Below are 55,186 nucleotides of genomic sequence, written 5' to 3' on the forward strand. Positions count from 1 at the left end.
GGTCTACACCAGGCTCTTGACCGGCTGCTGCAGCCTGCTCGAAACGCTGGGCGTCGAGCGCGCCTCGTGCAGCGGGAACACTTCCTCGGTCAGGTAAGGCCCGCCACCAACCGATTCGCGCGACGAAAGCAGCACGAAGCGCGGTGCGGTGAAGGTTGTGGTGTGGAAGTTGCCGCGCCCCGCCAGATATTGCACGACATCGTCGAGCCGCGAGGATTTGAGCCGCGCCAGCGTCACATGCGGCATGAATTTGCGGGGATCCGGCGGCAGGCCGATACGCTGGCAGATGCGCTCGATCTCGCCTTGCAGGGCATACATTTCTGGCGATTGCGAGACGCCGGCCCAGACCGAATGCGGTTTCTTCGATCCGAAGGAACCGATGCCTTCGAGCCGGAACTGGAATTCCGGCCGGTCAATCCGGTCGAGGCGTTCAACGATTTCATCGGCCGTGCGGCCGTCGACATCACCGATGAAGCGCAGGGTGATGTGGTAATTCTCCACATCGATCCATCGTGCTCCGGGGAGGCCACCGCGCAGCAATGAAAGACTCATCGCCGCATTGCGCGGAATTTCGAGGGCGGTAAACAGTCTCGGCATCACGAGCACTCCCCGAATCTTTTGCAGGTGCTCACACGGAATCACGCAATCAACAACCGCGCAAGCCCCTATTTCTTCACAGAAGAAATCGTTTCGACGAAATTTGTGACAGCAGGCTCCATCTTTTCGACCATGACGTCGACACCTTTCGCATTTGGATGCATGCCGTCTTCGAGCTTCAAGTCGGCCTCCAGCGCGACGCCGTCGAGGAAGAAGGCATAGAGTGGAAGCTTATGTTTTTCCGAGAGTTTCTGATAGATCGGGTTGAATCGTGCGGCATAATCCGCCCCCATGTTTGGCGGCGCTATGATACCGGCGAGCAGCACGCCAATCCCACGCTCCTTTAGCCGGGTAATCATTTGATCGAGATTCTTCTCGCTCTCCTCTGGCGGGATGCCGCGCAACGCATCATTGGCGCCAAGCTCGAGAATGACCCCATCGGTGCCGTCGGGCACCGACCAGTCGATGCGCGCAAGGCCTGCTGTCGTCGTGTCGCCGGAGACCCCGGCATTGGCAATGGTGACGTCGAGCCCCTTCGCCTTCAGGGCCGCCTGCAGCTTTTCCGGAAAGCCATCGCCGGGCGGCAGCTGATAGCCCGCCATCAAACTGTCCCCGAAACCGACGAGATTGATCGTCCGGGCATCGGCTGCAGTGGCAAAGATCAGCGAGACGGCAATGACGGTGAATTGAAGGGCGGCAACTTTAAATCTCATGCTGGCTTCCCTAGATTGGCGAGGTGCCGTTATGCGGCCATTCGATTACGGACTTATATAGGGCGATTTCTGTTGGCAAAAACCATTATCGAGTTGAAGGGCGCCGATCTGACCCTTGGCAGCGCAGCCGCCTCCGTCCATGTGCTGAAGGGCATCGATCTCGATATCGCTGCCGGTGAATCCGTCGGCATCGTCGGCCCTTCCGGTTCCGGCAAATCCACCCTGCTGATGGTGCTTGCCGGGCTGGAGAAACTCGACAGCGGTGAGATCAACATCAACGATACGCCGCTCCATAGCCTCAGTGAGGACCAGGTCGCCGATTTCCGCGGCCGCAACATCGGCATCGTCTTCCAGTCCTTCCACCTGATCGCCAACATGACGGCGCTGGAAAACGTCGCCGTGCCGCTCGAGCTCGCCAATGTCAGCAACGCCTTCGAGATCGCTCATCGCGAGCTGAAATCGGTCGGCCTCGGCGAACGGCTGAGCCACTATCCCGGTCAGCTTTCCGGCGGTGAACAGCAGCGCGTGGCCATCGCCAGAGCGCTCGCCCCGTCGCCGGCCCTGCTGATCGCCGATGAGCCGACCGGCAATCTCGATACCGAGACCGGCCGCCAGATCGCCGACCTTCTGTTCTCCAAGCAGGCCGAACGCGGCATGACCCTGCTTCTCGTCACCCACGACGTCTCGCTTGCAAACCGATGCTCGCGCCAGATTCGCGTCCGCTCCGGCAGGATCGAGGGCGACAGCGCCGCCCGCCGCAGCGAAGCGGCGATCGCATGAGGATCGTCACGCCACGCGTCTCGCTCGCTTTTCGCCTGGCACTGCGCGAGCTGCGCGGTGGCATCCGCGGCTTCTACATCTTCCTTGCCTGCATCGCGCTCGGCACGGGCGCCATCGCCGCCGTCAATTCCGTTTCGCAGTCGATCACCGACACGATCGCCTCGCAGGGGCAGGAGCTGCTGGCCGGCGACGTCCGTTTCGAACTCAACAACCGCGAAGCCACACCTCAGGAAATAGCTTTCCTCGAAGGCCTCGGCACCGTTTCGGTGTCAACAGGCCTGCGCTCGATGGCCCGCAAGCCCGACGGTTCCGATCAGGCGCTGGTCGAGGTCARGGCCGTCGATGACGCCTACCCGCTCTACGGCAAGTTCGTGGCCGAACCGGACTATCCGCTTGCAGCACTGCTTTCTGGCCAAGGCGGCACCTATGGTGCGGTCGCAGCGCCCCTCCTTCTCGATCGGCTCGGGCTTGCGGTCGGCGACGAATTGCTGCTCGGCAACGTCAAGCTCAGCATCACCGGCACGGTGAAAACCGAGCCGGATGCGCTGTCGGAAGGTTTTGGCTTTGCGCCGCGTCTGCTCGTCAGCCGCCAGGCGCTTCTAGCCTCCGGGCTGATCCAGACGGGAAGCCTGGTCGAACACGCCTACAAAATCCGGCTGGAAGACAAAGCCGCGATGTCAGGCATCCAGGCGCGCGCCTCGAATGAATTCCCCTCCGCCGGCTGGGCGATCCGCACCAGCGACCGCGCCGCGCCCTCGCTCACCGAAAACATCACCCGCTTCTCGCAGTTCCTGACGCTGGTCGGCCTCACCGCGCTGATCGTCGGCGGTGTCGGTGTCGCCAATGCGGTGCGCGCCTTCCTCGATTCCAAACGCACCACCATCGCCACCTTCAAATGTCTGGGTGCGCCGGCGCAGGTGGTCGTTCTGATCTATCTCTTCCAGATCGCCATCATCGCTCTCGGCGGCATCCTGATCGGCCTCGTCATCGGCGCCCTGTCGCCGATGTTTGCCGCGCAATTCCTGGCGCAATTCCTGCCGGTCTCCACGACGCCGACCCTCTACCCCGACGCCCTGCTGCTCGCCACGCTCTTCGGCATCCTGACGACGCTCGCCTTCGCCATCCTGCCGCTCGGCCACGCCCGCGAAGTGCCGGCGACGGCCCTTTTTCGCGAACAGGGCTTCGAGGCCCGCCGCCTGCCCTCCTGGCCCTACATCCTGCTTGCCGCCCTGTTCATGGCCGCCCTTGCCGGGCTTGCCATCCTCACCGCCTATGACCGCTTCATCGCCGTCGTCTTCGTCGGCGCGATCGTTTTTGCCTTCGTCGTCCTGCGCCTGGTCGCCGCCCTGATTGCCTGGCTCGCGCGCCGCAGCCCGCGCGTCAATTCGCCAGCGCTGCGGCTTGCGATCGGCAACATCCACCGCCCCGGCGCACTGACCCCCTCGGTCGTGCTCTCGCTCGGCCTTGGCCTGGCATTGCTGGTGACCCTCACCCTGATCGACGGGAACCTGCGCCAGCAGCTGACCGGCCGTATGAACGAGGGTGCGCCGAACTTTTTCTTCGTCGATATCCAGAGCGCCGAGGTCGATGCCTTCCGCGATCTCGTCCAGGGCCAAGCGCCGCAGGGCAAGCTCGTCGAAGTGCCGATGCTGCGCGGCCGGATCATCGCCTTCAACGGCGAGGATGTCACCAAGATGAACGTGCCGGCGGCCGGCCGCTGGGTGCTGAACGGCGATCGCGGCATCACCTATGCCGAAACCCTGCCGGAGAACGCCGCCCTCACCGAAGGCAAATGGTGGGACAAGGATTACAGCGGCGAGCCACTCGTCTCCTTCTCCTCGGAAGAGGCCCATGAGCTCGGCCTCAAGATCGGCGATAAGGTCACCGTCAACGTGCTCGGCCGCAACATTACGGCGAAGATCGCCAATCTGCGCCGCGTCGAGTGGGAATCGCTGTCGATCAATTTCGTCATGGTCTTCTCGCCGAATACCTTCCGCGGCGCCCCGCATGCGTGGCTCGCGACGCTGACCGATCCCTCTTCGACACCGGCCGAAGATGCGGCGATCCTGAAATCCGTCACCAACACCTATCCGACGATCACCAGTGTGCGCGTCAAGGACGCGATCGATATCGTCAACCAGCTGGTCGCGCAGCTTGCGACCGCGATCCGCGCTGCGGCCTCGGTCGCCCTCATCGCCTCGATCCTCGTCCTTGCCGGCGCGCTTGCCGCCGGAAACCGGGCGCGCACCCACGACGCGGTGGTGCTGAAGACGCTCGGCGCCACGCGCGCCATGCTGATCCGCGCCTTCAGCTACGAATATCTGATCCTCGGGCTTGCGACCGCAATCTTCGCGCTGATCGCCGGCGGCGTTGCCGCCTGGTTCATCGTCGCCCGCATCATGCGTCTACCCTCGACCTTTCTGCCCGACGTGGCGGGACTGACGCTTGTGACCGCGCTCGTCCTCACCGTCGGCATCGGCCTTATCGGCACCTGGCGCATCCTTGGGCAGAAGGCGGCCCCCGTTTTGCGCGAGCTCTGACCGGGCAGCGGCACTCAAACCCTTCACCTTACGGCGATTTAACCGGCCGAGGCTTTGCAAGCCTCTTGTTTGCAATGGGCGAAAGCCTCATATTGTTCGCAGGCATGCTGGAGCTCCGCAGCGGCGCCCGGGTCGAAAACCCCGACACCGTATATCCATCGGAGCTTGTAAGAGGAAACTATGGCTGATCTTCGTAACTATCAAAGCCGCGCTCAGACCGGCGAGATGATTGATCAAGGCCTGCGCGCTTATATGCTCAAGGTCTACAACCTGATGGCGCTGGGTCTGGCGATCACCGGTGTGGCCGCATATCTGTCGTTCCAATTCGCCTTCGCCAATGGCGAACTGACCGCTTTCGGCCAGGCGATCTATGTAAGCCCGCTGAAGTGGGTGGTCATTCTGGCGCCGCTGGCTCTGGTGTTCTTCCTGAGCTTCCGGATCAATACCATGACGGTGGCCGCCGCCCAGACGACCTTTGCGGTCTACGCAGCGCTCGTCGGCCTGTCGCTCTCGTCGATCTTCCTGATCTACACGGGTCAGAGCGTCGTTCAGACCTTCTTCGTCACCGCCGCCTCCTTTGGCGCGCTGTCGCTGTACGGCTACACGACGAAGCGTAACCTGTCGGCGATGGGCTCGTTCCTGATGATGGGTCTCTTCGGCCTGATCATCGCTTCGCTGGTCAACATCTTCCTGGCGTCGTCCGCCGTCCAGTTCGCGATCTCGGTGCTCGGCGTCCTGATCTTCGCAGGCCTCACCGCCTACGATACGCAGCGGATCAAGGAATTGTACCTGGAAGCCGATGACGTCGCCGTCGCCGGTCGCAAGGCGATCATGGGTGCGCTGACGCTCTATCTCGACTTCATCAACCTCTTCATGTTCCTGCTGCAGTTCATGGGCAACCGTAAATAAGCAGGGCAGACTGAGATCGAAAAGGCGGCTTCGGCCGCCTTTATTGTTGTGGGTGAATGCCGGAGGGGGTAGGGGCATGTTACTGCAAGGATTTGTTTTCATCCCGTGCATTGTCGTTGCAGTACTATTGGCGAAGCGACTGCCTGATAGCCTGCTCTATTCGATCGTTGCTTGGCTCAGCGCCGCCATTGCCGCCTTGGCCGGCGCAATTTCAGGGGTTCTGGCTATCGACTACTGGCACCTGATACCTATCGACTCGAATAGAGGAAGTGACCTGGTGCTCTCTGCTGTAGTGCACGTCGCCATGGCTTTCGTCTTCTCGCCATTGCTGGTCCTGTATGTGAGGCGCCAGGCGCGCAAGCAAGCCGAAAGGTTGAGGATCCAAATTCTAGAGTAGCTGCGGCAGGGCATGTCGTTGATGATCATATGCAAACGGGCTTGCACCGGCTTTTTTTGTTGCACCGGCTTTGCAGGAATGGTTTTAGAGGAGCCCTGCCCTCCCGCTGGACCAGCCGCCAATGTCCTTCCTCCTGCGCAAAGCCTCGCAAGCCGATATTCCCGCCATCGCCGATATCTACCGCGAATCCGTCCTGAACGGCGTTGCGAGCTATGAGATCGTGCCGCCGACCGAGGCCGAGCTAGCGCTGCGTTTTTCGGCGATCGTCAGCCAGCAGTATCCCTATATTGCCGCAACCGATGCGGATGGAAGCCTGCTCGGCTACGCCTATGCCTCGGCGTTTCGCACGCGTCCCGCCTATCGCTGGCTGGTCGAGGATTCGATCTATCTCGCGCCTGAGGCCCGCGGCCGGGGCATCGGCAAGGCGCTGCTCGTCGAACTGATCACCCGCTGCACCGGACTCGGTTTCCGTCAGATGGCAGCCGTCATTGGCGGCGCCAGCCCCGCCTCGATCGCGCTTCATCGCGCAGCCGGCTTCGAGGAGGTCGGTCTGATGAAGGGCACCGGCTACAAGCACGGCCGCTGGCTGGATACGATGTTCATGCAGCGCGTCCTCGGTGAGGGTACGAGCACCGATCCGGACCCGTCAGCCTATCCCGGCACGCTGTTTAACGGCTAAAGCATGTCGCGCAAAAGTGTGCGCGGTTTTGCGATAACGACATGCGTAAAAACAAAGACCTAAAGCGCGAGGGGCGAATCTGAAAGATCGCGACGCGCTTTAGATTCAAAGTGTTACAGCATCCTTTGCGCGTCTGAAAAGACGCGCAAAGGATGCTGTAATGCGGCTTACTTGTCGACGAGCTTCAGGGCCTTGTCGAACACCTTCAGCACCAGGTTCAGCTCGTGACCACGCTTCAGGATCGTACCGTTGGTGTTGATGACGGAATAGGCGCCCTGCTTGGCGGCGAGCTTCGGGTTTTTCTCGATGCGGAAGAGCGGCATTTCGCCAGAACGCTTGAAGACGGAAAAGACTGCCCTGTCCTTCAGGTGATCGATGGCGTAGTCGCGCCATTCACCGTCACCGACCATACGGCCGTAGATCCAGAGGATGGCGTCCAGTTCGCGCCGGTGGAAGGTCACCGGAAGCGGGTCCTTGCTTTGCTTGTATTCCCTGAGATCGACGACGACTGAGGAACTGTGGTCGACGGAACGGCTTTCGCCGTGTCGCAAATCCGGCTGATCTGTCATCAGTCTCACAAGGCCTCCACATGTGACAGGAGAGTGACAGTTTGCCCGAGCCGCCGCAAATTGCAAGAGTGCCAGCCGCCACATTCGGCCGCACCACAGCGCCGCGCGTCTCTCGCGCAAGGGCGCTGTAGCACTTTGAGTCTGCGCATCATGCCTTCCGAAAGTTGTGTCCGATTTTCGGAAGGCATGATGCGCTGGGCAGGCCAACGCTTTCTCGACAGCGCCGCATTTCAGTCAAAACAGCGCCTCATTTGCAGGAGATTTATGAATTCCAGTTTGGCGCCAGCGCGCCAAAGGGCCCGGCGGAGCGTATCGACCTTAACCCCAGCCCCGAATACGCTCGGCCGGGCCGCCCCAGCATTTCATCCGTAACCGGATGAAATTTCAGATATTTTTTCCAGCCATCACCACGGTCGCGCCAAGGATCGCAGCCGGATCGCCGTCTGCGGTCGCCGATTGCAGCAGAATCGCGCAGCCTTCGAGCTGCGGCCGCTGCAGGACGCTGGCCGGCAGCGTCAGACTGGTCGCCTTGCCGTCCCACATGCCGACGGTTTCGACATTGGTGACGCTGTGCAGATAAGAGATCTTCTGGCCGCTGTTCTCACCCTTTTCGACGTCGATTGTCTTTTCCTTGTCGAAATAGACCATCACGACATTGGCTTTGCCCTGTCCGGCGCCGATCTTGATCTCTAGTTCGTCGCCGCGCATCGCGGCGTTGATGGGAACAGTCAGACCGTTGCCTTCGCTGCTAAAGGTGTCGATCTTGCTGTTGATTCCGTTGAGATCGGCGCCGGCCAGATGGCCGCGTCCGTTGACGATGGCCTGCGGCGTGTAGACGTTGCTTCGGCCCATCGTCCTGGCATAGCCGTACTGCCGCTCGGTGTTTTCCTTGGAGCTCAGCGTATCGGCCCAGCCGAGATAGTTCCAGTAATCGACATGATAGGCGAGCGCGATGACATCGCCCTGGTTCACCAGCTTGCGGAAAGCGGCGTCAGCGGGAGGACAGGAGGAGCAGCCCTGCGCCGTGAAGAGTTCGACGACACCTTTCGGCGTGCCGTCCTCGGCCTGCAACGGGCCTGAGAAAACAACGCTAGCGATCAGCGGAATCAAAAAACGGGGGGACATTCACCTGCACCTCTTTTTCAGCGCCGACGGCGTGTTCGAACCGGAGGCCCTGACATATGAACGTACGAATAATCCTTCCGGGTCCAAACGAAAAGTCACGAACGGGTGAGACGTAGCTCGACGGGAACTTGCGCAAAACAAATCATCGTGAGCCCCGTTTAAATGGCGTCGCCGCAAAGAAAAGCCGCCGGAAACTGCTCTCCGGCGGCCATTATCAGTCAAGTCTCTTAAAAATCAGGCAGCGAGATCGCGCAGGACCGTCTGCAGGATGCCGCCATTGTTGAGGTAGATCACCTCGTCGAGCGTATCGACGCGCGACAGCAGCGGAACCTCTTTCACGGTGCCGTCGCCATAGGTGATCCTGGCGATCTTTTTCTCGCGTGGCTTGATCTTTTCCAGACCTTCGATGGTGACGAGTTCATCGCCCTTGAGCCCGAGGCTCTGCCAGGTCGTGCCCTCTTCGAAGACGAAGGGAATGATGCCCATCCCGACCAGGTTAGAGCGATGGATGCGCTCGAAGGACTGGGCGACCACCGCCTTGACACCGAGCAGGTTGGTGCCCTTGGCAGCCCAGTCACGCGAGGAGCCGTTACCGTATTCGACACCGGCAAAGATGACGAGCGGCACGCCTTCCTGCTTGTACTGCATGGCGGCGTCGTAGATCGAGGTTTCTTCCTTCGACGGGTAGTGGATGGTGTAGCCACCTTCCTTGCCGTTCGGGCCGAGCATGTGATTGCGGATGCGGATATTGGCGAAGGTGCCGCGCATCATCACTTCATGGTTGCCGCGGCGCGTGCCGTACTGGTTGAAGTCGGCAACGGCGACGTCGTGGCCGATGAGGTAGGCGCCGGCCGGCGATGCAGCCTTGATCGARCCGGCAGGCGAGATGTGGTCGGTGGTGATCTTGTCGCCGAACAGGCCGAGAACGCGGGCGCCCTTGATGTCGGAAACGCCGGTGCCCTTCTTGCCCATGCCGACGAAGTAGGGCGGGTTCTGCACGTAGGTCGAATTGTCGTCCCAGGCATAGGTCTGGCCCGGCGGAACCTGAACGGCCTGCCAGTTGACGTCGCCCTTGAAGACATCGGCATATTTGCTTTCGTAGAGCTCGCGGGTCACGTATTTCAGGATGAATTCCTGGACTTCCTTCGAGGTCGGCCAGATGTCCTTGAGATAGACCGGGTTGCCGCTCTGGTCCTCGCCAATCGGCTCCTTGGTCAGATCCTTCTGCACCGTGCCGGCAAGCGCATAGGCGACGACGAGCGGCGGCGATGCGAGGTAGTTCGCCTGCACGTCGGGCGAGATGCGGCCTTCGAAGTTACGGTTGCCGGAAAGAACGCCGGAAACGATAAGGCCCTTGTCGTTGATCGTCTTCGAGATCGGCGCCGGCAGCGGGCCGGAATTGCCGATGCAGGTGGTGCAGCCGAAGCCGACGAGGTTGAAGCCGAGCTTGTCGAGGTCGGCCTGCAAGCCCGACTTGGCGAGATATTCGCCGACGACCTGCGATCCCGGTGCCAGCGAGGTCTTCACCCACGGCTTCGTCTTCAGTCCCTTGGCAACGGCGTTGCGGGCAAGAAGACCGGCAGCGATCAAGACTGACGGATTGGAGGTGTTGGTGCACGACGTGATGGCGGCGATCGCCACGTCGCCATGGCCGAGATCGAAATCCGTGCCTTCGACGGCATAGCGGTTGTTCAGCTGGCCGGGCTTCTTGTAATCCGTGTCCATCGAGCCGGCAAAACCGGTCGCGATGTTCTCGAGCGATATGCGGCCTTCCGGACGCTTCGGGCCGGCCATCGACGGCACGACATCGCTGAGATCGAGTTCCAGCGTATCGGTGAAGACGAGCTCGGAGCCGTCGCCGTCACGCCACATGCCCTGCGCCTTCGAATAGGCTTCGACGAGCGCGATACGGTCCTTGGTGCGGCCGGACATGTTGAGATAGTTGATGGTTTCGCCGTCTACGGGGAAGAAGCCGCAGGTGGCACCGTATTCCGGGCCCATATTGCCGATCGTCGCGCGGTCGGCGAGCGGCATGTTGTCCATGCCAGGACCGAAGAATTCGACGAACTTCGAAACGACGCCTTTCTTTCGCAGCATCTGCACGACGGTGAGAACGAGGTCGGTCGCCGTGACGCCTTCCTTGAGCTTGCCGGTCAGCTTGAAGCCGATGACTTCGGGCAGCAGCATAGAGACCGGCTGGCCGAGCATCGCAGCTTCCGCTTCAATACCGCCCACGCCCCAACCGAGAACGCCGAGACCGTTGATCATCGTCGTGTGGCTGTCGGTGCCGACGCAGGTATCAGGATAGGCGATCGTCTCGCCGTCCTCTTCCTTGGTCCAGACGGTCTGGCCGAGATATTCGAGATTGACCTGATGACAGATACCGGTGCCGGGAGGCACGACGCGGAAATTCTTGAATGCCTGCTGGCCCCACTTCAGGAAGCGGTAGCGCTCGCCGTTGCGCTGGTATTCCAGCTCGACGTTACGGGCGAAGGCCTGCGGCGTGCCGAATTCGTCGACGATGACGGAGTGGTCGATGACGAGATCGACGGGAACGAGCGGGTTGATCTTCTCGGGATCGCCGCCGAGCGACACCATCGCGTCGCGCATCGCGGCAAGATCGACGACGGCGGGAACGCCGGTGAAGTCCTGCATCAGCACGCGCGCCGGGCGATAGGCGATTTCGTTTTCGACCGCACCCTTATTGTTCAGCCATTCGGCAACGGCCAGGATATGCTCCTTGGTGACCGACTGGCCGTCTTCGAAGCGTAGCAGGTTTTCAAGCAGCACTTTCATCGAATAGGGAAGCTTCGACACGCCGGCCAGACCGTTTGCCTCAGCCTTGGGCAGGCTGTAATAGACATAGTCCTTCCCGTTGACGGAAAGCGTGGAACGACAATTGAAACTGTCAAGAGATTTAGACACGAGATACCCCGTTTCTGATAGCCAACACAGTCGTGCGAACGCCTATGCACTTAATGCACATCAGGATGCGGGTACGGCCATTTCCGCTGTCCGCACGTGGAACAGACGCTCCAAGTTCGGCGCAAGGATGAAATTCACGCCGACCGCTGGCGTGGTTGCAGGTCTTATAGATAATTTCCTAAAAACTTGCCATACCCGAGGACAGTCAAAATCGGACATTTTTTGACCCCGCCGGAAGCCGAAACCAAGAAAGAGCCGACGCATGCATCTCACCGCCGAAAATCTGACTGCAAGGCGCGGTGAGGATCTCATTTTCGTTAACATTTCCTTTCACTTGGCGGCCGGCGAGGCGCTTGTTCTCACGGGTAGAAATGGATCGGGAAAGTCCACTTTGTTGCGTGTGGCCGCCGGACTGCTGAGGCCGGAAAAAGGCACTGTCATCTTCCGCGACGAAGAGGGCCGGGAAGGCAGGCATCCCGGCGAGGTCAGCCACTACCTCGGCCATAGAAATGCGATGAAGAATGAACTTACGGTTGCAGAAAACCTCGATTTCTGGCGTACCTTTCTCGGCAGTACAGGCGGCGACGCCGGCCTCGCCGTCGAGGACGCCGCCGAGGCGGTCGGTCTTTCGGGAATCACTCACCTTCCCTTCGCTTATCTCTCCGCCGGCCAGCAGCGCCGATTCGCCTTCGCCAAACTACTCGTCGCTTACCGCCCCATCTGGATCCTCGATGAACCCGCAGCGGCACTCGATGCCAGCGCCGACCGGCTGCTTGCCGATTTGATCTCGGCCCATCTGGCAAAGGGCGGCATCGTGCTGGCGGCAACCCATCAGCCCCTGGGGCTGCAGAATACGCAGGAATTGAAGATGACGGGCTTTGCCGGCGTGGATCATGGGGTATGGGGTTGATGTTTCTCGATGTGGCTACCCCGTCCACCGCTGACGCAAAGAGCCGCCGCGCATGACCGCCCTCTTTTTCCGCGACCTCAAACTCTCGATTCGCGCCGGCGGCGGCGCGCTGATCGGCGTACTGTTCTTCCTGACTATCGTCGCCGTCATCCCCTTCGGCGTCGGTCCCGATCTCAAGCTGCTTTCGCGCATCGGCCCCGCCATCGTCTGGATCGGAGCCCTGCTTGCCGCCCTTCTCGGCCTCGACCGCCTGTTCCAGGCCGAGCGCGACGACGGATCGCTCGACTTGATGCTGATGCAGGAAACGCCGCTCGTCCTGACGGTGCTGGTCAAATGCTTCGCCCATTGGACGGCCACCAGCCTGCCGCTGGTCATCGCCTCGCCGCTGCTCGGCCTCTTCATGAACATGGACGAGACGGCGATCGGCGCGACCATGTTGACGCTGCTCGTCGGCTCGCCCGCCATCACCTTCATCGGCGCTGTCGGCGCCGCCGTTGCCGTGGCGCTGCCCCGTGGCGGCCTGCTGGTCTCGATCCTCGTGCTGCCTCTGACCATCCCGGTGCTGATCTTCGGCGTCAGCGCCACCTATGCCGCGGTCGAGGATCCGGCCCCGTTCCTGCCGCCCTTTCTGATCCTCATCGCTCTGACACTCTTCTTCGCGGTCATCGGCCCGGCAGCAGCCGCCCTTGCGCTGCGAAACACGGCGGATTGATTGGTCATTCGATTGCAGGAAAAACCGGATCAAGGTATGGAAGCGACATGAGCGAAACGAGCCTTGCCATCAGCAAATTCAGCGATCTCGCCAACCCGACGCGATTTCTGGCGCTGGCGGCGCGCGCCATTCCGTGGCTGGCCGGCATCACCGCCCTCTGTTTTACCGTTGGTCTCTATCTGAGCTTCGCCACCGAAGGCGACTACCAGCAGGGCGAGACCGTGCGCATCATGTATATCCACGTCCCCGCCGCCTGGCTTTCGATGATGTGCTATACGATCATGAGCGTCTCGGCGATCGGCACGCTGGTCTGGCGCCATCCGCTGGCCGATGTCTCCGCCAAGGCCGCAGCCCCGCTCGGCGCCGCCTTCACCCTGCTCGCGCTCGTCACCGGCTCGCTCTGGGGCAAGCCGATGTGGGGCACCTGGTGGGTCTGGGATGCGCGGCTGACCTCCGTCTTCATCCTCTTCCTGATGTATCTCGGCCTGATTGCGCTCAGCCGCGCCATCGATGATCCGTCGAAGGCCGCGCGCGTCAGCGCCGTGCTCATTCTCGTCGGCTTCGTCAACATCCCGATCATCAAATTCTCGGTCGAGTGGTGGAACACGCTGCACCAGTCGGCAAGCGTGCTGCGCCTCGACGGCCCGGCGATCGATCCGGAATTCCTGCGCCCGCTGTTCATCATGGCGATCGCCTTCACCCTGCTTTTCTTCACGCTGCACATCATGGCGATGAGGAACGAGATCTGGCGCCGCCGCATTGCCGCCCGGCGCCGTCTTGCCGCCCGCATGGCGAGCCGGGAGGAATAGCCGTGACGCATGCCTTTTACGTCTACGCCTCCTATGGCTTCGCGGCCCTGGTGACGATCGCCGTCACCGTCTGGACCTGGGCCGACGGCCGCGCCCGTCGCCGGGAACTTGCTGCACTCGAGGCTGCGGGCATCCGCCGCCGCTCGGCGCGCGCAAGGGACGGCGAATGAACGACACACCGGAAAAGACGACCGACAAACCGCGCGCGCTGGGTCGCTACACCTTGGCGCTTCTGCCGCTGATCGTCTTCGGCGGCATTGCGGCCACGGCCGCAAAGATGCTCTACGACCAGGATTTCCATGGCAAGAACATTGCCGAAATTCCCTCCGCCCTGATCGGCACCAAGGCGCCGACTCTGAACCTGCCGCCGCTCGACGGCGCCAACCTGCCGGCGCTGACCGATGCGGCAATCAAGGGCAAGCTGACCCTCGTCAACGTCTTCGCCTCATGGTGCCTCCCCTGCCGGGACGAACATCCGGTGCTGAAGGAATTGGCGAAAGACCGACGGCTGAACATCGTCGCCATCAATTACAAGGACCAGAGCGACAACGCCCTGCGTTTCCTCGGCGAACTCGGCAACCCCTATCAGGCGATCGGCATCGACCCGAACGGCAAGGCGGCAATCGACTGGGGCGTCTACGGCATTCCGGAAAGCTATCTGGTCGGGCCAGACGGCACGATCCTCTACAAGCGCGTCGGCCCCTTCGACGATATCAGCCTGAAGGAAGGGCTGTTTCCAGCGATGGAAAAGGCGTTGGGGAAGCCGGGTTCGTAAGGGGTTTTCTTCCTGCGGCGGTGGGGCCTAAACCCCGCTCTGCCAGACCTTGATCGCCTCCACCGGCCAGATCAGCATGACAACGTTGAGCGTCAGGTTGTCGCGGATCATATAGCCGGTGAAAATCTCGAAGAAGATGGCGATCGCCACCGTCAGTGCCACCGGCGCGCGCCGCGCGAAGAAGAAGCCGATGCACATGAAGACGGTGTCCATCGCCGAATTCAGGATGCTGTCGCCGTAATAATCGAGCGCGATCGTCGCCGTGCGGTAGCGGTCGATGATCAGAGGTGAATTCTCGAGCAGCTCCCAGCCGGATTCGATGACGAGCGCCAGCAGCAGCCTTGCCGCCAGCGGCTTGCCGCGCAGGATAAGATGCGCGAGCCCGTAGAACAGGAAGCCGTGGATGATGTGCGACGGCGTATACCAATCCGACAGATGCTGCGAATTGCCGCTGGTATTGACCCCGCCCTCCCACAGCTTGACATAACCGCAGGCGCAGATCGGCACCCGGCCCATCATATATTCGGCGGCGACCTGAATGATCAGAACCGCAAGACAGGCAGCGAACCAAAAGGTCTGGTGTCTTACCCGGTATTCGGCCTCTGCAGCGCTCACTTCTCGCCGTCCGTTTCCAGATTGATGCTATGCTTCAACACCAGCGGCATCTGCGCCAGCGTGAAGATGATGGTGATCGGCATCGTGCCCCAGACCTTGAAGGCGACCCAGGTACCGTCGGAAAAATTGCGCCAGACGACTTCGTTCAGCACGGCGAGGAAGAGAAAGAAGATGCCCCAGCGGATGGTCAGCTTGCGCCAGCCCTCGGCATCGAGCTGAAAGGCCGCATTGAAGACATAGCCGAGCAGCGACCTGCCGAAGGCCAGCCCGCCGAGAAGCGTCACCCCGAACAGTGCATTGACGATGGTCGGCTTCATCTTGATGAAGGTCTCGTTCTGCAGCCAGATCGACAGCGAGCCGAAGATGAGGACGACGATGCCGGATACAAAGGGCATGATCGGCAGATGGCCGAGCACGATCTTCGACACGATCAGCGAGATGATCGTCGCCGCCATGAAGAGGCCGGTCGCGACGAACAGCGGTCCGCCCAATTCGGAAAGAGCAGGAAACGTCTCCACCAGCCACTGGCCACGCAGATTGGCGAAGAAGAAGATCATCAGCGGCCCAAGTTCCAGCGCCAGTTTCAGCAGCGGGTGATGCCGGTCGGCTGCGGTCGGGGTGATATCGCTTTCGGTGGTCATGCGTTCTTCAAACCTGTTTTCCTGGAAACCTGTTTCCGGCCGTGCCTTGCAGGCTTTCGGCGGCATATCTGTGGCATCATTGCCCAAGTCCGGCAATGGCATGGGCAAAATCCTCGGCCTCGAACGGCTCCAGATCCTCGACGCCCTCGCCGACGCCGATGAAATAGACCGGCAGCTTGTGCTTGGCGGAGATGGCGACGAGGATGCCGCCGCGCGCCGTGCCGTCGAGCTTGGTCATGATCAGCCCGTTGACGCCGGCGACGTTGCGGAAGATCTCGACCTGGCTGAGCGCATTCTGCCCCGTCGTGGCATCGAGCGTCTGCAGCACGGTGTGCGGCGCATCGGGATCGAGTTTGCCGAGCACGCGCACGATCTTCTCGAGTTCGGCCATCAGCTCGGCCTTGTTCTGCAGGCGGCCGGCGGTATCGACGATCAGCACATCGCATTTTTTCGCCTTCGCCTGTTCGAAGGCATCATAGGCAAGGCCGGCGGCATCGGCGCCGAGCTTGGTGCCGATGAATTCGGATTTGGTCCGGTCGGCCCAGATTTTCAGCTGCTCGATCGCAGCCGCACGGAAAGTATCGCCGGCGGCCAGCATCACCTTCAGCCCGGCGCCGGAAAGCTTCGCCGCAAGCTTGCCGATCGTCGTCGTCTTGCCCGTGCCGTTGACGCCGACGACGAGGATGACATGCGGCTTGTGCGAGAGATCGAGCTGCAGCGGCTTGGCGACCGGCTTCAGGACCTTGGCGATTTCGGACGCCATGATCCGGCTGACATCCTCGCCGGTGACATCCTTGCCATAGCGCTCGGACGCCAGCGTGTCGGTGACGCGCAGCGCGGTCTCGACGCCGAGATCGGCCTGGATCAGCAGATCTTCGAGATCCTGCAGCGTCTCGTCATCGAGCTTGCGCTTGGTGAAGAGCGCGGTGATCTGGCTGGTCAGCTGCGAAGAGGTGCGCGCAAGACCGTTGCGCAGACGCTGGAACCAGCTGAGCCTCGGTTGCAGGGCAACCGGCTCCGGCTCGACGACCTTCGGGCCGGTGGCGAAGCCTTTGGGGAGGATGGGAGAGCCAATCTCCGGTTCTGCCGCGGGGCTACCCCCCTCTGCCCTGCCGGGCATCTCCCCCAGAGGTGGGGAGATTGGCTGGGAGGGCGAATCCGGTCCTGCATCATCCTCAGTCGGAATCTCTTCCGGTTCAGTTGGAATCTCTTCCGGAAGCTTTTCGACGATCTCTTCGAGGTCAGCCGGCTGTTCTAGCGCTCCGGTCTCCACATGATCTCCCGCCTCGTGGGGGAGATGTCCCAGAGGGGCAGAAGGGGGTATTTCCGCAACGGTTTCGGCGACCGCCTGGATTTCAGTCTCCGCCTCCGCTGCTGCCTCGGCTTCCAGCAATGAAAGCGGCACGACACCCATGTCGCTCAATTGGTCGGCGGCGGGCAGGATTGCGGATTCGACATCATCTTCAGCAACCGGCGCCTCGACCCCGCCCTCGTCAATATCTGAAGCGGGCCCGCCGGCAGTATCCATTTCCTCGGCCAGCACTGGATCGTCAGCAACCGGCAGATCTTCGTCGCGCGAACGCGGCTCCAACTCCTTTTCCACGGCCGCAGGCACAGGTTCTTCAGCCGGCTTGCCGAAGGTGAAGACCTTTTTGATGAAACTGAGCGCCATGGGGATTCCGTGAAAGTCAGGCCGCGGCTGCGGCCGTCAATTGCATGTCGAGATGCTTGCCATTGTGGCCGGTGATCGTGACCGGCACAAGTTCGCCGGGACGAAGGCCGGGCGCGGCGACCAGCGTGAAATTCTCCGTATGCGCCAGGCCGTTGTTTTCAACAAGCAGCCATTGCCGGGTTCCGATCATCCCATCGAGATGGGATTGATGCAGCCTATGTCCAGTGGCGCGCAGCCTTGCGGCGCGATCCTTGACCAGCGAACGGTCGAGTTGCGGCATGCGCGCTGCCGGCGTGCCGGGACGCGGACTGTAGGGGAAGACATGCAGATGGGCGATCCCAACCTCTTCGGCCAGCCGCACGGCATTCTCGAACATCTCTTCGGTTTCCGTGGGAAAGCCGGCGATCATATCGGCGCCGAAGCTCATCTCCGGGCGAAGGCGACGCGCATCCTCGATGAAACGCAGCGCATCGCCGCGCAAATGCCGGCGCTTCATGCGCTTCAGGATCATGTCGTCGCCATGCTGCAGCGAGAGATGCAGATGCGGCATGAAGCGTGGCTCGTCGGCGATGAGATCCATCAGGTGGGCATCGGCCTCGATGCTATCGATCGAGGAAAGCCGCAGGCGGCGGATATCGGGGATCTGCTTCAGAAGGGTCTTGGCCAAAAGCCCGAGCGTCGGGGCGCCCGGCAGATCGCCGCCATAGCTGGTGGCATCGACGCCGGTCAGCACGATCTCGCGGTAACCGCCGTCGACGAGATTGCGGGCCTGGTCGACGACAGCTCCCATCGGCACGGAGCGGGAATTGCCGCGGCCATAGGGAATGATGCAGAAGGTGCAGCGATGGTCGCAGCCGTTCTGCACCTGGACGAAGGCGCGCACATGGCCATCAATGTGCCTGACCATCTGCGGCGCCGTCGCCTTGACGCTCATGATGTCGTTGACGCGAAGTTTCTCCTCGGCCGAAACGCCGAAGTCCGGCAGGCCGCGATAGGAGGCGCTCGTCAGCTTCTCCTCGTTGCCGAGCACGGCATCGACCTCCGCCATCGCAGCGAAGGTCTGCTTTTCCGTCTGCGCGGCACAGCCGGTGACGATGATGCGGGCATGCGGATTGTCACGCCGTGCCCGGCGGATCGCCTGGCGGGCCTGGCGCACCGCCTCGCCGGTCACGGCACAGGTATTGACCAGGACGGCATTGTTGAGCCCGGCCTTTTCAGCCTGCGCCTTCATCACTTCGGATTCATATGTGTTGAGGCGGCAGCCGAAGGTAATGACCTCGATGCCGCTCACTGCGCCTCCGCCTCTCGGGTACCCTCGCGCGACCAGAGACCGGTCGAAGGATCGAGCCTGCCCGACCATTCCCATTCGGCCGGGCCGGTCATGATGACATGATCGTCGCGCTCGCGCCATTCGATGGAAAGCGTGGCCGGCGGCTTGGCGCTGGCCACATTGATCGTCACCTTGCGGCCGGTACGGCCGGTGCGCGCAGCACTGACGGCAGCAGAACAGGCAGCCGAGCCGCAGGCGAGCGTCAGTCCAGCGCCGCGCTCCCAGGTGCGCGTCGTCACCGATGTCGGCGACGTCACTTGCGCCAGCGTGATATTGGCGCGCTCGGGAAACATCGGATGGTTTTCGAGCAGCGGTCCGAACCGGGCGAGATCATAGGACATCACGTCCCTGTCCACCCAGAAGATCGCATGCGGATTGCCCATCGACATCGCCGACGGCGAATGAAGCACCGGCTTGTCGATCGGACCGATCTGCAGTTCGATGCGGCTGGTGTCGTGGAATTCTTCCGCCAGCGGGATCCTGTCCCAATCGAAGACCGGCCGGCCCATATCGACCGAAATCGTCCCGTCCTCGTGCTCGACGGCGTTGAGGATGCCGGCGACCGTCTGGAAGGTAAAGACCTTCCTGCCGGTCTCGGCGGCAAGTGCCTGCACGACGCAGCGCGTGCCGTTGCCGCAGGCCTGCGCCTTCGAGCCATCGGAATTCAGGATATCGATGAAGGCATCGGTGCCTTCGGCCTTCGGATCATGGATCGCCATGATCTGATCGAACTCAGTCTGCGGATCGGCATTGAGCGCGACCGCCGCCGCAGGCGTCACCTTGTCCGGCCGGCCGCGCATGTCGACGACCAGGATCTTGTTGCCAAGCCCGTTCATCCTCGCGAATTCGACCGTTGCGCTCATGGTATCATTCCGTCTGTCTTTCCGGTGTATATGGCGGAAATGCGAAGGAATTACCAGTGGGTGAGTGCCGGACAGGCGTAGCGGCCTGCTGACCCCTTCGAGGCAGCAGTTCGGCTTTTACCGCTGCGCACCGTCGGGATCGAAGGACGCAGCATGGGCTTCGACAATGGCTGCGGTGATGACCTTTCTCAGCTCGTAGACCAGCGAGCGGGACCGTTTGCGATCCAGATCCTGTGCTGCCTTCGCAAGATTCAAGCCTTCGTTCAGAACAATATGATGGGCCCGCGCCAGCGCCCAACTCTCAATATCAAGATTTATCATTCGATATCTCCGCCGATTCATTCGGCATCAAGGATATTCACGAATCATTTTACAGGACGCACTTAAGTAGAAAGTAGAATCATAAGCAGAATAATTTGCAACTGGCCCCTCCAGCGAATTCGGGTCGCCAATCGGAATTTTTGCCAGCAAAATCGGAAAAATCAGGCGGAGTGCGGAAGCCAATACAAAGGTCGGCTTGAACACGTACTTTCGTGCGTTGTCTAGCGGCACATTCCGGTCGCGCCCATGTCACGCGGGCTTTGAAAAGTCGCCATGCGGTCATTTGCCCGCATTCACCTTGACTTTCGCCCGACTTTCCTGTTTATCGCGCCCAATCCGCGACGAGCCACACGACTCCGAGCCGCCGACCGGGACCTGAGATCCCGGAGGTCAACACCCGACAGCGCGATGCGCCCTCGGGTGCTTTTTGGCTTTGCGTCTTGTTTTCGTCAAGGAAAAGCACGACGTTTCCGGGCATGTAAAAACCCACCCGAAACGTATCAAGGAAGAGCCGATGTTTGAAAACCTCCAGGACCGTCTTGGATCCATTCTGAATGGACTGACAGGCCGTGGCGCGCTTTCGGAAGCCGATGTTTCCGCAGCGCTGCGCGAGGTTCGCCGTGCGTTGCTGGAGGCCGACGTCGCGCTCGACGTCGTGCGTTCCTTCACCGACCGCGTGCGTGAAAAGGCCGTCGGCGCCGAGATCCTGAAGTCGATCAAGCCCGGCCAGATGGTCGTCAAGATCGTGCATGACGAACTGATCGAGATGCTGGGTGGCGAAGGCGTCGGCATCGACCTGCATGCGGCCGCCCCGGTCGTCGTCATGATGGTGGGTCTGCAGGGCTCCGGCAAGACGACGACGACGGCGAAGATCGCCCATCGCCTGTCGACGCGCGAGAAGAAGAAGGTGCTGATGGCATCGCTCGACACGCGCCGTCCGGCAGCCCAGGAGCAGCTTCGCCAGCTCGGCGCGCAGGCCAACATCGACACGCTGCCCATCATATCAGGCCAGTCGCCGACGGATATCGCCACCCGCGCCGTGCAGGCGGCTAAGCTCGGCGGCCACGACGTCGTCATCCTCGATACCGCCGGCCGCACGCATATCGACGAGCCCTTGATGGTCGAGATGGCCGACATCAAGAAGCGCTCGAACCCGCATGAAATCCTGCTGGTCGCCGACAGCCTCACCGGTCAGGACGCCGTCAACCTCGCCCGCAGTTTCGACGAACGCGTCGGCATCACCGGTCTGGTGCTGACCCGCATGGATGGCGATGGCCGCGGCGGTGCCGCCCTTTCGATGCGCGCCGTCACCGGCAAGCCGATCAAGCTGATCGGCGTCGGCGAGAAGATGAGCGAGCTGGAGGAGTTCCATCCCCGCCGCATCGCCGACCGCATCCTCGGCATGGGCGACATCGTTTCGCTCGTCGAGCGCGCGGCTGAAAACATCGACGCCGAGAAGGCGGCCGCCATGGCCGCCAAGATGGCCAAGGGCAAGTTCGACCTCGACGACCTCGCCGACCAGCTGCGCCAGATGCAGAAAATGGGCGGCATGGGCGGCATCATGGGCATGATGCCCGGCATGGCGGGCATGAAGGACAAGATGGCCGCAGCCGGCCTCGACGACAGACTTTTCGGCCGCCAGATCGCCATCATCCAGTCGATGACCAGGGCCGAGCGCGCCAATCCCGACCTGCTCAAGCATTCGCGCAAGAAGCGCATCGCCGCCGGCTCCGGTACCGATGCCGCCGCCATCAACAAGCTTCTGAAGATGCACCGCCAGATGGCAGACATGATGAAGATGATGGGCGGCAAGGGCAAAGGCGGCATGATGAAGCAGATGATGGGCGGCCTTGCCGGCAAGATGGGGCTCGGCGGCATGGGCGGTATGGGTGGCGGCATGCCCGATCTCTCGAATATCGATCCCCGACAGCTCGAGGCCCTGCAGAAGCAGGCCGAAGCGGCGGGGCTTGGAAAGCCGGGTGGGGGTATGCCCGGTCTCGGCGGTCTGCCGGGTGGTTTGTCGGGCCTCGGCGGCGCCAAGCTGCCGGGCCTTGGCGGTGGTTTCCCGGGATTGCCCGGATTGCCGAAGAAGAAGTGWAAGGATCGCTTGCCCCATGAATGATCCAAACGTCAAAGCCCAGCTCGCGAGCTATCGTCAGTCGATCGACAATATCGATGCCGCTCTCGTGCACATGCTGGCCGAACGCTTCCGCTGCACCAAAGAGGTCGGCGTGCTGAAGGCCAAATACAATCTGCCGCCGGCCGACCCGGCGCGCGAGGAATACCAGATCGAACGCCTTCGCCAACTGGCGAAAGCCGCCAATCTGGATCCGGATTTCGCTGAGAAGTTTCTGAACTTCGTCATCAAGGAAGTCATCCGGCATCATGAGCAGATCGCTGCGGATCACGCTGAACAAAGCGCCGCGGCCCGATAACCGTACCGCTCAAGAAAGCGGTCAAGAAAAGCCCAAGGAGTAAAGAACATGGCACTGAAAATTCGTCTCGCCCGCGGTGGCTCCAAGAAGCGCCCGTACTACCACGTCGTTCTCGCCGATGCGCGCAGCCCGCGTGACGGCCGCTTCCTCGAAAACCTCGGTTCCTGGAACCCGATGCTTGCCAAGGACGATGAGAAGCGCGTTCAGCTGAACGCCGAGCGCATCAAGCACTGGATCGAAAACGGCGCTCAGCCGACCGACCGCGTTCTGCGCTTCCTCGATGAGGCCGGCGTTGCCAAGCGCGAAGTCAAGAACAACCCGGTCAAGGCAAAGCCTGGCAAGCGCGCCCAGGAACGCGCCGCCGAAAAGGCTCAGAAGGTCGCTGACGCCGCCGCTGCTGCCGCCGACGCCGCGGAATAATCGGGACATTCCCTTCGAGCGGGCGGCATGGCGACATGCCGCCCGTTTTCGTTTCCAATCGCCCGCACTTCGTTTATGAGAAACCTGTCTTTCGGCTTCACATGAAGGAACCCATGACAAAGCTTGAAAACCCCGTTCTGATGGCGACGATCGGTGGCGCGCAAGGCCTCCGGGGCGAGGTGCGCGCCAAGGCCTATACGGCCGATCCCAGCGCGCTTGGCGACTACGGCCATCTCCACAGCATGGACGGCCGCAGCTTCGAAGTCCTCGAGATCCGCGAGATGAAGAATGTCGTCGTCGTTCGTTTCCGCGGCGTCAACGACCGCAATGCCGCCGAGGCTCTGAACGGGCTTGAACTCTATATCGAGCGGGACAACCTGCCGGACGAGGAGCTGGAGGACGACGAGTTCTACTATGCCGATCTCGAAGGGCTCGAGGCGCGGGACGACAAGGGTGTCAGTTATGGCACGGTCACCGGTGTTTTCGATTTCGGCGCCGGCGACCTGCTGGAACTCAAAGGTCCGGGCAAACGCCCGGTGCTGATCCCCTTCTCCGAAGCCTCGGTGCTGGAGATCGACCTTGAGGCCGGCACGCTGCTGATCGATCCGCTGGCGGCGGGTCTGGTCGACGATCCGGAAGAGCTTTCGAAATTCACCCCGGACAAGCCGAAAAAGAAGAAGTGACGCCATGGTTTTCCGGGCGAGCGTGCTGACACTTTATCCGGAAATGTTTCCGGGGCATCTGGGCTTCTCGCTCGCCGGCAAGGCGATGGAGCGGGGGCAATGGTCGCTGGAGGCGGTGCAGATCCGCGATTTTGCCACCGACAAACACCGCACCGTCGACGACACCCCGGCAGGCGGCGGCGCCGGCATGGTGCTGAAACCAGACGTTCTCGCCCGCGCGATCGATAGCGCCTCAGAAAACGATCCCCGCCCACGGCTGCTGATGAGCCCGCGCGGCCGGCCGCTGACGCAGCAGCGTGTGCGCGAGCTCGCGGCCGGCGACGGCGTCATCATCGTCTGCGGCCGCTTCGAGGGCGTCGACCAGCGGGTGATCGAGGCACGCGGACTGGAAGAGGTCTCGATCGGCGACTACGTACTATCAGGCGGCGAGCCGGCGGCGCTGATCGTGCTCGATGCGATCGTCCGCATCCTGCCTGGTGTCATGGGCAACGATCTTTCCGGCCTGCACGAAAGCTTCGAAGGCGGACTGCTGGAACATCCGCATTATACCCGGCCGCAGGAATGGGAAGGCCGGGAAATCCCCGCAATCCTCACCTCCGGCAACCACGGCGCCATCGAGAAATGGCGGCATCAGGAAGCGGTGYGGCTGACCCGGGAGCGGCGGCCGGATCTGCTCGAAAAGGGCTAGCCTATCGGCTCAAAAATCGGATCGATTTTCCGAAGGCACGACGTGTAGATTCAAAACGGTACAGCGTCCTTTGCGTGTCAGAAAAAGACGCGCGGCGCTGTAAAGTGAGAAAAACGGCTGATTTCGCAGCCCTTTTCACAAAAATGCCGCCCAAGGGATGACAAGCCCTGGCCTTTCGTGTATTGGCGCACGCGGAAATGGGGTTTATCCCCGTCTGCCAGCAAACAAAGAATGGCGAATCCGCTCCCGCCCTTGATGGGCAAAGTCCTGAGGCCAGTTCCGAAGGATCAGTGTTGAGCGCTCTGGCTGTTTCAGAAGAACCAAAGGTTAAGACGATGAACATCATTCAGCAGCTTGAGGCCGAACAGGCCGCCAAGATCGAAGCCAAGCGCACGCTTCCCGAATTTTCCCCGGGCGACACCGTCCGTGTCAACGTGAAGGTCACGGAAGGCAGCCGTACCCGCGTTCAGGCCTATGAAGGCGTCTGCATCGCCCGCTCCGGCGGCGGCCTGCAGGAAAACTTCACGGTCCGCAAGATCTCCTACGGCGAAGGCGTCGAGCGCGTATTCCCGGTCTACTCGCCGATGATCGAAAGCGTCGACGTCGTTCGCCGCGGTAAGGTCCGTCGCGCCAAGCTCTATTACCTGCGCGACCGTCGCGGCAAGTCTGCCCGTATCGTTGAAGACACCGGCGTCCGCGCCCGCAAGCTCAACGACGCCGAGCGCGCCGCTATTGCCGAGGAAAAGGCACGCATCGAAGCTGAAAAGGTCGCAGCAGCTCAGGCGCTCGCCGCCGAGAAGGCAGCAGCCGAAGCTGCGGAAGCCAAGGCCGCTGCTGAAGCAGCAGCAGCCGCTGCCGCCGCAGCGGAACCGGCAGCAGAATAAGTTCTGCGCTACGCAAAATTCTTTGCTTGGAAAGGCGGCCTTCGGGTCGCCTTTTCTAATTTTTGTTTCGGCACGCAGCCGGCGGCCTTGCCTCGGGCCTATCTTCCGTGACAGTTTTTGCCGTTCAATTTAGGGGAACCGTTCAATGTTCTTTCGCCGTACCGTTCTTGCGAGCTTCGCCGCCCTTGCTCTTCTGCCCCTGGCCGCATCGGCCGCCGAACTGCCTGATCTTGGCGGCAAGAGCGTCGTCGTCGTCACCGAGAATGCCTATCCGCCGCTGCAGTTCGTCGATCCGAAATCCGGCAAGGCGATCGGCTGGGAATATGATGCGATGAACGAGATCGCCAAGCGGCTGAACGTCAAGGTCGAATACCAGAACACCAGCTGGGACGCGATGATCCAGGCGGTTTCCGACGGCCAGTACAACATCGGCATGACCGGCATCACCATCAAGGAAGACCGCAAACAGAAGGTGGATTTCTCCGACCCCTACATGCGCTCGCAGCAGTTCATGCTGGTGCGCGGCGACGAGAAGCGCTTCACTGACGCCAAGTCCTTCGGCGAATTCAAGGACGGTCTGGTGGGCGCGCAGCCCGGCACCACGCCCTTCTACACCGCGGTCTACGAAGTGCTTGATGGCAACGAGCAGAACCCGCGCATCAAACTCTTCGAAACCTTCGGCGCCACCGTCCAGGCCCTGAAGGCTGGCGACGTCGACGTTGTGCTGACCGACGGCACAGCCGGCAAGGGCTATGTCGATGCCTCGAACGGCGCCCTGAAGCTGATAGGCGAACCGCTGGGCACGGAGGATTTCGGCTTCATCTTCCCGAAAGGGTCCGATCTTGTCGCCCCGGTCAATGCCGCCATCACCGCACTCAAGGCCGACGGTACGCTGGATGCGCTGAACAAGAAGTGGTTCCTCGACTACAAGATGGGCGAATGACGCCGAGCTGCAGCTGATGGCCTTGCGACCATCTCCCGACAGATACGTCAAGGATGACTATCCCTGGTGGCTGGTCGCGCTTGTCGCGATCGGCCTCGTCCTTGCCGCCGTCATCGTCACCAACGATATCTATGCCCAGGTCTTCCGCACCGTCGTCAACGGTGTCGGCATCACCGTCTTCGTCACGCTGGTCGCCTTCGTGCTCGCAACCGTGCTCGGCCTCGGCATCTGCCTGCTCGGCATGGCCGACAGCCAGGTATTGCGTCAGATTGCGCGATTCTACATCGAGATCATCCGCGGCATCCCAATTCTCGTACTGTTGTTCTACGTCGCCTTCGTCGGCGCGCCGGCCCTGGTCGCAGCCTATAATTTCCTGATTTCGCCGCTGGTGACATCAGGTGTGACCGAGCCCATTCTGGTGCGCGACCTCTCGCTGATGTGGCGAGCGATCATCGCCCTGACGGTCGGCTATTCCTCCTTCATCGCCGAAATCTTCCGGGCCGGTTTCCAGTCGGTCGACCTCGGCCAGATCGAGGCGGCAAAGGCCCTCGGCCTCTCGCGCTACCGGCGCTTCCGCTCGGTCGTCTTCCCGCAGGCGATCCGGGTGATCTTCCCACCACTCTCCAACGATTTCGTCTCGATGGTGAAGGACAGCTCGCTCGTCTCCGTCCTCGGCGTCGCCGACATCACCCAGATGGGCAAGGTCTATGCCGCCGGCTCCTTCCGCTTCTTCGAAACCTATTCGATCGTCACCTATATCTATCTGATCCTGACGATCGGTCTGTCGCTGGCGCTGCGGCGGACGGAGAAATGGATGAAGTCGCGGTGACGGCGCCAATGGCCGCATCACCGAGGGGTCTCAGAAGGCCGCCTGATGATTCAAATTGAAGCCGCCGCGAAAAATCGCTATATGCAGGGCCATGGAATCCAAGTTCAGATGCATTGGTGCGCATATTTTCGTGCTGCAGGACCATTATCGCCTCCCGGCGCGGTTTTTTGCGTGCGTGTCCGGTGCGCTCAACAGCCGACTTCGTTGATCGAATGACGGCCGGCGGAGCCTGATCTGCCATTTCTCGATTTTCCAAAAGCTTTAGAAAAACGGACTTAACGCCATGAGCGCACCGCGTACCCTCTACGACAAGATCTGGGACGATCATCTGGTCGATGAACAGGCAGACGGCACCTGTCTTCTCTACATCGACCGCCATCTGGTCCACGAAGTCACCTCGCCGCAGGCTTTCGAAGGCCTGCGCATGACCGGCCGCAAGGTTCGCGCGCCGGAAAAGACGCTCGCCGTCGTCGACCATAACGTCCCGACCTCGCCCGACCGCCATCTCGGCATCAAGAACGAGGAAAGCCGCATCCAGGTGGAAGCGCTGGCCACCAATGCCGCCGAATTCGGCGTCGAATATTATTCGGCAAGCGACAAGCGCCAGGGTATCGTTCACATTGTCGGCCCGGAACAGGGCTTCACCCTGCCCGGCATGACCATCGTCTGCGGCGACAGCCATACCTCGACGCATGGCGCCTTCGGCGCCCTGGCGCACGGCATCGGCACCTCAGAGGTCGAGCATGTGCTGGCGACCCAGACGCTGATCCAGAAGAAGGCAAAGAACATGCTCGTGCGGGTCGACGGCGTGCTTCCGCCGCACGTCACCGCCAAGGACATCATCCTTGCCATCATCGGCGAGATCGGCACGGCCGGCGGCACCGGCCACGTCATCGAATTTGCCGGCGAAGCGATCCGCGCGCTGTCGATGGAAGGCCGCATGACCATCTGCAACATGACGATCGAAGGCGGCGCCCGCGCCGGCCTGATCGCCCCTGACGAAAAGACCTTCGAATATATCAAGGGCAAGCCGCGCGCGCCGAAGGGCGAGGCGCTGGAACAGGCAATCGCCTACTGGAAGACGCTGCAGACCGACGAGGGCGCTCATTACGATCGCGTCGTCGTACTCGATGCCGCCAGCCTGCCGCCGATCGTTTCCTGGGGCTCTTCGCCCGAGGATGTCATCTCCGTCCAGGGCATCGTTCCGAACCCCGACGACATCCAGGACGAAACCAAGCGCACCTCCAAGTGGCGCGCGCTCGATTATATGGGCCTGAAGCCGGGCACGAAGATGACCGACATCACGCTCGACCGCGTCTTCATCGGCTCCTGCACCAACGGCCGCATCGAGGATCTGCGGGAAGTCGCCAAGGTCGTCGAAGGCAAGACGGTTGCCCCAACCGTCGACGCGATGATCGTGCCGGGCTCCGGCCTCGTCAAGGAACAGGCGGAAGCCGAGGGCCTCGACAAGATCTTCAAGGCCGCCGGTTTCGACTGGCGCGAGCCGGGCTGCTCCATGTGTCTTGCCATGAACGACGACCGCCTGAAGCCGGGCGAACGCTGCGCTTCGACCTCGAACCGCAACTTCGAAGGTCGTCAGGGCTTCAAGGGCCGCACGCACCTCGTCTCGCCGGCAATGGCAGCCGCAGCCGCGATCGCCGGGCACTTCGTCGATATCCGCGAGTGGAACTGATCTGATCCGGCCAACGGATGAGATTGAAAGCCGCCCGATACGCATCGGGCGGCTTTGCATTTTATGGCGTCTGTCGCTTCGACACCCACATGTTGCGATCCGCACAGCTCCGCGCCTTCTCCCACGCGCAAGAGCTCTGCAGCCCTCTGAATTGCTGTGCTAAAGCGCGTGGCGGGCGAGCCCGTTTGTGCATGGCCCGCCTTCCCAATTTCATCCTTTCGGGCAATCGACATCGATAAATTCCTGTGGCCTCATCGATAATCAGGCGCGACACGCGACAGATACCGTTCAGGCTTCGGCGAACACCGCGCCATCGGGGAAGCGCCATGAGGCAGAAATTAGTAGTGAGTTTACTGCGAGCCAGCCTGATCATGTTTGCACCGCTGGCATCGATCGACGCCGTCGGCGCCGCGCCGATGCATCCAGCCATACCGACAGTCACGGTCGCCTCGGACCAACTGCTGCAGGTCGCGCAGAAGAAGATACCTTCACTTAACGGATATCGCGGCTACAGCAGTGGCCGGCCCGGCTATATCAAGAGCGCCAATGGTTATTGGTATCCCTCACGCGCCTTCGACGATTATACCGGCTCAATTGGAAGACCGCAGAGCCTGGGCAATAGCTGCAGTTACGGCTTCGCGCCGACCAACGGATCGTCCAATTGCAATTATTGACTGAAGGCTGCATGCCTCCGTCAAGTGCGGCCGCCCGGGTGATCTCTCCTCCGGGGCGACCGCTGATGCCCTCGATAGTGCTCAGAAGGCGGCCGTCATCGGATCCGGTCCCATGCGGGCGCTGGCGCTGTCGAGCTTGGCGATCGCGGCCATGTCGTCGGCATCGAGCTTGAAGTCGAACACCTGGAAGTTCTCCTCGATGCGCGACGGCGTCACCGATTTCGGGATGACGACAAGACCGGTATCGATGTGCCAGCGAATGATCACCTGAGCCGGCGTCTTCTGATGCTTTTTGGCGATCTCGCCTATATCAGCGTTCGAGATGAACTTGCCCTGGCCGAGCGGGCTCCAGGATTCGGTGGCGATACCAAGCTTCTGATGAGCCTCCTGCGCCGCCTTCTGCTGGAAATCGGGATGCAGCTCGATCTGGTTGATGACGGGAACGACGCCAGTTTCGCCGATGATACGCTCGAGATGTTCAGGATAGAAATTCGACACGCCGATCGAGCGGGCGCGACCCTCTTCCCGGATGCGCACGAAAGCCTTCCAGGTCTCGGTATAAAGGCCGCGATGCGGCGACGGCCAGTGAATGAGATAGAGGTCGACATATTCGGAACCGAGCTTCTTCAGGCTGCCGTCGAAGGCGCGCAGCGTATTGTCATAGCCCTGATCGGTATTCCTGAGCTTGGTGGTGACGAAGATGTCCTTGCGGTCGAGGCCGGAAGAACGGATGCCTTCGCCGACGCCCTCTTCGTTGTCGTAACCGGAAGCCGTATCGATGTGACGATAGCCGGCGGCGATCGCAGTGCGCACGGTGGGAGGGGCAATATCCTGCGGCGTCTGCCAGACGCCGAGGCCGACTTGTGGAATGGAATGTCCGTCATGGAAAGTGATGATAGGTTGAGCGGTCACAATATATCTCCGGGAGTTTGAAGAATTGGACGAGGCATGAATTGCGCCCGCGCTTGCGGACGTCCCTGAACGCATTTCAGCCGGAGCGTTCGGTCACCGGAAGCATATAGGCGACCGCATCCGGAAGACAATCAGACGACGCGGACAATCGTTCCCTTTCGAAGGTGGGGCAGCAGGCGGCGCATATCACGCAGGCTTACCGCCACGCAGCCCGCCGTCGGCTCGTAGCCTGGCCGGATGAGATGGAAGAAGATCGCCGAGCCGCGATTGCGCGCACGCGAGGAAATGTTCCAGTCCATTACCAGGCAGATATCGTAGAGCCCGTCGCTGCGCCGCATCTCCTCATGACTTGCCCGGAACGGCGCCCTGACGAGGCGGTTGTAGCTGGCATTGCCAGACTGATCGCACCAGAGCATGTCAGGACGGATGCGGCGGATGGAAAGCGGGGTGACGAGCCGGCCGTTCCGCTCGCCGCGCCGGAAGCCTGATATCAGCCTCATCGAGGCGATTGGCGTAGCGCCGTCACCCTCGAGTTTCATCACCGTGCGGCCGGAGCGGCCGATCGCAGCGGGCACGGTGATGGCGCCGAGCCGGACGATCGCCCGGCTCTTGCGCCCCGGCGCAGGACGCACCACGATCGTCGACGCCGTCATACTCGGCCTCTGCCTTGCTTTTTCCATTTTTCTCGCATGTCGTGCCTTGTCTGGGGCTTCGATTGAAATCATATCGAAACTGGCCCGGCAACAGCCCGTTGCCCGATCCTTGCCAAACCAGGAATTTGGCGTAGGACTAGGGGACTTAACATGAGGACGCAAACGGCATGACCGCACGCACCATTCTTCTGGTGGATGACGACGATGACCTTCGACAGACGCTGACGGAGCAATTGTCGCTGTATGAGGAATTCACGGTTCTGCAGGAAGCCAACGCCGGCAAAGGTGTCGCGACCGCCCGCTCGACGCCGGTCGACCTGCTGATCATGGATGTCGGCCTGCCCGATATGGACGGCCGCGAGGCGGTGAAGCTGCTGCGCAAGGGCGGCTTCAAGGCGCCGATCATCATGCTGACCGGCCACGATACCGATTCGGACACGATCCTCGGTCTCGAAGCCGGCGCCAACGACTATGTCACCAAGCCTTTCCGCTTCGCCGTTCTGCTCGCGCGCATCCGTGTGCAACTGCGCCAGCATGAGCAGAGCGAGGACGCGACCTTCACCGTCGGCCCCTATCTCTTCAAGCCGAGCCAGAAGCTTCTGACCACCGATAACGGCCAGAAGATCCGGCTAACGGAAAAGGAAGCGGCGATCATCCGCTATCTCTACCGCGCCGAACAGAAGGTCGTCACCCGCGACGTGCTGCTCGAAGAGGTCTGGGGCTATAATTCCGGCGTGACGACGCATACGCTGGAAACCCACGTCTACCGCCTGCGCCAGAAGATCGAGCGCGATCCCTCCAATGCCGAAATCCTCGTTACGGAAAACGGCGGCTACAAAATCATACCCTAGAGCATTTCCGTTTTTCTCCGAATCACGGAAATGCTTTATCTCTTTGTTTTCACGCAATTCCCGGCAAAAGCGTTTCACGCTTTGCCTGGCAAAACCGCTAGGCACTTTTGCTGGAATTGCTCTAAGGCGAAAAGCCCGCATGGCGCTGACCGACGACATCCACATGCTCGCGCAGCTTCCTCTGTTCAAGGACATGAACGAGGATCAACTGCGGTTGATTGCCTTCGGCGCCGACCGGCGCATGATCGCTGCCGGCCAGATGCTGTTTCGCCAGGGCTCACCCGCCGAGAGCGCCTATGTCATCCTCAGCGGCAGCCTGGAGCTGAGCGCGACGAGCAGCGACGGCATGCAGAGGACAGAGGGGATCGCCGGTCCCGGAACCCTGGTTTCCGAGCTGGCGCTGGTGACGCTGGTGGAGCGCAAGTTCACCGCGGTAGCGCGCGAGGACACCAGCATCATCCGCATCACCCGCGCCCTCTTCCACCGGCTGATCGAAGAATATCCAGACGCAGCCCGACTGATCGAGAACCGGATCCGCGACAATCTCGCGGAGCTTGCGGCAAAGGCCGCAAGCCAGTTCTACCGTTTCAGCTGATCTTGATAGAGGCCGCGCGTCCGAGAGGATGCGCTAGAAATCGAAATGCGCCGTCACCGGCACGTGGTCGGAAGGACGATCCCAGCCGCGCGCCTCCTTCAGGATCTCGATTCGCTTCAGGTGCGGCCCGAGATCCGATGACGACCAGATATGGTCGAGACGGCGGCCGCGATCGGCGGCCTCCCAGTCCTTGGCGCGGTAGCTCCACCAGGTGTAGAGCTTCTCGTTTTCGGGCACATGCTGACGCATCAGATCGAGCCAGGCGCCGCGCTTCATCACCTCGAGCAGCCCCTCGGTTTCGACAGGCGTATGGCTGACGATCTTCAGAAGCTGCTTGTGCGACCAGACATCATGCTCCAGCGGCGCGATGTTGAGGTCGCCGACGAGGATGGCTGAGGTGTTGGCCTCGCCGTTGGCTTTCAGCAGCTTCATCTCCTCGATGAAATCGAGCTTGTGGCCGAATTTCGGATTGATCGTGCGATCCGGTTCGTCGCCGCCGGCCGGGACGTAGAAATTATGCAGCCGGACGCGACGATTGCCGTGCTCGAAGATCGCCGAGATGTGGCGCGCATCGCCGACGCCGCAATAATCCTGCCGGTGATCCTCGGTCAGCGGAATGCGCGAGGCGATCGCCACGCCGTGATAGCCCTTCTGGCCATGGATGATGATGTGATTGTAGCCCATCGCCCGCAGCGGTGCCGCCGGAAACAGCTCGTTCGTCACCTTGGTTTCCTGCAGGCAGAGGATATCGGGCCTGTGCTTGAGAACGAGCTGCTCGACAATCGGCATGCGCAGCCGCACCGAGTTGATGTTCCAGGTGGTGATCGAAAAGCCCATGCCCCATACCCTCTCGCGTCCAATGCCAGCGTGCCGGCCGAGCTGCAGTGGCTCGACGCGACGCGCTTTCATGAAAGGGCTTTAAAACAAAGGCGGACGCGAGGGAACCGGCCGCGTGTGAAAGCGGCCGGCGATCAACCGAAAAGGTTTCAATCGCGCGACTGAGGCGTGCCCGGAATGGTCTCATAGGGCACGCGGAAGACGCGATCGTCGAACTGCACGCCGGTTTTGACGTTGAAGATCATCACCGAGGTGTCCTTGCCCTGATTGTCGGTGATCGTCCACTGACGCAGGTCGTAGGTCTTCGGGTCGAACATCATGGTGATGGTCGAGTTTCCGAACACCGTATTGTTGCCGAGCGCGATCGTCGTCAGATCAGACTCTTCCTTCACGCCCTTCACCATGCCGGCCGACAGGTCGATATGCTGCGCCAGGAGCAGGCTGAGCGGGGTCTTGGAGAGCGGATAGAGATCCCAGGTCTTGAGCTTCGTATTGCCGATCGCGACATTCTTGCCGTCGGCGATCACCCGCATCGGCGACGGATCGTCATAGTTGAAACGCAGCTTGCCGGGACGCTGGATGAAGAACTTGCCGCCGGTCTGTTCGCCGCGCGGGCCGAACTGCACGAATTCACCCTGCATCGTCGTGACGCCGGAGAAATGATCGGCGATCGCCTGCGCCGTGCCGGAGGCGGGAGCTGCCGCCTGCGCGTAAGCGCCGAGGGGAATGGCGCTCGCCATCGCAGCAACGGCGAAGGCGCCGAGAAGGTCGCGGCGCGTTACCGTCAGGCCGGAGAGGAAGGTATCGGAGTGACTCATCTAAATCTCCTTTATGCCATCTGCATGCTGCCGAAAGGCGGCGTCTTCAAGGCGTTGCGATCGGCCTGCGAGAGGTAACGGCTTCGATGCTATCAGGTTTCCGCAAAAGCGGCTGCATCGGAAATATATGCCTGTTCTGTCAGCGGTCGAGGATGTCGCCTTCGGTGGGAACGAGAATCTCGCGCTTGCCCGCGTGGTTGGCCGGCCCGATGATGCCCTCCTTCTCCATGCGCTCGACGAGCGAGGCGGCGCGGTTGTAGCCGATGCCGAGTCGGCGCTGGACATAGGAGGTCGACGCCTTGCCGTCGCGCAGCACGATGGCGACCGCCTGGTCGTAGGGATCTTCCGATTCGGAAAGATTGGACGTGCCGGCCGGACCACCGCCACCGCCGCCATAGTCGCCGTCCTCGTCGTCATCGGCGGTGATCGCGTCGAGATATTGCGGCGAGCCCTGGGTCTTCAGATAGGAGACGATCTCTTCCACCTCGACATCCGAAACGAACGGGCCGTGCACGCGCTGGATACGCCCGCCGCCCGCCATGTAGAGCATGTCGCCCATGCCGAGCAGCTGTTCGGCGCCCTGTTCGCCAAGGATGGTGCGGCTGTCGATCTTCGACGTCACCTGGAAGGAGATGCGGGTCGGGAAGTTTGCCTTGATCGTGCCGGTGATGACGTCGACGGACGGACGCTGTGTCGCCATGATCACGTGAATGCCGGCCGCGCGCGCCATCTGCGCCAGACGCTGGACCGCGCCTTCGATATCCTTGCCGGCGACCATCATCAGGTCGGCCATCTCGTCGATGATCACAACGATATAGGGCATCGGCCTGAGATCGAATTCTTCGGTCTCGTACATCGCCTCACCGGTATGGCGGTCGAAGCCGGTCTGCACCGTACGCGATATCGCCTCGCCCTTCGACAGCGCCTGCTCGACGCGGGTGTTGAAGCCATCGATGTTGCGCACGCCGATCTTCGACATCTTCTTGTAGCGCTCTTCCATCTCGCGAACGGTCCATTTGAGCGCGACGACGGCCTTTTTCGGATCGGTGACGACAGGCGAAAGCAAATGCGGGATGCCGTCATAGACGGAGAGTTCGAGCATCTTCGGGTCGATCATGATCAGCCGGCACTGCTCCGGCGTCATGCGGTAGAGCAGCGACAGGATCATCGTATTGATGGCGACCGACTTGCCGGAGCCGGTGGTGCCGGCCACCAGCAGGTGTGGCATCTTGGCGAGATCGGCGATGACGGCTTCGCCGCCGATCGTCTTGCCGAGCGCCATGGCGAGCTTCGCCTTGCTGCCTTCGAAATCCCTGGAGGCGATGAGTTCACGCAGATAGACGGTCTCGCGCGTCTGGTTCGGCAATTCGATGCCGATCGCGTTGCGGCCGGGCACGACGGCAACACGGGCGGCAATGGCGCTCATCGAGCGGGCGATATCGTCGGCAAGGCCGATGACGCGCGACGACTTGATGCCGGGCGCCGGCTCCAGTTCGTAGAGCGTGACGACGGGGCCTGGACGGACGTGGATGATCTCGCCCTTGACGCCGAAATCTTCCAGCACGCCTTCGAGCATGCGGGCATTTTGTTCCAGCGCATCGGCCGAAAGCGTGGAGTCGCGCACGACATTCTTCGGCTCGGCGAGCAGATGCATCGACGGAAGCTGGAAACCCTCGGGACGGATGAACGAGCCCTGCGCTTCCCGTTCGATGCGGGCGCTGGGCTTTGGACGTGCGACCACCGGGACGACGCGCGGTTCCGGCTTGCCGGCCGCCTTTGCCGGCGCGCGGATCATCCAGTCGTCGTCATCGTCGTCGGGCAGGATATCGGCCGGGCGCGGCGGCATGTCGCTATCAAAGGGCAGGTCGTCGTCATTGTCGTCGTCGTCATCGATCGACAGCGACGGCGCGGAAACGATGCGCCGCGGCGAAGCCGTCCTTGACCCCATCGACGGTTCCATCGACGGCTCCATGCGCTCGCCGCGGACGGTCGGCGCCTTGGCGCGAACGGGTTCGTTCAGCGTCCCGAACTCGTCATCGTTGAAATCATAAGGTGATTCGTAATCGCCCTGACGGCGCTTGCGCGGTCCCATGCCGAAGAGCCGGCGCAGCCGGCCCTGGCTCATGTACCAGGCATGCGTCACGGCCCCGCTGAAAGCGACCCAGCGGGACTCATCCTCCTCCTCGTCCTCGTCTCCGACGACGCGAGCCTTGCTACGCGTATCGACGTAATCTTCCTCGATCTCCTCGTCGGCGTCGCTGCGACCGACGAGGCCGGAGGCAAAGAGCATCATCCAGGCGGTCGGCGCGGCAAAGATGCAGCCGACGATCATGGCGAAGGTGCCTGTCGGATAAGCGCCGACAAAGAGTGCCGGAAAACGCAGGATCATGTCGCCGACGACGCCGCCGATGCCGTTCGGAATCGGCCAGGTGAGTGGCGGCGGAAAACAGCCGATGACGGCGGAAGAGAGTACCGAACCGGCAAACCAGGCGCCGATGCGGGCAGGAATACGGCTGAAGCGGCGGCCCGAGATCAGCGTCAGCGCCCAGGCGACGATCGGCAGCATCGAAACAACGCTGGCAAGGCCGAGGAATTGCATGACGATATCGGCAAAGGCGGCACCGCTGTAACCGAGAATATTGGTCGGCAGATTGGCGGTCGCATAGGAATAGCTCGGATCCGCAACATTCCAAGTCGCCAGTGCCGCGACGCAGAACGCCAGCAGCAGAAAGATCGCAAAGCCGATGAGCGCCTGGATCTGCCGCAGCATGAATGCCGAGAAGGAGAACCGATCCGGACGGCCATCCATTGCCGGCGACGTGCTTCTTGCCATGTGTCTAACCCGTCCAATGCCTGAGGACACGCGAATCGCTAAAGCTTCGCCGTGCCAAAATGCGTCCGCTCTACCTAATCAGAGCCGGGTTAAAGCGATGTTAACCATGCATGCTAGGACGTGCATTCCGAACCGGGAAATGAAAAAAGCCCGAACCTTGGAAGGTCCGGGCCAAATGCGGTCTATGGTTAGATAGGCCGCGACGGGCCGTGCAGCGGCGCCCTTCTGCCGGGCGCCGCAAACCCTGTGATCAGGAAGAGTGATAGGCGGCTTCGCCGTGGGTCGAAAGGTCGAGACCTTCGCGTTCGGCTTCGACGGTCACACGCAGGCCGATGACGACGTCGACGATCTTGTAAAGGATCGCCGAGCCGATGCCCGACCACAGCAGCGTCGTCAGCACGCCCTTGGCCTGAGCCAAGACCTGCGTTGCCGTGCCGGCATAGGAGGCTGCGAAATCGGCTGTGGAATAATCGACGATGCCTGCGCCGCCGAGCGCCGGGTTGACGAGGATACCGGTGCCGAGAGCGCCGATGATGCCGCCGACGCAATGGACGCCGAAGACATCGAGGCTGTCGTCGTAGTTGAACTTGTTCTTCACGACGTCGACGAAGAAGTAGCAAACCGGCGAGACGATGAGGCCGAGAACGATCGAGCCCATCGGACCGGCAAAGCCTGCCGCCGGGGTGATGGCAACGAGACCGGCGACGGCGCCAGAAGCACCACCCAGCATGGAAGCCTTGCCGCGGGTGAGGGTTTCGACGATGCACCAGGACACAGCGGCGGCAGCCGTTGCGACGAAGGTGTTGATAAAGGCAAGCGAGGCATAGGCATTGGCTTCGAGGTTGGAGCCGGCGTTGAAGCCGAACCAGCCGACCCAGAGCAGCGAGGCGCCGACCATGGTCAGCGTCATCGAGTGCGGAGCCATGATTTCCTTCTTATAGCCCGTGCGCTTGCCGAGCATGATGGCGCCGACGAGGCCCGCAATACCGGCATTGATGTGAACGACCGTGCCGCCGGCGAAGTCGATTGCGCCATAGGAGAAGATCAGGCCGGCCGGCGAAGTGTAGGAGCTCGGACCGCCCCAGAACCAGACCATGTGTGCCATCGGGAAGTAGATGAAGGTAACCCAGAGCACGACGAAGAGCATGACGGCCGAGAACTTGACGCGTTCGGCGAATGCGCCGACGATCAGGCCGGGCGTGATGCAGGCGAAGGTCATCTGGAACACGATGAAGGTGTATTCCGGAATGGCGACGCCCTTCGAGAAGGTCTCGGCGAGCGACGACGTGTTAACGCCGGCCAGGAACGCCTTGGAGAAGCCGCCGACGAAGCTGTTCAGCGAGCCGCCGTCGGTGAAGGCGAGCGAATAGCCATAGGTCACCCAGATCAGCGCCACGACGGCCGTGATCATGAAGACCTGCATCAGCACCGAGAGCATGTTCTTGGCGCGGACGAGACCGCCGTAGAAAAGCGCAAGGCCGGGGATGGTCATCAGAAGGACGAGCGCCGACGAGACGAGCATCCAGGTATTGTCACCCTTGTCCATGGTGAAAGCAGGAGCAGCAGCAGCGGTGGCGGCAGCTGGCGCAGCCTCCTGCGCGAAAGCGACGGCCGGCGCCAGAAGGGCGGCCGAAGCTGCGCAAAGCCGCGCAAAGGTGGAAGAAAACTTCGAAATTGACATTGGATAAAGCTCCTTGATCTGCCGTTCTTACAGCGCTTCTGAGTCGGTTTCGCCCGTACGGATGCGCACGGCATGGTCGATCGAATAGACGAAGATCTTGCCGTCACCGATCTGGCCGGTCTTGGCCGATGCCGCGATGGCCTCGACCGCCCTGTCGACGAGTTCCGATGCAACCGCGATTTCGATCTTGAGCTTCGGCAGGAAGCTGACTGCATATTCGGTGCCGCGATAGATTTCGGTGTGCCCCTTCTGGCGCCCGTAGCCCTTCACCTCGGTTACGGTCAGCCCCTGAATACCGATCGCCGTAAGGGCTTCGCGGACCTCATCGAGCTTGAACGGCTTGATAATGGCCATCACAATTTTCATCTGGTTTCCCATCCTTCGTTATCCTCGGCGCGGAGCCGACTCTCCTTGCCGCTGACGTTCCTGAACAGCGACCGGCGATACACATTCAAGGGGCGTGCCAGATTCGAGGCAGATCGTAAGTTATTGAAAAGTAAAGGTTATAATAAAGAGTGCCAATAAACAGGCAAATGATCGGCCAATAAGCGCACAAATAACGCGCAAATTTACAAAGTTGCACAATTTTTATTCATTTGCCTTTTTCCGAATCAGGCCTTCCTGCGCGACCGATGCGATTAGGCGGCCCGATCGCGTAAACAGGCTACCCCGGGTTAATCCTCTGGCACCTGAAGCCGACGGACTGTCCTGCGTATAAAGCAACCAGTCGTCGAGCTTGCAGGGTCGGTGGAACCACATGGAGTGATCGAGGCTCGCCACCTGCAGGCTCTGGTCGAAGATGGACGTTCCGTGCGCATAGAGCGACGTATCGAGCAGCGTCATGTCCGAAAGATAGGCAAGCACCGCCGCCTGATAGAGCCGGTCGTCGGGAACCGGGCCGGTGGCGCGCACCCAGACGTCCTGTTTGGGATCGAGCTTCCTGTCGGAAAAATAGTGGGTCAGCGAGACGGGACGGATCTCGATCGGCCGCTCACGCTGCCAGTATTTTCGGATCGCCTCCGGCGCATGCGCGAGATACTGCTCCTTGATCTGCTGCTCGCCGAGCAGCGCCTCCGGCATCTCGACCTCGGGCATCGCAGTCTGGTGTTCTAAGCCCGGCTCCTCCACCTGGAAGGAGGCCGACAGCGCGAAGATTGCCTTGCCGTGCTGGATGGCGACGACACGCCGCGTATTGAAGCTCGATCCGTCGCGAATGCGCTCCGCCTGATAGATGATCGGCACCGAGGGATCGCCGGGACGCATGAAATAAGCATGCAGCGAATGGACGAAACGTTCGCCCTCGATGGTGCGCTGCGCCGCCATCAGCGCCTGGCCGATCACCTGGCCGCCGAAGACCCGCTGCCAGCCGACCTTGGGACTGCGGCCGCGGAAGATATCGACCTCGATCGGCTCGAGGTCGAGCGTCGAAAGCAGCGTCTCCATCGCCGAAGGCCCGGTCGTCTCGCCTGTCATTTCTATGTCTCCCAGCGGTAGGAAGTGAAGTTGCGATGATCTATATAGATCACATCTGAGGCATAAGGTACGGGAGCGGCGCGATGCTGGACATGCTGGTTGTGGGCGGGGGTTATGTCGGCCTTTCCGCCGCTGTCGCGGTCAAACAGGCGGCACCCCATCTGAATGTCGCCGTCGTCGAGGCCGCCCCCGAACATGTCTGGAAAAACGATACGCGCGCTTCCGCCATCATCGCGGCGGCGGCGAAGATGCTCGAGGTCTTCGGCATCTGGAACGAGATCGAACCGGAAGCCCAGCCGATCACCAAAATGATCGTCACCGACTCCAAGACCTCCGATCCGGTGCGTCCGGTTTTTCTGACCTTCGACGGCGAAGTGACTGAAGGCCGGCCCTTCGCCCACATGATCCCGAATGTTGCCATGGTCGCAGCACTGCGCGGCGCCTGCGAACGGCTCGGCATCGACATCCGCCACGGGCTCGGCGCCACGGAGCTGAAGACCCACGACACCCATGTCACCGTCACGCTTTCGGACGGCAGCGCGCTGGAAACGCGGCTGCTGGTTGCCTGCGACGGCGTGCGCTCGAAACTGCGCGATCTGGCCGGTATCAGGGCCGTCACCTGGGACTACGGCCAGTCCGGCATCGTTGCAACAGTCGAACACGAGCGGCCGCATGACGGATGCGCCGAGGAACATTTCCTGCCGGCCGGCCCCTTCGCCATCCTGCCGCTCAAGAACAACCGCTCCTCGCTCGTCTGGACGGAGCGGACGCCGGATGCCAACCGGCTGGTTGCCGCCGACGACTTGATCTTCGAGGAAGAGCTCGAACGCCGCTTCGGCCACAAGCTTGGGAGCCTGAAAGTCATCGGCGACAAGCGCGCCTTCCCGCTTGGCCTGACGCTGGCGCGCTCCTTCGTCGCGCCGCGTTTCGCGCTGGCCGGCGACGCCGCCCACGGCATTCACCCGATTTCCGGTCAGGGTCTCAATCTCGGCTTCAAGGATGTGGCGGCACTTGCCGAAACCATCGTGGACGCGGATCGCCTCGGCCTCGATATCGGCTCGATCAATATCCTCGAGCGCTACCAGACCTGGCGGCGCTTCGACACTTTCCGCATGGGGGTGACGACCGACGTGCTGAACCGGCTCTTCTCCAACGATGCGACGCCGGTCCGCATCGCCCGCGACGTCGGCCTCGGCATCGTCGACCGGCTGCCGCGCCTCAAATCCTTCTTCATCGGCCAGGCGGCCGGAACGACGGCAAAGGACAATCCGCGCCTGCTTGCCGGAGAGACGATTTAATCTTTGTTTTTACGCAATTCCCTGGAATTGCTTTAGTCGTCGAGGCGGCGGGCCTCGGACACCAGCATGATCGGAATGCCGTCGCGGATCGGATAGGCAAGTCGTGCCTTTTCCGAGACAAGCTCATTCTGCTCGCGATCATAGGAAAGCCGGCCCTTGGAGAGCGGGCAGACCAGGAGATCGAGCAGCTTTGGATCGACGCGGCTGAGTTTTTCATCCATGGCTGAAGTCTACTGCAGAACCGTGTCGGAGTCACCGAAGACGCGCGCCAGCACGATTTCGGTAATGGCGATCAGCGTCTCGGCCCGCGTCTTCAGGTCCGGCGCCTCCAGCAGCGCTTGCTTTTCTGCCGGCCCGAAGGGCGACATCATCGCCAGCGAATTGACGAGCGTCAGATTGCTCGCCCGTTCGACGCTCTCCCAGTCGGCCTCGAGCTTGTTGGCATCGAGATAGGCCTTGAAGGCGGTCAGAAGTGCCGCCCGGTCGACCGCCTCCTCCTCGTTCGCGGCCGAGAGGTCGGCGATGAACGGGGCGATACGGAAGATGCGGAAGGGATCGTTGGTCGTTTTCTCCTCCAGCAGCCGGAAGCGGCAGACGCCGGTCAGCGATACGATATAGCGCCCGTCGCCGGTCTCCGCGAAGGAGGTGATCCGACCGAGGCAGCCGACAGCGGCAAGGTTGGGCTCGCCGCCCTTGTCCTCATGTTCGCCAAGCGCCGGCTGCACCATGCCGATCAGCCGGTTTCCGGTCAGTGCTGCATCCAGCATCGCCAGGTAGCGCGGCTCGAAAATGTTGAGGGGAAGCTGCCCGGCCGGCAGCAGGAGGGCGCCGGTCAGGGGGAAGACAGCGATCGCATCAGGCAGATCGCCCGGCTTCAGGTATCTGGCATTCCCGACTTGCATGAAACCGTCCCGCATTCTTGTAACGGGCATGCCCGTTCTGACGAGAATGTGGTGCCCTCGTCCGAAAACGCAAGGGCAGATGCTCGAAACTTAACTCATACCCTGAAAATCAGGATCGATGTTCGAGCAGGATTATACGTGGATTGAATGCGATAGCGCGCGGTTGGCGCGTCCTGTTGGACGCGCGGAGCCGGGAGCAATTCCGGGAAAAGTGCGAAGCGGTTTTCCCGGAATTGCGTGAAAACAAAAGGCTAGAGCGGTGCTGCGCTTCCAGGAAAGCTGGATCGCTTTACGAGAACAGCATGGCTGAAAGCTTGCGGCGCGCTGCAACCGTCGCCGGATCCTTGAAGCCCCAGACTTCAAAGAATTGAAGCAATTGGCGGCGGGCGCCATCATCGTCGAAGGCACGGTCCTTGCGCATGATCAGAAGCAGATGGTCGGCCGCTTCGTCGCGCCGGCCTTCGACATTGCGAATCTTGGCGAGCTTCAGACGCGACTCGTGGTCATCGGGATTGGCAGCCAGCTCGCGCTCAAGCGCAACGGGATCGCCGAGCTTGCGGGCCTCTTCGATCTGCTCGAGCTTCATCAGCACGGCCTGGATGCCGGCGTCTTTCGCCAGCTCTTCCGGCAATTCCGTCAGGATTTCGCGCGCCCGCTGATGCTGGTTTGCGGCGATCATGCATTCGGCCATTCCGGCAAGCGCCTTGGCATTCTCGGGGTCGGCCTGCATGACAGCGCCATAGAGCTGAGCAGCCTCGTTGATATTGCCGGCAGCAAACAGTTCCGCCGCTTCCGCAAGTACGGCTTCGATTTCCGCCGCCTCGTCGGCGCCGGCCGGACCGGCGATCCGGTCGATGAACTGCTGGATCTGACTTTCCGGCACCGCGCCCATGAAACCGTCGGCGGGGCGACCGTTGACGAAGGCGATGACGGYGGGGATCGACTGGATGCCGAGCTGGCCGGCGATCGAGGGATGATCGTCGATGTTCATCTTGACCAGCCGGACGCGGCCCTTGGCTTCGTTGACCACTTTCTCCAAGACCGGCGTCAGCTGTTTGCACGGACCGCACCAGGGCGCCCAGAAATCGACCAGCACCGGCTGCTTGCGCGATTCCTCGATCACATCCTTGCCGAAATTCGCGGTCGTCGTATCCGTGATGTAGCTGCCGGCCGCAGCCGCGGGTTCCGGTGCCCCGCCGAAGCTTGTCGTCGCCGTCATCTGATTTCCGAAGGAACCGCTATAGGGGTTGTCGCTGCCGCTCATAGGTATCTCCCGCCGCGCCGATCCTTCCGGCGTCTTTGCTAAAGCATCTCGCGCAAAACTGTGGTGCGGTTTTGCGATAAAGACATGCGCAAAACCAAAGACTAAAGCGCGGCAAGCGAATCTAAAAGATCGCCACGCGCTTTAGCGCTAAAATCGTATGTCAGGACGTCACTTTCAAGACAAGTGGCTTATGTCCCGTCGCTTCCATGAAACGGACGAGGTCACTGCTCGCAATCGAGGTCGTCGCATCATTGGATAGCGGATGGCAGTTGACGATCTCCTCGCGCATCAGCTCGGCATCGAGCACGAAGGTGACATTCTCCGCAGTATCGTTGATCGCGCCGAACGCCGTGACCGAACCCGGAGCCACGCCGAGATACTCCATCAGCTTCTCCGGTCTGCCGAAAGAGACCCGGCCGGACCCGCCGATGGCATTATGCACCTGCTTGAGGTCGACGGCAGCATTTTCCTCCACCGTCAGCAGAAAATACTTGTCCTTCTTGTCCTTGACGAAGAGATTCTTGGTGTGCCCGCCGGGGATCTCGTCGCGCAGGGCCACCGATTCGGCGACAGTGAAGACCGGCGCATGGTCCACGGTGTTATGGGCGATGCCGAGCCCGTCGAGAAAGGCAAACAATTCTTCTCTGGTCTTGGGGGCATTTTCGGACATGGGGCAATCCATTGGACGGGAAGGGAAAAAAGCGAGGCGTCTTGATTAAGTCCGTCCACATCGTTTGGCAATCTTTGCGACCGACGCTTTGCCCCGCATTTGCGGCCTTTCCGCCCGAGCTCTGCGAACACCAGAATTTTTCTTCGCCTCACCGTCATTTCCCTGTTGCATTTGAAAACCCGTTAGGCCATATAGCGCCGGTCGCCGCGAGGCGGCGCCCACGGTCCAATAACTACCCCGGACCGATGCGGATTGAGCGGGTGTAGCTCAGGGGTAGAGCACAACCTTGCCAAGGTTGGGGTCGAGGGTTCGAATCCCTTCGCCCGCTCCAGTTTCCAAATTGCCCATACCGAAGACACAGGTAACAGATTGTTCCTCAGACACGGGTGACAACCTCGTGCCGAACGAATTGTCGGTGGTTTGCAAAGTCCTCTGCTCCAGGTCGATATATCCCAGATCATAGTCCACCGACAGCTTCGACAGGTTGTAGAGCCCGTTGGGGCTGGCAAAGGGCAGGCCGTTTAAGCCAGGGTCATACCGCCATCGACGTGAAGCTCGATCCCGTTGACAAAGCTTCCCGCGTCGGAGGCGAGGAAGAGTGCGGCGCGCGCCAACTCTTCCGGTCGGCCGAGACGGCCGGCAGGGATCAGGGAAGCCATGTAATCTTCGAATGCCGGTCGCTCGGCCTCCGATACGCCCAGCTTGGCGAGGATTTCCGTCTCGACCGGTCCCGGGCTCAGGATGTTGACGCGGATCCGCCGCGGCTTGAATTCGATCGCCCAGTTTTTCGCAAAGGCAGCGGTTGCTGCCTTTGAACCGGCATAGACAGTATGGTCCGGGAGGACCTTCGTGGCCGCGAGCGAGCTCGTAACGATGATGTTTCCGCCGTCGCGGATCAGAGGGGCGATCGTCTGCACGCCGAAGAACACGCCGCGCGTATTGATTGCGAAGTGCCGGTCATAGTCTGCCGGAGTCACCTCGGCGGAGGGGGTGAGGTTGATGATCCCGGCATTGGCCATGTAGATGTCGAGCCCGCCGAAGCGGCTCTTCACGGTGTCCGCCAGCCTGCGATGATCTTCCAGGTCGGCGGCATCACCCACGAAGCCGATGGCCGACGGACCGATTTCTTGCACGGCGCGGTCGACAGCATCCTCCCGGCGCCCGGAAATGATGACCTGCGCTCCTTCTTCCGCGAACAGCCGAGCGGTCGCCTTGCCGATGCCGCTATTGCCGCCGGTGATGACGGCGACCTTGTCTTTGAGGTGTTGCATTGCTTATCTCCTTTCAACGAGAAATGAGATAAACGCTGCCATCCTTCGTCATTAGATCATGGGCGGGCACATGATCTGTGCCGCGGAGGTGCAAATGCCGAATCTGCTCAACGAGATGCCCGGATTGATGGCTTTTGTGCGGACGGTAGAGGCCGGATCGTTCAGCGCCGCGGCCCGCGATCTGGCGACGACACCGTCAGCGGTGTCGAAGAGCGTGGCGCGGCTGGAAAAGAAGATTGGCGCCCGGCTGTTCCTGCGCTCCACGCGCGCCCTGATGCTTACCCAGGACGGGCAACTTTTCTTCGACCGCGTTGCGCCGCTGTTGCGGGACCTGGATGCAAGTGAAGAGGCGATCAGGTCCGACGTTGCGCCCTCGGGTCGCTTGCGCATCAGCATGCCTAGCGAAATGGCCCCTCTACTGCTGCCGCGCATATTCGAAAGCTTTGCAGCCGACTATCCGAACCTGCATCTCGAAGTCGGACTTACGGATCGGTTCGTCGACCTGATCAGGGAGGACTACGACGTTGTGCTGCGCGTTGGAAATCCCGCGCCGGGGGACCTCATGGTTCGTCACCTGGCCGACCTGCCGATGACGATCGTCGGGTCTCCGACCTTTCTGAAGACCTGGGGCAATCCTGCAACTGCCGAAGCGCTGGCGGCTTTGCCCTTTGCCCGCTATGCACTGGGTGGTGTCACGCAGCCTCTGCGCCTGCCGGACGGGACGAGCTTCATTCCCTTCGGGCGCGTCGATTGCGACTCAGGGGCCGCACTCATTCAGGCTGCGCTCAGTGGGCTGGGGGCGGCCTATCTTCTGCGATGTCTGGTCGCGAAAGACCTGGCAGACGGCACGCTTGTTACACTCGCGGCGGGGTTTGCGTTCCCTAGCGCTCCCTTTAATGCACTGCACGCCTTTGGTCGCACCGTGCCGTTGCGCGTAAAACTGGTCTGCGATTTCATCGCCCGCGAGGCAAAAGCCCTCGAAGCCATCTGAGCTTGACCGTGACTTCGCTGATGCCGAGGTCGAAAGCGATCTGTTTGTTGAGGCGCCCGCGCGTCACCACCTCGCGTAGGATCTCGCGCTCGCGATGCGTCAGCATCCCTAAACGTTCAAGATTGCGTTTGACGACGATAGCTTCCGTGCGCCGGGGCCATCCAACGCGATACCGGCTATCACCGCATCGAGCAGCGTCTGGTCTGACACCGGCTTGGTGAGGAAATCCACAGCGCCCACCTTCATCGTTTTGGCACCGTTCCGCCCGCTTGGGAAAGCGCGCCGAGCTTCAATCAACGGCCCCGAGATGTTGATGGCGAGGCCTGTTGGAAAGGCCGCAGCACCAGCTTGCCAGACGAGTGACGTCTCGTTGCTATCTCAGATGGGGCGATGGTGTTCCAACTCGATATCGGATGCCGACCCTAAGGTCGAAGCAGTCGAGAACCACGTAAACGACGATCCCGAAGGCCAGGATGTCTTTGAGGATCATTGCCGGACGTTTCTCTCGCGGCTGCATCCAACAAACCGGCGAAACCCCGGGCGACTGCCGCATGCGCATGCGTCAACAGCAATTGCTCTGCAGCGGCAGCAATCGTTCTGGCGCAGCCGCAGATCGGTTTCGCTAGATCATTAGAGGACACGCCAGCAGTGAGTGTGTCACCGACCGCTAGAGACTTCACCCGCATTGACCGCGCTTCCCGTCCAGGAAGCGTAAGCCACCCAGGATTAGCACCAGGATAGAACACAGGAGTTTTCAAAGATGAACCAGATGATCAATGACACTCAGAAGTCAGGCATGAAACTGGACAACAGCTCACATCCCAGCAGACCGGCGCCCGAAGAGCTGGTTCCGTCGCGCTATGCGGTACGGATCGGCGAGATTGACGTGCTGGTGATCAGCGATGGGGTGCTACCGCTCCCAACCGCGATGTTGGGACACAACGCCGAGCCGGCCGCCCGGGCCGCCTGGCTGGGCGACATGTTCCTGCCGCCGGACGCCTTCGACTGGGCACTGAACGTGGTCGTGGTGCGCAGCGGCGGGCAGACCATACTCATCGACGCCGGGTTAGGATTAGACCCGGACTTGAACTTGCCGCGGGCCGGGCAGTTGATGAAGCGCCTGGAGGCCGCCGGCATCGATCTTGGATCCGTGACCGACGTGGTGCTGACACACATGCACATGGACCACGTTGGCGGGCTGCTCGTCGACGGGGTGAAGGAACAGCTGCGTCCGGACCTGCGGATCCACGTGGCGGCGGCCGAGGTCAAATTTTGGGAGTCGCCCGATTTCTCCCACGTCTCGATGCCGGCGGGCTTCCCCGACGCGCTTCGGGCGGCCGCCAAGCGGTTCGCCAAAGAGTATCGCAGCCATCTCAGGCTGTTCGAGGATGAGCATGAAGTAGCGCCGGGCGTGGTCGTCTCTCGTACCGGCGGGCACACCCCTGGGCACAGCGTGGTCCGCGTGGCCTCAGGCAACGACCGTCTGATGTTTGCCGGCGACGCCGTGTTCGCGGTCGGGTTCGACCACCCCGACTGGTACAACGGCTTCGAACATGACCCCGAGGAGGCTGCCCGCGTTCGGGTCCGGCTTTTGCGGGAGCTTGCAGCGACCGGCGAACTGTTGGTGGCAACGCATATGCCGTTTCCTTCCGTTGGCCATGTCGCGGTCGACGGCGACGCCTTTCGTTGGGTCCCGGTCTTTTGGGACTACTGACCGCTTGTTGAATTAAGGCCGAACCAAAGCGTGCATCCTTGAAGGCCGTGCCCAGCCCGGCCTTCAAGCCCGCGCTTCAACCAGCCTTCACCTATCCACCTATTGAACCACGCGCACCGCATGGGCGCGCAGCAAATGGAGCGTCTTATGAAAATCGTGATTATCGGCGGAACCGGCCTGATCGGTTCCAAGACCGCAGAGCGCCTGCGCAAGAAAGAGCATGAGGTCATTGCCGCTGCCCCGAAAACCGGCGTTAACACCCTTACCGGGGAGGGCTTGGCGGAAGCACTGAAGAATACCGACGTGGTGATCGACCTCGCGAACTCGCCATCCTTCGAGGATAAGGCCGTGCTTGAATTCTTTCAGACGGCGGGCAAGAACCTGATGGCAGCGGAAATCGCGGCCGGCGTGAAACACCACATCGCGCTTTCCATCGTCGGCACGGATCGGTTGCCGGATAGCGGCTATCTTCGAGCCAAGGTCGCCCAGGAAAAGATCATCCGGGAAGCCGGCATTCCCTACACCATCGTGCGTTCCACACAGTTCATGGAATTTCTCGGCGGTATCGCCCAGGAGGGCACGGTTGGCGACACGGCCCGCTTGTCGACAGGTTCCCTGCAGCCGATCGCGTCCGACGACGYCGCCGATTTCGTGACGGACGCGGCGCTTGCCGCGCCGGCTAACGGCATTATCGAAATCTGCGGCCCCGAGCGCGCGCGTCTCTGCGATTTCGCCGCGCGCTACCTCAAGGCGATCGGAGATTCCCGCACCGTTGTCGCAGATCCGGATGCCCGCTATTTCGGCACCAAACTGGAAGACGGTTCACTCGTCTCCGACAATCATCCTCGCATCGGCCGCATCGGTTTCGACGATTGGTTTGCGACAACGCCCAGAAAATAACGAGTTGCGCATTGGCCGCCTGATAAGCGGCCCATGCGCCCACAGCATTACATTTTGATGGCCATGTCAAACATCAAAAAGATATATAAAAACAATATGTTATATGGAAACAGCGATCGACTCCAAGTCATGAAAGGACGATAAACATGATCAAGTCATTGGCTTTTGCCGTCGCATTGACGGCTCTCCTGTCAGGTTCGGCTCTCGCGCATGATGCACCCGGTGGCGGGGAGGGCGCAAAGGTTACGCTGGTCTATGACCACAAACTGCCGAACGTACCCGGCAAGAGCATGAAGGGCGTTCTCGTCGAATATGCTCCGGGTGGTTTCTCGGAGGGCCATACACATCCAGTGTCCGCCTTCATTTACGCGACCGTTCTCGAAGGCGCGATCCGCAGTCAGGTCAACGATGGCCCCGTCACTGTCTATAGCGCCGGTGAAAGCTTCTCAGAATTTCCGGGCGATCGCCACGGTGTCAGCGAAAACGCCAGCAAGACTAAGCCGGCAAAGCTGCTTGCTGTCTTCGTGGTCGATACCACTGAGCAGGAACTGACCTTCCCGATCAAGAAATAGGCGATCTGGCCGGGCACGATGCCGTGCCCGGCAGTTCATTGGCACAAACCATGATCGGTGAACCTAGCTATGTCTAGTGATGACAACTTCAGCCGGTCGTCCTGATCAACACTCTGGGAATCGCCGGGATCGTCGTGTGGCACACAGGGCGGAAACCGTCCGACAGGTCGCCTGATCGTCCAGATCCTTTTCTTTAACGGCATGAGTCTCGTGCCTTTTATGGCAAGCATCGCGCCGCACCAGCCCGATGGTATCGCACGCCTTCAAAGATTGCTTACGAGCCGAAAGCGCTCGGGAAGAAGTGATCGATGAAAGATGAATTGCGTCAGGAACAAGCCGGAATATGGCAAGCTGCGCTCTTATTCAGAGCGCAGCCTCATCTCGGGATCCGATCACAGTTTGGTCACATGCTCCGGATCAGCTGAGGCCAGCGCAGCGGCGCGCTCGGGCTTCGGCGGATAGATCCAGACGGTGTTGATCTCCTGCTTGGTCGCCTTCGCTTTCTCGCCGACCATCTCCACCTTGCGATCCCATCCTCGCGTAAAGAGGGCTCCGGCATCGCCGAGGTCGAGGCAGGTGACATAGGCTTCCTGATGATATTGCCGTGCTGGCACGCCCAACAGTTCAGCGGCGGCGTTGTTGCCCGCGAAGGCGCCCATGCGTGTGGCGTGCTGGCACGACATCAGTGCGTAGTTGCCGCAGTCGTCGCAAGCGGCGCGCGCCGCATCCCCGGTGGCGAAGACGCCGGGCACGGACGGCACGCGCAGGCAGCCATCGACCAGCAGCCGGTCGAACTTGTCACGCTCGCCGGGAATTTTGGTGGTCAGCGGATTGGCCCGTATGCCTGCCGCCCAGATGACGGTCTTGGTTTCGATATGCTCACCGGTACTCAGCGTAACTCCGGATTTATCCAGCGATGAAACGCCGGCATTGAGCCGCGTTTCCACGCCGAGCTTGTGAAGTGCTTCCTCGATGATCGGGCGCGGACCTTCGCCCATGTCGGGGGCTACCGCGCCGCTGCGGTCGACGATAATGACACGCGGATTGGCCGCCTTGTCGAACAGGGTCCGCAGCCGCGAAGGCATCTCGGTCGCCGCCTCGATGCCTGTGAAACCAGCGCCGGCAACAACGATTGTGTCGCGAGCGGCCGAGGCCGGCATCTTCGCAAGCTCGTGCAGGTGGCGATCAAGGGCAATGGCGTCATCGATGTTATCGACGCTGAAGGCGTAGTCGGCGAGGCCGGGAATATTCGGACGGAACAGCCGGCTGCCGGTGGCGAGCACAAGGCGATGATACTGAAGGGACTTTCGTTCGCCCTTGGCATTGACGACGTCTACGGTACCGGCCTTCGTATCGACCGCTTCAACGCTGCCCTGCACGTAGGCGACATCGACGGCGTCAAATACGTCCTGCAAAGGTGCCGTCAGGCTCTCGGGTTTCGGCTCATAAAGCCGGGGGCGGATGACGAGCGTCGGTTCCGGGGACACCAGCGCGATTTCGAGCTCTTCAGGCGAAACGCCTTCGATATCGCGCAGGCGGGCTGCGGAAAGTGCGGCGTACATACCGGCGAACCCGGCGCCTACAATCACAAGTCTCATGTTATTCACTCCATGGTTTGTAGTTTCAAAGGGTCGCGCGTCACCGTTGCCGCTCCCGATGGGCGGCGAGATGGTCGGTAACGATGGCGCGCGGATTGGTGAAGCGACGTCGCTCAGGCGGTGATGAAGGCCAGCATGTCGGCGTTGACGACATCTGCATGGGTCGTGCACAACCCATGCGGCAGTTTCTCGTAGATTTTCAGCGTGCTGGCCTGCAGGAGCTTCGCCGACAATGGAGCGGCTGCACCGATGGGAACGATCTGGTCGTCATCGCCATGCAACACCAGCGTCGGCACGGTGATGCTCTTCAGGTCCTCGGTGAAATCCGTCTCCGAGAATGCCTTAATGCCTTCGTAATGCGCTTTCGCGCCGCCCATCATGCCCTGACGCCACCAATTCGAGATCACCGCCTGCGACGGCTCGGCACCCGGGCGGTTGTAACCGTAGAAGGGGCCGCTCGGAAAATCGCGATAGAACTGCGAGCGGTTGGCAGCGAGCTGGCTGCGCAATCCGTCGAATGCCTCGATCGGCAGACCGCCGGGATTGGCGCCGGTCTTCAACATCAGTGGCGGCACGGCCGCAATCAGGATCAGTTTGGCAACGCGACCTTTGCCGTACCGCGCGACATACCGCGCGGCTTCACCGCCGCCGGTAGAGTGGCCGACATGGATCGCGTTGCGAAGATCGAGGTAGTCGATCATTGCGGCAACATCGGAGGCGTAGTGATCCATGTCATGACCGTCGCTCACCTGGCTCGATCGGCCGTGACCACGGCGATCATGAGCGATCACGCGAAAGCCTTTGCCGAGGAAGAAGAGCATTTGATTATCCCAATCGTCGGAGCTGAGGGGCCAGCCATGGTGAAAGACGATCGGCTGAGCGGACTTCGGTCCCCAGTCCTTGTAAAAAAGCTGAACACCGTCGCTGGTTGTAATGGAGGTCATTGTGCTGATCCTTTGGAGAATATTTGTTTCGGCGCCCGTCATTGCCGGACGGACAGTTGCTAAAATCGGGTATGCAAGCCGCTACGGGTCGCGTCGTTGCGATTGACCCGTAATCGGTGTCCCAGACCATCCTTTGTCTCCGCAGGATCCATCGGTATGGGCGCAATGGTGGTTTAGCGAAACACGTCTACGGCTGCGCCAGAGGGATTGGCGCCATTGCAGAGCAATTGCGGTTTAGCGGGTGCRCCGCAGTTCATTGCCCGGCGTTTTACCGGTCAGCTTTCGAAATGTGGCGGCCAAGGCTGTTTGTGAGGCGCAGTCAAGTGAGGCTGCGACCAACGCCATGCCAGGGGGATTGCGCGGCAGGGTCGTCGTGTGCTCGAGCCGATGGTGTGAAAGCGAAGAACGGGACAGTCCGGAATCTGAGGCGAGGGCGAAAGGAGATTACGGTCAGCCGTGGCGGCGGCGCCAATCAGTCGGTGTTTCACCGGTCAATTTTCGGAATGCAGCTGCAAATGCTGTTTGCGAGGCATAGCCGAGGGAGGCGGCGACCAACGCGATCGAATTTTGAGGATCGCGCAGCATGTTTATGGCTTGCTCGAGCCGATATTGACGCAGCCAGTTGTGAGGTGAAAGCCCCGTGCTTTCCTTGAAAGCGCGACAGAAATGAAAACGCGACAGCCCGGAATCGGCAGCGAGGGCACCGAGGGAGACGTCCGCGTCGGCGTCCGACCGCAATCGTTCGATGGCCCGGCGCAGCACGCTCGGCGCGAGGCCGCCGAGCGCCGGCTGATAGCTCGGTGCCTTGCCTGTGTGCGCCGCCAGCAGGCGCGTGGCTAGAAGGTCAGTCAACTGCTGCCTGAACAGTGTATCCAGTGCCGTATTGCCTTCCAGGACATCGGCTGCGCTCAGGAGCAATCGGGATGTAATGAGGTCCGGATGCGCCGTTCGCTCCAACAGATCGGTCGGCGTGAACGTATCGGTTTCGTCGGCAATGCGCGTCAGTGTCGTGCGGGGAAGATAGAGCTGAACGACATCAACCGGTTTTGGAATATCCCATCGGGAGCTTGATCCAGCCGGGATGATGATCACAACCCCGCGACGAAACGTTCCGCTCTCGACCGATCGTCCGGACCGCCGTTCCATGCGCTGTATCACGCCGTTGTAAGCCATGATGACGTGGTCGGTCATGGGCTCGACGACATCATGCAAGGGGTCGTGATTCCAGTGGGCGATTGCACCGCCGGAGGGGTCTGCCGCAAGATGGATTGGCGCAGTCCTCAGAACGCGCGACATCTCGTTTGCAGGATTCTGGTCAGCAACCGGCATTTCGTCCCGGCGCGCCTCGATTGTCTCAGCCGGCGAGCTCTCGAGATGATCGCTGGAGCAAGGCACGCTCATGGTTGCCCGCTCGTTGACGAGCGATGCTTATGTGCGGTCCCGTCAACAATCGCGGGATCATTAAGCATCCGCCTATGCTGGCCGACGTTGTCAGTCCTACTACCCATGACATGCCCCAATGTCGCGAGCGATTTCGCCGTTCTTTTGGTTATTCGCGGTGTCTGATGCAGGGTAAATATCAAAAGCTTTCGAGGGGGAAAACCTATTCTCCAGGATAGGTTGCCTTCGCCATTGGACCTCGTTCTCAACCGATTACATGTTTGYATGGCGCCACGATTGATGCCCTTGCGCCGTGYGGCAAGGGACCATATTCGTTCCGAAACTCATGGCAGGAGCTGATTTGACGCCTTGCGCTACGTTTCCGAGGTCATTTTGGCAGGAATCCGTGAGCTGGTACCCATTCTCGAAGAATACGACGGATAGCCTCCGAGTGGGCAGGCGCATCGACTTCCTGTTCGCTGAACCTGTCGAGCGCTTCGCTGAATTCATCGGCCAGCCAGACCCCCACCATAATCTATATAGCACTTCGGAATCCCGAAATTGGTTGCGGTGTTGAAATCATTGGATGTTTGCCCGCAACGACACCGCCCAAAACGCGACGAATTTCGGAATCCCGAAGCGGGGGAATTTCGGGATTCCGAAGTGGGATTTTTTCTTCGTGGCGACGCTGACGCGTTTGTCGACAGCAATCGGCCCGCAGCATCCGACGGAAAAAACCGAGTCGGTCGGAGGCTCATCGATTAAGGCACCTTCAACCTCGACGCCGGCTTAGAAGATCAAGTTTGTAATTATTTTGGTTGATTGGTTCGTTTGTAAACTTATTGTCGAGGCAAAAAGGACGCGTCTTCGGATCGGACCCTGAATGTTCAGTTTATCGCAGCACAAACGCCTTCGAGCGACACCGATCCGCACCCAGCGCGTCGATGCCGGCGCTCGGGCCAGGGTGCCAGCATCGCCGTCAACACCTTCCTGATCGCTCCCAACATCAACTGAGGTTTCCCATGCGCATCGCCGTCGGTGGCATTCATACCGAATGCAGCACATACAATCCCGTCCTGAACGAAGAGAAGGATTTTCGCGTGGTGCGTGGCGAGTCGCTGCTGGAAGCACCGTATTTCGCCTTCCTCAAGGATTATGACGCCGACTTCTTGCCGACCATCCATGCACGCGCCATTGCCGGCGGTCCGGTTTCGCGCGCCACCTACGAGGCCTTCAAGGGCGAATTCCTCGAGCGGCTGAAGCCGATGCTGCCGCTTGACGGTCTCTATCTCGCCATGCACGGCGCCATGTATGTCGAGGGCATGGAAGATGCCGAAGGCGACTGGATCAGTGCGGCCCGCGCGCTGGTCGGCGAAGATTGCACCGTTTCGGCAAGCTACGACCTGCACGGCAACGTCACGCAGCGCATCATCGATGCGCTCGACATCTATTCCACCTATCGCACCGCGCCGCATATCGATGTCGAGGAGACGATGCGCCGCTCCGTCTTCATGCTGGTCAAGAGCCTGAAAACTGGCGTGAGGCCGACCCTTCTCTGGGCGCCGATCCCGGTCGTGCTGCCCGGCGAACGCACCAGCACCGTCGATGAGCCGGCAAAGAGCCTCTATGACATGCTGCCCGGGATCGATGCGATTGATGGCGTCTGGGACGCATCGCTGATGGTCGGCTATGTCTGGGCCGACGAACCGCGCGCCACGGCTGCCGCCATCATGACCGGCACCGACCGCGGCGTGCTGGAGCGCGAGGCCAACCGCCTCGCCAAGGCCTATTGGGATGCGCGCGAAGACTTTGTCTTCGGCTGCGAGACCGGCTCGGTCGAAGAATGCGTCGAAAGGGCGATCGCCAGCCCGACCGCGCCAGTGGTACTTGCCGAATCC

General features: G+C 61.3%; 57 protein-coding genes, 1 tRNA gene and 1 pseudogene (1 of these 59 cut by a window edge). 30 read left to right on the plus strand and 29 right to left on the minus strand.

Annotation, left to right across the window (positions count from 1 at the left end; translation table 11 throughout):
- Positions 1-3 precede the first annotated feature (3 nt).
- Positions 4-597 (minus strand): RNA 2',3'-cyclic phosphodiesterase, encoded by a 594-nt coding sequence (gene thpR / locus AC1D1Z_RS06710; protein ID WP_018448244.1) that lies wholly within the window; start codon positions 595-597, stop codon positions 4-6.
- Positions 598-665: 68 nt separating this feature from the next.
- Positions 666-1,310 carry an arylesterase gene (locus AC1D1Z_RS06715; protein ID WP_115157120.1) on the minus strand — a complete coding sequence of 215 codons (645 nt, stop codon included), beginning with the start codon at positions 1,308-1,310 and terminating at the stop codon, positions 666-668.
- Positions 1,311-1,382: 72 nt separating this feature from the next.
- Here AC1D1Z_RS06715 and AC1D1Z_RS06720 point away from each other — a divergent pair, with 72 nt between their 5' ends.
- From AC1D1Z_RS06720 to AC1D1Z_RS06740, 5 genes are all read left to right on the plus strand, one after another.
- Positions 1,383-2,090 (plus strand): ABC transporter ATP-binding protein, encoded by a 708-nt coding sequence (locus tag AC1D1Z_RS06720; protein WP_018448245.1) that lies wholly within the window; start codon positions 1,383-1,385, stop codon positions 2,088-2,090.
- Positions 2,087-4,630 carry an ABC transporter permease gene (locus AC1D1Z_RS06725; protein WP_477849919.1) on the plus strand — a complete coding sequence of 848 codons (2,544 nt, stop codon included), beginning with the start codon at positions 2,087-2,089 and terminating at the stop codon, positions 4,628-4,630. Before AC1D1Z_RS06720 ends, AC1D1Z_RS06725 begins: the two co-directional genes overlap by 4 nt.
- A gap of 180 nt (positions 4,631-4,810) precedes the next feature.
- Positions 4,811-5,539, plus strand: a complete 729-nt coding sequence (locus AC1D1Z_RS06730; protein WP_011653891.1) for a Bax inhibitor-1/YccA family protein — start codon at positions 4,811-4,813, stop codon at positions 5,537-5,539.
- Positions 5,540-5,615: 76 nt separating this feature from the next.
- Complete coding sequence (locus AC1D1Z_RS06735) at positions 5,616-5,936, plus strand: hypothetical protein (protein ID WP_027682506.1); 321 nt, start codon at positions 5,616-5,618, stop codon at positions 5,934-5,936.
- Between the two features lie 121 nt (positions 5,937-6,057).
- Positions 6,058-6,615, plus strand: coding sequence for a GNAT family N-acetyltransferase (locus AC1D1Z_RS06740; RefSeq protein WP_130718193.1), 558 nt, complete (start codon positions 6,058-6,060; stop codon positions 6,613-6,615).
- A 167-nt stretch (positions 6,616-6,782) separates the two neighbouring features.
- On the opposite strand, the gene AC1D1Z_RS06745 is transcribed toward AC1D1Z_RS06740, so the two are convergent.
- The 3 genes from AC1D1Z_RS06745 to acnA form a co-directional block, all read right to left on the minus strand.
- Positions 6,783-7,184, minus strand: coding sequence for a DUF2794 domain-containing protein (locus tag AC1D1Z_RS06745; protein WP_047620286.1), 402 nt, complete (start codon positions 7,182-7,184; stop codon positions 6,783-6,785).
- Between the two features lie 384 nt (positions 7,185-7,568).
- Complete coding sequence (locus tag AC1D1Z_RS06750; RefSeq protein ID WP_018243966.1) at positions 7,569-8,309, minus strand: DUF1223 domain-containing protein; 741 nt, start codon at positions 8,307-8,309, stop codon at positions 7,569-7,571.
- 234 nt (positions 8,310-8,543) lie between these two features.
- The gene (gene acnA, locus AC1D1Z_RS06755) at positions 8,544-11,234 is read right to left on the minus strand and encodes an aconitate hydratase AcnA (RefSeq protein WP_028733557.1); all 2,691 of its coding nucleotides are present in this window, start codon (positions 11,232-11,234) and stop codon (positions 8,544-8,546) included.
- A 262-nt stretch (positions 11,235-11,496) separates the two neighbouring features.
- Between acnA and ccmA the strand changes: the two genes are divergently transcribed.
- Genes ccmA through AC1D1Z_RS06780 form a run of 5 tightly spaced genes read left to right on the plus strand, consistent with a single transcriptional unit; the run spans position 11,497 to position 14,440 of the window.
- On the plus strand, positions 11,497-12,144 hold the full coding sequence (ccmA, locus tag AC1D1Z_RS06760) for a heme ABC exporter ATP-binding protein CcmA (RefSeq protein WP_131646919.1): 648 nt from the start codon (positions 11,497-11,499) through the stop codon (positions 12,142-12,144).
- 52 nt (positions 12,145-12,196) lie between these two features.
- On the plus strand, positions 12,197-12,856 hold the full coding sequence (ccmB, locus tag AC1D1Z_RS06765; RefSeq protein ID WP_018243969.1) for a heme exporter protein CcmB: 660 nt from the start codon (positions 12,197-12,199) through the stop codon (positions 12,854-12,856).
- Between the two features lie 47 nt (positions 12,857-12,903).
- On the plus strand, positions 12,904-13,665 hold the full coding sequence (locus AC1D1Z_RS06770) for a heme ABC transporter permease (RefSeq protein WP_131646920.1): 762 nt from the start codon (positions 12,904-12,906) through the stop codon (positions 13,663-13,665).
- Between the two features lie 2 nt (positions 13,666-13,667).
- The gene (gene ccmD / locus AC1D1Z_RS06775; RefSeq protein ID WP_047620282.1) at positions 13,668-13,835 is read left to right on the plus strand and encodes a heme exporter protein CcmD; all 168 of its coding nucleotides are present in this window, start codon (positions 13,668-13,670) and stop codon (positions 13,833-13,835) included.
- The gene (locus AC1D1Z_RS06780) at positions 13,832-14,440 is read left to right on the plus strand and encodes a DsbE family thiol:disulfide interchange protein (protein ID WP_047620281.1); all 609 of its coding nucleotides are present in this window, start codon (positions 13,832-13,834) and stop codon (positions 14,438-14,440) included. The genes ccmD and AC1D1Z_RS06780 overlap by 4 nt, the downstream gene beginning before the upstream one ends.
- 27 nt (positions 14,441-14,467) lie before the next feature.
- Here AC1D1Z_RS06780 and AC1D1Z_RS06785 read toward each other — a convergent pair whose 3' ends face one another.
- The 7 genes from AC1D1Z_RS06785 to AC1D1Z_RS06815 form a co-directional block, all read right to left on the minus strand.
- A complete protein-coding gene (locus AC1D1Z_RS06785; RefSeq protein WP_131646921.1) occupies positions 14,468-15,055 on the minus strand; it encodes a DUF2585 domain-containing protein in 588 nt (195 codons plus the stop codon).
- Positions 15,052-15,696, minus strand: coding sequence for a septation protein A (locus AC1D1Z_RS06790; RefSeq protein ID WP_131646922.1), 645 nt, complete (start codon positions 15,694-15,696; stop codon positions 15,052-15,054). Before AC1D1Z_RS06790 ends, AC1D1Z_RS06785 begins: the two co-directional genes overlap by 4 nt.
- A gap of 76 nt (positions 15,697-15,772) precedes the next feature.
- Entirely contained in the window at positions 15,773-17,368 is a 1,596-nt protein-coding gene (gene ftsY / locus AC1D1Z_RS06795) for a signal recognition particle-docking protein FtsY (protein WP_131646923.1), read from the minus strand.
- A gap of 16 nt (positions 17,369-17,384) precedes the next feature.
- Positions 17,385-18,659 carry a tRNA (N(6)-L-threonylcarbamoyladenosine(37)-C(2))-methylthiotransferase MtaB gene (gene mtaB, locus AC1D1Z_RS06800; RefSeq protein WP_131646924.1) on the minus strand — a complete coding sequence of 425 codons (1,275 nt, stop codon included), beginning with the start codon at positions 18,657-18,659 and terminating at the stop codon, positions 17,385-17,387.
- Positions 18,656-19,561 carry a diaminopimelate epimerase gene (gene dapF, locus AC1D1Z_RS06805; RefSeq protein WP_130653248.1) on the minus strand — a complete coding sequence of 302 codons (906 nt, stop codon included), beginning with the start codon at positions 19,559-19,561 and terminating at the stop codon, positions 18,656-18,658. The genes mtaB and dapF overlap by 4 nt, the downstream gene beginning before the upstream one ends.
- Before the next feature lie 117 nt (positions 19,562-19,678).
- Positions 19,679-19,903 (minus strand): hypothetical protein, encoded by a 225-nt coding sequence (locus AC1D1Z_RS06810; protein ID WP_018243978.1) that lies wholly within the window; start codon positions 19,901-19,903, stop codon positions 19,679-19,681.
- A gap of 6 nt (positions 19,904-19,909) precedes the next feature.
- Complete coding sequence (locus AC1D1Z_RS06815; RefSeq protein WP_165403104.1) at positions 19,910-20,086, minus strand: hypothetical protein; 177 nt, start codon at positions 20,084-20,086, stop codon at positions 19,910-19,912.
- A gap of 310 nt (positions 20,087-20,396) precedes the next feature.
- On the opposite strand from AC1D1Z_RS06815, the gene ffh reads away from it, so the two are divergent.
- The 10 genes from ffh (at position 20,397) to AC1D1Z_RS06865 (ending at position 29,131) form a co-directional block, all read left to right on the plus strand.
- On the plus strand, positions 20,397-22,004 hold the full coding sequence (gene ffh, locus AC1D1Z_RS06820; RefSeq protein ID WP_477849928.1) for a signal recognition particle protein: 1,608 nt from the start codon (positions 20,397-20,399) through the stop codon (positions 22,002-22,004).
- Positions 21,997-22,317 (plus strand): chorismate mutase, encoded by a 321-nt coding sequence (locus tag AC1D1Z_RS06825; RefSeq protein WP_018243980.1) that lies wholly within the window; start codon positions 21,997-21,999, stop codon positions 22,315-22,317. The genes ffh and AC1D1Z_RS06825 overlap by 8 nt, the downstream gene beginning before the upstream one ends.
- A gap of 48 nt (positions 22,318-22,365) precedes the next feature.
- A complete protein-coding gene (gene rpsP / locus AC1D1Z_RS06830; RefSeq protein WP_018243981.1) occupies positions 22,366-22,737 on the plus strand; it encodes a 30S ribosomal protein S16 in 372 nt (123 codons plus the stop codon).
- A 113-nt stretch (positions 22,738-22,850) separates the two neighbouring features.
- Positions 22,851-23,420 (plus strand): ribosome maturation factor RimM, encoded by a 570-nt coding sequence (gene rimM, locus AC1D1Z_RS06835; RefSeq protein ID WP_026188551.1) that lies wholly within the window; start codon positions 22,851-22,853, stop codon positions 23,418-23,420.
- Between the two features lie 4 nt (positions 23,421-23,424).
- Entirely contained in the window at positions 23,425-24,108 is a 684-nt protein-coding gene (gene trmD, locus AC1D1Z_RS06840; protein WP_477849932.1) for a tRNA (guanosine(37)-N1)-methyltransferase TrmD, read from the plus strand.
- A 335-nt stretch (positions 24,109-24,443) separates the two neighbouring features.
- Positions 24,444-24,992: a 50S ribosomal protein L19 gene (rplS, locus tag AC1D1Z_RS06845; protein ID WP_018448262.1), complete on the plus strand. Its 549-nt coding sequence runs from the start codon at positions 24,444-24,446 to the stop codon at positions 24,990-24,992.
- 145 nt (positions 24,993-25,137) lie between these two features.
- Entirely contained in the window at positions 25,138-25,935 is a 798-nt protein-coding gene (locus AC1D1Z_RS06850) for a transporter substrate-binding domain-containing protein (RefSeq protein ID WP_047620272.1), read from the plus strand.
- 16 nt (positions 25,936-25,951) lie between these two features.
- Complete coding sequence (locus AC1D1Z_RS06855) at positions 25,952-26,764, plus strand: amino acid ABC transporter permease (RefSeq protein ID WP_018243986.1); 813 nt, start codon at positions 25,952-25,954, stop codon at positions 26,762-26,764.
- Positions 26,765-27,047: 283 nt separating this feature from the next.
- Positions 27,048-28,457, plus strand: a complete 1,410-nt coding sequence (gene leuC / locus AC1D1Z_RS06860; RefSeq protein WP_018243987.1) for a 3-isopropylmalate dehydratase large subunit — start codon at positions 27,048-27,050, stop codon at positions 28,455-28,457.
- Between the two features lie 326 nt (positions 28,458-28,783).
- Positions 28,784-29,131, plus strand: coding sequence for a hypothetical protein (locus AC1D1Z_RS06865; protein ID WP_026230958.1), 348 nt, complete (start codon positions 28,784-28,786; stop codon positions 29,129-29,131).
- An 81-nt stretch (positions 29,132-29,212) separates the two neighbouring features.
- On the opposite strand, the gene AC1D1Z_RS06870 is transcribed toward AC1D1Z_RS06865, so the two are convergent.
- Together AC1D1Z_RS06870 and AC1D1Z_RS06875 are read right to left on the minus strand one after the other, a co-directional pair.
- Entirely contained in the window at positions 29,213-30,043 is an 831-nt protein-coding gene (locus AC1D1Z_RS06870) for an aldo/keto reductase (RefSeq protein WP_131646926.1), read from the minus strand.
- 131 nt (positions 30,044-30,174) lie between these two features.
- Positions 30,175-30,696 carry a L,D-transpeptidase family protein gene (locus tag AC1D1Z_RS06875; RefSeq protein ID WP_131646927.1) on the minus strand — a complete coding sequence of 174 codons (522 nt, stop codon included), beginning with the start codon at positions 30,694-30,696 and terminating at the stop codon, positions 30,175-30,177.
- A gap of 167 nt (positions 30,697-30,863) precedes the next feature.
- On the opposite strand from AC1D1Z_RS06875, the gene AC1D1Z_RS06880 reads away from it, so the two are divergent.
- Both AC1D1Z_RS06880 and AC1D1Z_RS06885 read left to right on the plus strand, forming a co-directional pair.
- Positions 30,864-31,547, plus strand: a complete 684-nt coding sequence (locus tag AC1D1Z_RS06880; RefSeq protein WP_018243991.1) for a response regulator transcription factor — start codon at positions 30,864-30,866, stop codon at positions 31,545-31,547.
- Positions 31,548-31,686: 139 nt separating this feature from the next.
- Entirely contained in the window at positions 31,687-32,142 is a 456-nt protein-coding gene (locus AC1D1Z_RS06885; RefSeq protein ID WP_003543679.1) for a cyclic nucleotide-binding domain-containing protein, read from the plus strand.
- A gap of 33 nt (positions 32,143-32,175) precedes the next feature.
- Here AC1D1Z_RS06885 and AC1D1Z_RS06890 read toward each other — a convergent pair whose 3' ends face one another.
- The 6 genes from AC1D1Z_RS06890 to tesB form a co-directional block, all read right to left on the minus strand.
- Positions 32,176-32,979, minus strand: a complete 804-nt coding sequence (locus AC1D1Z_RS06890; RefSeq protein WP_026230959.1) for an exodeoxyribonuclease III — start codon at positions 32,977-32,979, stop codon at positions 32,176-32,178.
- 149 nt (positions 32,980-33,128) lie between these two features.
- Complete coding sequence (locus tag AC1D1Z_RS06895; protein WP_018243993.1) at positions 33,129-33,797, minus strand: outer membrane lipoprotein carrier protein LolA; 669 nt, start codon at positions 33,795-33,797, stop codon at positions 33,129-33,131.
- Positions 33,798-33,936: 139 nt separating this feature from the next.
- The gene (locus tag AC1D1Z_RS06900; RefSeq protein ID WP_026230960.1) at positions 33,937-36,630 is read right to left on the minus strand and encodes an FtsK/SpoIIIE family DNA translocase; all 2,694 of its coding nucleotides are present in this window, start codon (positions 36,628-36,630) and stop codon (positions 33,937-33,939) included.
- 250 nt (positions 36,631-36,880) lie between these two features.
- On the minus strand, positions 36,881-38,311 hold the full coding sequence (locus AC1D1Z_RS06905) for an ammonium transporter (RefSeq protein ID WP_018448272.1): 1,431 nt from the start codon (positions 38,309-38,311) through the stop codon (positions 36,881-36,883).
- A gap of 27 nt (positions 38,312-38,338) precedes the next feature.
- Positions 38,339-38,689, minus strand: a complete 351-nt coding sequence (locus AC1D1Z_RS06910; RefSeq protein ID WP_003543684.1) for a P-II family nitrogen regulator — start codon at positions 38,687-38,689, stop codon at positions 38,339-38,341.
- Positions 38,690-38,899: 210 nt separating this feature from the next.
- Complete coding sequence (gene tesB / locus AC1D1Z_RS06915) at positions 38,900-39,784, minus strand: acyl-CoA thioesterase II (RefSeq protein ID WP_131646928.1); 885 nt, start codon at positions 39,782-39,784, stop codon at positions 38,900-38,902.
- An 83-nt stretch (positions 39,785-39,867) separates the two neighbouring features.
- Between tesB and AC1D1Z_RS06920 the strand changes: the two genes are divergently transcribed.
- Positions 39,868-41,082: a ubiquinone biosynthesis hydroxylase gene (locus tag AC1D1Z_RS06920; protein ID WP_131646929.1), complete on the plus strand. Its 1,215-nt coding sequence runs from the start codon at positions 39,868-39,870 to the stop codon at positions 41,080-41,082.
- A gap of 32 nt (positions 41,083-41,114) precedes the next feature.
- On the opposite strand, the gene AC1D1Z_RS06925 is transcribed toward AC1D1Z_RS06920, so the two are convergent.
- The 4 genes from AC1D1Z_RS06925 to AC1D1Z_RS06940 form a co-directional block, all read right to left on the minus strand.
- Positions 41,115-41,303 (minus strand): Trm112 family protein, encoded by a 189-nt coding sequence (locus AC1D1Z_RS06925; protein ID WP_017966162.1) that lies wholly within the window; start codon positions 41,301-41,303, stop codon positions 41,115-41,117.
- Positions 41,304-41,312: 9 nt separating this feature from the next.
- A complete protein-coding gene (locus tag AC1D1Z_RS06930; RefSeq protein ID WP_018448275.1) occupies positions 41,313-41,999 on the minus strand; it encodes an LON peptidase substrate-binding domain-containing protein in 687 nt (228 codons plus the stop codon).
- Positions 42,000-42,273: 274 nt separating this feature from the next.
- The gene (gene trxA, locus AC1D1Z_RS06935) at positions 42,274-43,248 is read right to left on the minus strand and encodes a thioredoxin (RefSeq protein ID WP_477849941.1); all 975 of its coding nucleotides are present in this window, start codon (positions 43,246-43,248) and stop codon (positions 42,274-42,276) included.
- Between the two features lie 160 nt (positions 43,249-43,408).
- The gene (locus tag AC1D1Z_RS06940) at positions 43,409-43,918 is read right to left on the minus strand and encodes a prolyl-tRNA synthetase associated domain-containing protein (protein WP_112905494.1); all 510 of its coding nucleotides are present in this window, start codon (positions 43,916-43,918) and stop codon (positions 43,409-43,411) included.
- Between the two features lie 256 nt (positions 43,919-44,174).
- Between AC1D1Z_RS06940 and AC1D1Z_RS06945 the strand changes: the two genes are divergently transcribed.
- A tRNA-Gly gene (locus AC1D1Z_RS06945) sits at positions 44,175-44,249 on the plus strand.
- Positions 44,250-44,439: 190 nt separating this feature from the next.
- On the opposite strand, the gene AC1D1Z_RS06950 is transcribed toward AC1D1Z_RS06945, so the two are convergent.
- Positions 44,440-45,189 carry an SDR family NAD(P)-dependent oxidoreductase gene (locus tag AC1D1Z_RS06950; RefSeq protein WP_131646931.1) on the minus strand — a complete coding sequence of 250 codons (750 nt, stop codon included), beginning with the start codon at positions 45,187-45,189 and terminating at the stop codon, positions 44,440-44,442.
- Positions 45,190-45,247: 58 nt separating this feature from the next.
- Here AC1D1Z_RS06950 and AC1D1Z_RS06955 point away from each other — a divergent pair, with 58 nt between their 5' ends.
- The gene (locus tag AC1D1Z_RS06955; protein WP_165505465.1) at positions 45,248-46,180 is read left to right on the plus strand and encodes a LysR family transcriptional regulator; all 933 of its coding nucleotides are present in this window, start codon (positions 45,248-45,250) and stop codon (positions 46,178-46,180) included.
- Here the strand turns inward: AC1D1Z_RS06955 and AC1D1Z_RS06960 are convergent.
- A pseudogene (locus AC1D1Z_RS06960) lies at positions 46,179-46,432 on the minus strand (response regulator transcription factor); the annotation flags it as partial. The gene AC1D1Z_RS06955 and the pseudogene AC1D1Z_RS06960 sit on opposite strands and share 2 nt — an antisense overlap.
- A 508-nt stretch (positions 46,433-46,940) precedes the next feature.
- On the opposite strand from AC1D1Z_RS06960, the gene AC1D1Z_RS06965 reads away from it, so the two are divergent.
- From AC1D1Z_RS06965 to AC1D1Z_RS06975, 3 genes are all read left to right on the plus strand, one after another.
- Positions 46,941-47,894, plus strand: coding sequence for an MBL fold metallo-hydrolase (locus AC1D1Z_RS06965; protein ID WP_165505466.1), 954 nt, complete (start codon positions 46,941-46,943; stop codon positions 47,892-47,894).
- Between the two features lie 147 nt (positions 47,895-48,041).
- Complete coding sequence (locus AC1D1Z_RS06970) at positions 48,042-48,794, plus strand: SDR family oxidoreductase (protein ID WP_477849945.1); 753 nt, start codon at positions 48,042-48,044, stop codon at positions 48,792-48,794.
- Positions 48,795-48,940: 146 nt separating this feature from the next.
- A complete protein-coding gene (locus AC1D1Z_RS06975) occupies positions 48,941-49,366 on the plus strand; it encodes a cupin domain-containing protein (RefSeq protein ID WP_047620262.1) in 426 nt (141 codons plus the stop codon).
- A 392-nt stretch (positions 49,367-49,758) separates the two neighbouring features.
- Here AC1D1Z_RS06975 and AC1D1Z_RS06980 read toward each other — a convergent pair whose 3' ends face one another.
- The 3 genes from AC1D1Z_RS06980 to AC1D1Z_RS06990 all read right to left on the minus strand — a co-directional run bounded on the left by AC1D1Z_RS06980 (position 49,759) and on the right by AC1D1Z_RS06990 (position 53,309).
- Positions 49,759-50,964, minus strand: a complete 1,206-nt coding sequence (locus AC1D1Z_RS06980) for an NAD(P)/FAD-dependent oxidoreductase (RefSeq protein ID WP_446967145.1) — start codon at positions 50,962-50,964, stop codon at positions 49,759-49,761.
- 113 nt (positions 50,965-51,077) lie between these two features.
- Entirely contained in the window at positions 51,078-51,908 is an 831-nt protein-coding gene (locus tag AC1D1Z_RS06985; RefSeq protein WP_112905499.1) for an alpha/beta fold hydrolase, read from the minus strand.
- Positions 51,909-52,358: 450 nt separating this feature from the next.
- Positions 52,359-53,309: a helix-turn-helix domain-containing protein gene (locus tag AC1D1Z_RS06990; protein WP_131646933.1), complete on the minus strand. Its 951-nt coding sequence runs from the start codon at positions 53,307-53,309 to the stop codon at positions 52,359-52,361.
- Positions 53,310-53,874: 565 nt separating this feature from the next.
- Here AC1D1Z_RS06990 and AC1D1Z_RS06995 point away from each other — a divergent pair.
- Positions 53,875-54,081, plus strand: coding sequence for a hypothetical protein (locus tag AC1D1Z_RS06995; protein WP_162769100.1), 207 nt, complete (start codon positions 53,875-53,877; stop codon positions 54,079-54,081).
- Between the two features lie 229 nt (positions 54,082-54,310).
- Positions 54,311-55,186: the 5' portion of a M81 family metallopeptidase gene (locus tag AC1D1Z_RS07000; RefSeq protein ID WP_131646934.1), read on the plus strand. It continues 567 nt past the right edge of the window; the window shows 876 of its 1,443 coding nt (coding positions 1-876); its start codon is at positions 54,311-54,313; its stop codon lies beyond the right edge, outside the window.

The organism is Rhizobium sp. P1_E1, assembly GCF_056406015.1.

Excerpts from the sequence above, each read along its gene's own strand:
- thpR (WP_018448244.1), bottom strand. The coding sequence starts at position 597 with ATGCCGAGACTGTTTACCGCCCTCGAAATTCCGCGCAATGCGGCGATG.
- AC1D1Z_RS06715 (WP_115157120.1), bottom strand. The coding sequence starts at position 1,310 with ATGAGATTTAAAGTTGCCGCCCTTCAATTCACCGTCATTGCCGTCTCG.
- AC1D1Z_RS06730 (WP_011653891.1), top strand. The coding sequence starts at position 4,811 with ATGGCTGATCTTCGTAACTATCAAAGCCGCGCTCAGACCGGCGAGATG.
- AC1D1Z_RS06735 (WP_027682506.1), top strand. The coding sequence starts at position 5,616 with ATGTTACTGCAAGGATTTGTTTTCATCCCGTGCATTGTCGTTGCAGTA.
- AC1D1Z_RS06740 (WP_130718193.1), top strand. The coding sequence starts at position 6,058 with ATGTCCTTCCTCCTGCGCAAAGCCTCGCAAGCCGATATTCCCGCCATC.
- AC1D1Z_RS06745 (WP_047620286.1), bottom strand. The coding sequence starts at position 7,184 with ATGACAGATCAGCCGGATTTGCGACACGGCGAAAGCCGTTCCGTCGAC.
- AC1D1Z_RS06750 (WP_018243966.1), bottom strand. The coding sequence starts at position 8,309 with ATGTCCCCCCGTTTTTTGATTCCGCTGATCGCTAGCGTTGTTTTCTCA.
- ccmA (WP_131646919.1), top strand. The coding sequence starts at position 11,497 with ATGCATCTCACCGCCGAAAATCTGACTGCAAGGCGCGGTGAGGATCTC.
- ccmB (WP_018243969.1), top strand. The coding sequence starts at position 12,197 with ATGACCGCCCTCTTTTTCCGCGACCTCAAACTCTCGATTCGCGCCGGC.
- AC1D1Z_RS06770 (WP_131646920.1), top strand. The coding sequence starts at position 12,904 with ATGAGCGAAACGAGCCTTGCCATCAGCAAATTCAGCGATCTCGCCAAC.
- AC1D1Z_RS06780 (WP_047620281.1), top strand. The coding sequence starts at position 13,832 with ATGAACGACACACCGGAAAAGACGACCGACAAACCGCGCGCGCTGGGT.
- AC1D1Z_RS06790 (WP_131646922.1), bottom strand. The coding sequence starts at position 15,696 with ATGACCACCGAAAGCGATATCACCCCGACCGCAGCCGACCGGCATCAC.
- ftsY (WP_131646923.1), bottom strand. The coding sequence starts at position 17,368 with ATGGCGCTCAGTTTCATCAAAAAGGTCTTCACCTTCGGCAAGCCGGCT.
- dapF (WP_130653248.1), bottom strand. The coding sequence starts at position 19,561 with ATGAGCGCAACGGTCGAATTCGCGAGGATGAACGGGCTTGGCAACAAG.
- AC1D1Z_RS06810 (WP_018243978.1), bottom strand. The coding sequence starts at position 19,903 with ATGAATCGGCGGAGATATCGAATGATAAATCTTGATATTGAGAGTTGG.
- AC1D1Z_RS06825 (WP_018243980.1), top strand. The coding sequence starts at position 21,997 with ATGAATGATCCAAACGTCAAAGCCCAGCTCGCGAGCTATCGTCAGTCG.
- rpsP (WP_018243981.1), top strand. The coding sequence starts at position 22,366 with ATGGCACTGAAAATTCGTCTCGCCCGCGGTGGCTCCAAGAAGCGCCCG.
- rimM (WP_026188551.1), top strand. The coding sequence starts at position 22,851 with ATGACAAAGCTTGAAAACCCCGTTCTGATGGCGACGATCGGTGGCGCG.
- rplS (WP_018448262.1), top strand. The coding sequence starts at position 24,444 with ATGAACATCATTCAGCAGCTTGAGGCCGAACAGGCCGCCAAGATCGAA.
- AC1D1Z_RS06850 (WP_047620272.1), top strand. The coding sequence starts at position 25,138 with ATGTTCTTTCGCCGTACCGTTCTTGCGAGCTTCGCCGCCCTTGCTCTT.
- AC1D1Z_RS06855 (WP_018243986.1), top strand. The coding sequence starts at position 25,952 with ATGGCCTTGCGACCATCTCCCGACAGATACGTCAAGGATGACTATCCC.
- leuC (WP_018243987.1), top strand. The coding sequence starts at position 27,048 with ATGAGCGCACCGCGTACCCTCTACGACAAGATCTGGGACGATCATCTG.
- AC1D1Z_RS06865 (WP_026230958.1), top strand. The coding sequence starts at position 28,784 with ATGAGGCAGAAATTAGTAGTGAGTTTACTGCGAGCCAGCCTGATCATG.
- AC1D1Z_RS06875 (WP_131646927.1), bottom strand. The coding sequence starts at position 30,696 with ATGACGGCGTCGACGATCGTGGTGCGTCCTGCGCCGGGGCGCAAGAGC.
- AC1D1Z_RS06880 (WP_018243991.1), top strand. The coding sequence starts at position 30,864 with ATGACCGCACGCACCATTCTTCTGGTGGATGACGACGATGACCTTCGA.
- AC1D1Z_RS06885 (WP_003543679.1), top strand. The coding sequence starts at position 31,687 with ATGGCGCTGACCGACGACATCCACATGCTCGCGCAGCTTCCTCTGTTC.
- AC1D1Z_RS06890 (WP_026230959.1), bottom strand. The coding sequence starts at position 32,979 with ATGGGCTTTTCGATCACCACCTGGAACATCAACTCGGTGCGGCTGCGC.
- AC1D1Z_RS06895 (WP_018243993.1), bottom strand. The coding sequence starts at position 33,797 with ATGAGTCACTCCGATACCTTCCTCTCCGGCCTGACGGTAACGCGCCGC.
- AC1D1Z_RS06900 (WP_026230960.1), bottom strand. The coding sequence starts at position 36,630 with ATGGCAAGAAGCACGTCGCCGGCAATGGATGGCCGTCCGGATCGGTTC.
- AC1D1Z_RS06905 (WP_018448272.1), bottom strand. The coding sequence starts at position 38,311 with ATGTCAATTTCGAAGTTTTCTTCCACCTTTGCGCGGCTTTGCGCAGCT.
- AC1D1Z_RS06910 (WP_003543684.1), bottom strand. The coding sequence starts at position 38,689 with ATGGGAAACCAGATGAAAATTGTGATGGCCATTATCAAGCCGTTCAAG.
- tesB (WP_131646928.1), bottom strand. The coding sequence starts at position 39,784 with ATGACAGGCGAGACGACCGGGCCTTCGGCGATGGAGACGCTGCTTTCG.
- AC1D1Z_RS06920 (WP_131646929.1), top strand. The coding sequence starts at position 39,868 with ATGCTGGACATGCTGGTTGTGGGCGGGGGTTATGTCGGCCTTTCCGCC.
- AC1D1Z_RS06925 (WP_017966162.1), bottom strand. The coding sequence starts at position 41,303 with ATGGATGAAAAACTCAGCCGCGTCGATCCAAAGCTGCTCGATCTCCTG.
- AC1D1Z_RS06930 (WP_018448275.1), bottom strand. The coding sequence starts at position 41,999 with ATGCGGGACGGTTTCATGCAAGTCGGGAATGCCAGATACCTGAAGCCG.
- AC1D1Z_RS06940 (WP_112905494.1), bottom strand. The coding sequence starts at position 43,918 with ATGTCCGAAAATGCCCCCAAGACCAGAGAAGAATTGTTTGCCTTTCTC.
- AC1D1Z_RS06950 (WP_131646931.1), bottom strand. The coding sequence starts at position 45,189 with ATGCAACACCTCAAAGACAAGGTCGCCGTCATCACCGGCGGCAATAGC.
- AC1D1Z_RS06955 (WP_165505465.1), top strand. The coding sequence starts at position 45,248 with ATGGGCGGGCACATGATCTGTGCCGCGGAGGTGCAAATGCCGAATCTG.
- AC1D1Z_RS06965 (WP_165505466.1), top strand. The coding sequence starts at position 46,941 with ATGAACCAGATGATCAATGACACTCAGAAGTCAGGCATGAAACTGGAC.
- AC1D1Z_RS06975 (WP_047620262.1), top strand. The coding sequence starts at position 48,941 with ATGATCAAGTCATTGGCTTTTGCCGTCGCATTGACGGCTCTCCTGTCA.
- AC1D1Z_RS06980 (WP_446967145.1), bottom strand. The coding sequence starts at position 50,964 with ATGAGACTTGTGATTGTAGGCGCCGGGTTCGCCGGTATGTACGCCGCA.
- AC1D1Z_RS06985 (WP_112905499.1), bottom strand. The coding sequence starts at position 51,908 with ATGACCTCCATTACAACCAGCGACGGTGTTCAGCTTTTTTACAAGGAC.
- AC1D1Z_RS06990 (WP_131646933.1), bottom strand. The coding sequence starts at position 53,309 with ATGAGCGTGCCTTGCTCCAGCGATCATCTCGAGAGCTCGCCGGCTGAG.
- AC1D1Z_RS06995 (WP_162769100.1), top strand. The coding sequence starts at position 53,875 with ATGTTTGCCCGCAACGACACCGCCCAAAACGCGACGAATTTCGGAATC.